The sequence below is a fragment of the Legionella tucsonensis genome (assembly GCF_001468035.1).
Lineage (GTDB): Bacteria > Pseudomonadota > Gammaproteobacteria > Legionellales > Legionellaceae > Legionella > Legionella tucsonensis.
In genome coordinates this window covers 2,419,273-2,476,943 of sequence record NZ_LNZA01000001.1, presented here as the reverse complement: position 1 = coordinate 2,476,943, position 57,671 = coordinate 2,419,273, and the positions used below count along the sequence as shown (strand labels likewise).

The window sequence follows — 57,671 nt, the reverse complement described above, 5'->3', positions numbered from 1 at the left end:
ATTTTACCTTGCATTACGACAAGGCGATAAGGTAATGGATTTATATCCTGCTATTTTTGGTACATGTCCAGAAATTATTACCGAACAAATAGATGCCATCTCATTATTATGGCGTCTGGATATGGCAGGATTGCCGCAATTAGAGCAATTTAATCTTCTCGCGCGTTATCTTGATGACAATCCTTTTATGCATTATACCGGTTTTAACACGGTCCATTATGTATATTGTCTAACTCGTTTAGGTCAAGAGGACGCAGTTCAGAGAACCTTAGAATCAATTGAAACTTATGCTCAGACTTTGGCGAAGGGATACTGTCAATCGCTGTGGCTTTCCGTTATCTTACCTTTGAGTAAAGGGATTCATGCTTTTGTTAATAATGATTTTCAATCAGCCTATGATTTGATGACCCCTTGTATCTCCAGGCATACTGAAATTGGTGGCAGTGATGCACAGTCAGAAATCATTGCACAAACTTATTTGCTTTGTTTATTACAAAGCAATAAAAAAAAGGCAGCAAAAGAATTTTTCAATTTTTATTTAGCACACTACAAAGGAACACCTCTGGCTGAGTTTTGGTTTAGTTCAAAGCTAAGTTTTTAATAAGAATAAACTGTAGGGAGTGAATAATCTGGGTTCTGCTTTGCTGCACCTCAGGCTGCATTAAATCACTTCCAAAAGTGCGCAAGCGGCGATACCTCCTCCACCTGCAGCAACCAATAACGCTTTATCTTTTGCTTTGATGGGGGCGTGTTCGCGAAGAAAATCTAGAGCAATACCTACACTTGTACCAGAAGTATTACCGGTTTCTTCCACGGTTTTAACAATACGTTCCTCAGGAAAACCTAATTGTTTTGCAACAGATAAAACTAAATTTTTATTTCCTTGATGCGGGACCAACCATTGGATATCCGCAGTAGTAAGGTTTAATGCTTTGAGGAATTCTTCTGCTCCATCAACCATACCATGTACTGCTTTGACGAATAGAGCGGTATTTTCTTTAATCGTGATGTAAAACAACTCTGGGTTTTGGCAATGTGCTGCAGGCAGTCGTGAACCTCCTGCAGGAATAGATACCGTATCACTGACTTCGCCATCAGCAAATAAAGCGGAGGCAATAAAACGAAATTCAGCATTTTTTTTATCGGTAGACACAACGCAAGCAGCTGCCCCATCGCCAAAGAGGACACTGGTAGCAAAATTATTTTTATTTAAAAACTTAGAGCGGATCTCGCTGGCGATTAATAAGATGGAACCCATACTTGCTTGAGTAATAGCAGCACTTGTATGCAAACCTACTACAAAACCGGCACACGCTGCTCCAATATCAAAAGCCCCTGTATTTTGTAATCCAAGTCGGTGTTGTACTAATGGACTGGTTGGTGGTGCAAGGTAGTCTCCTGATATAGTTGCCAAAATAATTTGGTTGATTTTATTCTTTTCGGTCGGCTTTGCTGCAAACAGTTTTTCTGCCGCAAGTACAGCTAAATCACTACATGCCTGATTTTCATTGACCCAGCGTCTGTTTCTAATTCCTGTTGAAAAGCTGACCAGTGTTGGGCTTTGTGTGCTATTCATCCAATTGAGTACCTCTTGATTACTCACAATCCTTTCAGGCAACGCGGTAAAAGGACCCTTGAGGTATATGTCTTTTTCGGCACGTAACAAATTCATGATGATAATATTCCTTCAGAACGCATTAGCGGTAAACCTCCACTAACAGTAATGACAGAGCCTGTCATAAATGAGGTTCTTGATAATAAGGGATCCATGGCCTCTGCTATTTGTGTTGTTTCTCCCATCATGCCTTGAGGAATAATTTGTGCCATTTTTTCTTGATAAGCAGGCTTTTTCCAGAATTGTTCAGTTCTTGATGTTTTAATCAAACCAACACGCACAATATTGGATAAAATATCGTTGGCACTGTAATCAACTGCAAGATTTAAAAATAATCCTTCGAGCGCTGCTTTGGTTGCACAATAAGCGCCATACCGACTGGTTCCTGTAATTGCAGAAAGGCTGGAAATCAGAATCAATCGTCCAAATTTATTGGCTAATAAAGCCGGTAATAAGTGATGAATTAACCAGATATTGCCATGCAAATTATCATCAATATAAGTGCGTAATGCAGGGTAGGATAACGCGTGTAATTTTCGTAATTGGCTCACCCGTGTAAACGCGTTGAGAATGACACCATCTAAAGGTTTCTGCAGCAGATTTTGCAGTTCTTCCTTACTGGCCTCTGGATTGGAAAAATTATATACCAAACCACGAACCTGCATTTTTTGTTGTTTATAATGTTCCAAGGTTTTGTTTAGACTTTCCTTGCTGGAGCTGGTAATGATAATCGTGTCGCCTAATTGCAGTCGTCGCTTGGCTATGGCTTGAGCTATATCTGATGATCCACCAGTAATCAAAATATTCATTGTGCCCCCAGCTCAATTAAGTGTTTTTCAATACTGTTTATCGATTCATAATGCTCTTTTACTAAAGGCATGACAGGGATCTTAATTTTGAATTCTCGCTCTAACTCGATAATGAGTAAGGCTAACATTAAGCTGTCTAGACCCCCTTGCTCTAGTGAGGCGGATGTATCTTGATATGGATAGGCAAGTCCAATTTTTGCTAATGTATTGCGAATTCGTTCAGTGTGCATGTTTTTTTTCCTTTGGGCTTAGAAGCAGTGCTTTTCTATCAAGTTTTCCGTGTTGATTACGTGGCAATTTATCCAATAATTGCACTTTAATTGGAAGTTTTCTAGGTAAAAAATGGTGTTTTAACTGTTCACAAAGCATTTGTTCTGTGGTGGTAGTGCTGAATCCATCTCGTTCCAGACACGCAAGTAAACGGATACCGTACAATTCATCAGGAACAGGTATGACAATCACTTCTTTAATTTCTTTAATTTGGCAAATTTTATGCTCTATATCAATTAAATTAACTTTTTCACCACCAATATTGACGATGTGATCCGATCGTCCTTTAATTGCTACCAAACCTGAGGGTAATTGCTCTGCCAAATCTCCAGTATAAAACCAACCATCGTGCATTCGGCTTTGTTTTTCTTCACCTAGATAACCCAACATGAGTTGACTGCCTTTAATGAGCAACTCATTGTTCGCAGATAAACGTATCTGCCAATCACCAACTGGATGACCGGCAAAATCCTCAAGGAACAATGGATCTTTGCTGGAGTAAGTCAGGACGCGTGGGGAGGCTTCTGTGAGACCATAATTATTATAAATTATTGCATTAGGAAAAGAATGCATTAAGCTGTCACGCAATATAATACTCAAAGGAGCTCCAGCTGAGACAATCGCTTTTATTTTTGCTGCTGCTTCTGGAAAAAGTGTTGCCATTTTATTAATCGCGACCCAATGAGAAGGGACCCCACTCCACATTTGCGGAATAGCGCGAGTTTCAAACACTGTTTTAATGTCAGTAAATTGTGTGATTAGTTGTGTTTTTATTCCTGCGCTTAACCCAGGGAGTAACTGCCCAAGAAGGCCAAAAGAGTACGATAAAGGTAAAAACAATAATTGATCGACAACTCGAGAAAACTCCAGCGCATTAATGACAGCATGACAATTTGCAATGATATTTTTTAGAGAAAGCTGTACCGCTTTCATTTGGCCTGTGCTCCCTGATGTAAAGAGTACTAAAGCGAGTTCAGGATGATGCTTTATCTGATTATTTTCTTGAATTTCCAGGAGCTCACCTTGTGCATCAACGGTCATGCTGGTACTTAAAATGACTCGTTTTTCCTGCTCTGATTCGTGATGGGTAAGGAGTGCAATCGGTTTTCCGATGTGTAAAGCAGCTAATAATTGAATCACAAATAGAGGTTGTGCTGTTGCATATAAAACCAATAGACCTTTGGGCAATTTTTTTAATTGTAACGACATTTTGTGGACTGCTGTTTCTAATTCAGCAAAGCTTAAAATCTGATTTTCAACGCTTAGTGCAATTTTATTTGGCGAATCTTGAGCTAGAAATTGCATTTTTTTAATCCTCAACCTTATTCAACCGCCACGTAGCTATTATAGGAAGTGTATTATCCAATACATGTTTTCGACAGAAATTTCGACGAATTTTACCGCTGGTTGTATGCGGCATGGCTTTAAGCGGGATAAGAATAATATAATGAATTTCGAGTTGATGTGTCTGATAAACCAGTTCAAAAATGGTATTGAATAAGGTATCTTGCTCTTCAGGTGACATGAAACGGTTTTTTATCTCACACATGACAGTGAGTTCGTATTCATGATCTGTTTGAATGACAAAAGCAGCGCATTTACCTAGAGACTCATGAACTGGGGCATGGAGAATAGAATACTCTATGTCTTGTGGATAATGGTTTTTTCCATAGAGAATAATCAAATCTTTAATGCGACCCGTCACATAGAGTTCCTCTTCATGCACAAACCCCAAATCGCCGGTTCTTAAATACAATTGATTGCTTGGATCATTAGAAATTTTACCATGAAATGCCTGGAGTGTTTCTTCATCTTGTTGCCAGTATCCCTGAGCTACACTGTTACTGTGCACCCAAATTTCACCAATTTGATCGTTATTACAAAGCATAAGTGTTTCTGGATCCACAATTTTTACTGTTTGAATAAATTGACCACAACTGACTAAACTGTGACTCTGTGAGTTTTCCTCCTGAGAAAAATGGACTCGATGATCCTGATATTGTTCTTTAGCCAAGGGGAGCGAGCGGTAGGGAGTGTCTGGAGTAGTTCCTGTTACTAATAATGTAGCTTCAGCCAAACCATAACATGGGTAAAAGGCTTCTTTGCGAAACCCATAATTTTTAAACGCCTGATAAAAATGTTCTAATGTTTCTTTTCTAATGGGTTCTGCTCCATTCGAGGCAATTCGCCAGCAGCTTAAATCCAATCCTTGTTTTTTTTCTTCCTTAATCCGTTTCACACAATAATCGTAAGCAAAATTGGGGCTGCCACTTATGGTTGCTCGGTATTTGCTAATGTTTTGTAACCAGGAAAGGGGATTTTGTAAAAAAGAAAAAGGAGACATCAGATAGGTTGGTATGCCCGCATAAATAGGAGTCAAAATATAGCCTATTAATCCCATATCATGATGGGGAGGGAGCCAGCTGAAAGATATGGTTTCTTCATTTAATTCAAACGCAGTGTATATTTTTTGGATATTATCCAGTAAATTGCTATGCGTGATAATGACTCCTTTTGGATGCATTGTGGATCCTGATGTGTACTGTAGGAAAGCAATGTGATGTTCGCGAATAGAAGGCGGTTGCCAAAAAGCACTTATTTGCAGTTTCATATTGTCTATGGCTAAGCATGGAACTTTATCTAAATACGGTTTTCCTTGGTGATCCAGGGTAGCAAACTTCGCTAGATGATCAGCAATCATAATCACCAATACGGGTTTTGCATTCCGGATAATGCGATGCGCTTTATCTAATAATTTGGCTTGGGCTGGAGGATAAATAGGTACAGCAATGCAACCTGCGTAAAGACAGCCAAAAAAAGCTTGGATTAGGTGAAGTCCGGGAGAAAATAGTAATAAGATCCTATCCCCAGGTTTTGCTCCTTGTACTTGTAATTGCGCTGCAATGGCTCTCGCCCGTTCATCCAATTCAGCATAAGTCATTTTTTCTTCTAGATTTCTATTTATAAAAGTACAACTTACTTTTTTTGGTGTATGTGAGGCTCTGTAATGAACAGCATCAATTAGCGATACGCAGTTGAAAATCTCCTTACTCATTAAACATCCTTATGGAATTGCAGGACTTGTCCCGCATAAGAGAGACCGCCTCCTACACTCATCATGAGTATTTTTCCAGGCCTATCAAAAATTTTTTCCTCGACTGCTCTTGCCAGCGAATAAAGAACAGAAGCGCCGCCAATATTTCCAATCGTATCTGAATCCCAAATAATTGCCTTATGACTCATTTGGTACTCTTGAAGGAGTTGAGTAATTAATTTGCGATTCACTTGATGAGGAATAATCCATGTGATGTTTTCTCTGTCTTCTTCTGTTGGTAATAAATGATTCAGTATTTGCTTGTACTTAGCATAGGCCAATTCTTTCATCAGTGATTCATCACCAATCAAATGATAGCCTATAGTGTCGATTTGCTCTTTAGTAGGTGGAAAAACACCTTGAGTGGTAAAAGCTTCAACGTATTTCCCATCAGTAGAAAAAAAGGTTTTTTCAACAGTGAATGCACCCTTTTCTTTTTTTTCCATGAGCAAGGCTGCTGCACCATCGGCTAATCCTATCCATGTTTTTTCATTTCCAGGATCGATTACTTTGGATAAAGTTTCGGCACAACTGACTATCACATTAGTATAACCTAAAGCCATTAAGGCATAGGCAAGATGAAGTGTTGATAAAGAAGTGGAGCAGCCGGTTTTTAAATCATAAGCAAGGGCATCTATTCCTAAATTTCCAAGTACTGCTGCGGCTTGTGAGCCCGTAAATCGTTTATTGGTAGTAGAGCCTAATAAAAGAGCATGTATTTTTTTTGAGTCATAATCCACAAGCAATTTTTGTACTGCTTCAGTGGCTAATGATTCAGCAGTCAATTCCCTGGAATTATCTAACGACTCCCAAGGCTTATGGCACCAATAACGGGAATAAAAACCAAATTCTTCACCGATTTTTTCAGCAAATTTTTCTAAAAAGGATAAAGAGTGACCTGATGTTCGTGGGAAGTTTTGTAAAATTTCCAGATTCGTAACCGGTGGAGAATCAGGAAGAACACGAGTTGCAGCTGTAATATCAAAACGGATGTGGGGATGCAAAATTTCCATACATTACCTTTAAATTGTTTTTTTGTTTGCTTGTATTTCGATTACACTATGAATTCAATGAGCCTAAATTATAGCTGTTTTTTAGGAAAAATTGACCCTGGTAATGACGAAGTGTATATTTTATATAAATTTTAATTAAAAGTTGAGTGCAATATGTCTTCATCGTCTGTTGATAAAACCACGATGAAATGGATAGAAAATCTTATTGATGAGCACAGTTTTCTTCCGTTACTTACAGATTATGCCATGAATAATCAGTCTCATTTGCAATTTGGGGCTGAAGTGATTACGGGTTTAGCTAAGGTAAATCAAAGACCAGTAGCAATATATGCTCATAATAATTCAGTGAACCGAGGATACATTACCAGCCAGGGCGCAAAAAAAATTCTGCGTCTCATGGATAGAGCCAAAGAGTTAAAGATTCCAATTATCGCTTTTTTAGCGTCTCCTGGTATTTCTTTAGAAGAAAACTTATTAAGTGGCGATGAATACACGAAAATTATCGCCCAGAATATCAACTTATCAGGTATAGTTCCACAATTTGCGGTGCTCGTTGCCCCAACTCTTGGTGCGCCTGCTTATTCTGCTGTGTTGATGGATTTGCTTTTTTTTAACAAGCATCGTAGTTATCTGATGGTAACCAGCCCTATGGTAGTACAACAAGCAATCGGTGAAAAGGTCAGTATGAGTGAATTAGGTGGTACAGCGATGCACGCGAGTACTACAGGCATTGCTGATTTTGTTGATGACAGTATCAGCGCGCAAATCAATCATGTTAAAACCATGCTCAACTTTTTTCCGTCGCATAGCGGAGAATGTCCTCCTGTACACTCCACTCAGGAGCCTTTACATCCCTTGCCTAATGTACCGACTGACCCCAGAGTGCCATTTAATATGCTCGAATTGATGCAAGCGATTGTGGATAACTCTGAAGTATGGCAATACAAAAGTGTTTACGGGCAGGCCATGATTTGTGCTTTTGCTCATATTCATGGGTATGCAGTGGGTATTGTTGCAAATCAGAGTATTCGTTTTAGTGGAGCTATTGATTCAGATGCAGCACAAAAAGCAGCTAAATTTATTCGAATCTGTGATGCATATCGTATTCCAGTACTTACTTTAATTGATGTTCCTGGATTTATGCCTGGAAAACGCGAAGAGCAAAAAGGATTATTACAGCATGGAGCCCGATTATGTGCTGCGATGCAAACCCGTGTACCTAGGATGAGCGTGATTGTTCGTAAATGTTATGGAGCCGCAGCATTTCTGATGATGCAAACTGCATCGCAACAAGGAGACTTGGTTTTGGCTTTAGAGACCGCGATTCTTGGAGTGATGGGCAAAGAGACAACGAAAAAAGTTCAAAGTACTGATGGACAAGTATTTGGAGAGATAAAGCATCAGGTAACTGATGCGCAGAATCTTGATCCTTCTTTAGTGGATGCATATAGGTCTGGTTTAATTGATGAAATTATTGCTCCTCAACAAATACGAGGAAGATTGGCCCAATATTTGGAGTATTTATATCGCAAAATGGATGATCTGGCGATTGCGCGACATTCTATTGTATAGAAATACGTTCTCCTCAAGTAAAAGGATTATTATGGCTTCTTACCATGATTTGTTGCAATTAATTCATTCATTCGAAGCTTATTTAGGTAATCCTGCAAAACAGGATGGACCAGTCAATTTTCAAGAAATCTTGCACTATGATGAGCAAGAGGAACTTGCCTGGCCGCAAATCAAATTCATTCAGCAGTGGGGGGTGATGGAGTACTTAATCCCTCAACATCTTAGTGGGAAGTTTGTTTCACTTGATGTCGCGTTTTTTTTAGCAAAATCACTTTGTAGACGTGATTTAACTACTGGCATTGCTTTGGGCTTGTCATTTTTAGGTTCCTTACCTCTTTGGATAGCAGGAAATGAGCGTCAGAAAAAAGCTTTGGCAGATTCTCTACGCAGGGGTGGAATTACAGCATGTGCTTTGACCGAAGAAGAGCATGGTTCTGATATCATGGCGAATGAAGTAGTAGCACAACCTTGTAAGAATGGGTGGGAGCTATCCGGGAAAAAATGGTGCATTAATTTTGCTACTCAGGGGCAGAGCGTAACTCTTCTTTGCCGTACTCATGATCGAGGAGGCCCTTTAGGTTTTTCTGTTTTTTTTCTGGATAAATCGACAATTCAATCAGGCTTTATGCCAACGCCCAAACTTCCTACACTTGGGGTCAGGGGGTTGGATATCAGCGGCTTTTCTTTGGATAAGGTTTTTTTGCCTCATGATGCATTGATTGGGGAAGAAAAACGTGGTTTAGAAATCATTCATAAAACGCTACAGGTTTCAAGAACTCTATGTGCTTCTTTTTCTCTTGGTGCTGCAGATACTGCTTTGCGATTAACCCTTTCTTTTAGTTTACACAGGAAGTTGTATGGGAAGACTGCCTATGAAATTCCCGTGGTAAAACAGCGTTTGGGGGAGCAGTTTGCTCAGTTACTCATAGCGGATTGTACCGCTTTTACAGTGGTGCGTGCCGCCTCAGTAATCCCTGAAAAATTATCTTTTTGGTCTGCCATTATTAAATTTCTCATTCCCAAAATAACTGAAGGAATCGTTGAAGAATGCAGCGTAGTGATGGGTGCACGTGCTTATTTACGCACAACAGAGTGGGCTATGTTTCAAAAAATCAGACGTGATATTTCTGTGGTGGGTTTATTTGACGGAAGCAGCCAGGTCAATTTATCGGTGATTGCGGGTAATTTAGTACCCCAGGCCGGGATGAGAGGGAGTTGTTCCCCAAGTCAGTTACAAAAAATGGAGCATATTTTTAATCTCAAATGTATTTGTCCTGAGTTTTCTCTGAACCGCCTGGGTCTTTTTACTTTTGCCGAAGACGATATTCTGGCTGGTTTATCTGTGCTGAAATCAAAAAAAATCAGACCATTAATCAGAATGATTCGTAGTGAACTAAAGCGTTTGGATCGACAAGTAATTGCTTTGCATGAGCAAAAACAATTTGACCCGCGCAGTCTGACCGCTTTTCGATTGGCAGAACACTATTGCTGGATTTTTGCAGCGAGTTGTTGTGTTCATCTTTGGCATCATAATCAGGAGTTAATGGATAAAGAATTACGGGGTTTGGACTGGCTTAATTTGGCAATTCAATTTATTCTTAATAAATTAAATGGGCACGTAAACATTGAACCTGAGTTGCAAGAATCTATGGCAGAGCATTTAGTTCTGTTTTATGAGCAACATAAAATGTTCTCTGTAGTTCCAATTAAAATACCCGTCTAGAAAAATCACCTCGCCAACTTTGGTTTTTGAAGTTATCATTTCGTATCGTATTCATTAGAGTTCTTGCATAACCGGAACCTTTTACTTTATTGCTGCGTTGCAACCGTTTCTCCGGTGCTCATTTACTCCATGTAAACTCCGCTCCTCGAAACGGTTACGCCTTGCACTAAAGAAAAATTCACCGGTTATGCAAGAACTCTATTTTGGCTGGCAATGGGATGAATTGGAAAAGAAGATTAATTGCGGCAATTACCCGAAAAAAATATCTGACTTTTATTAAAGATACCCAATACCCCGAACGTTCTCGTGAAAGGCTGTGGAATCAAGAAATTGTACCTTTATTAAAAAAATCTGCTTATTGGTCTCCTTTATTACAAAATCGCCAAACTTTAAGTCTGAATAATTTTCCAATTACAACTTATGAAGATTATGAAAAAGATCTTTTGGCTGCACAACACGGTCTTATTCAACCCTTTAATGGGGAAAAATTGATTTTTTGGTCAGAAACTTCAGGAACAGCTGGTGTTCGAAAATTTTTTCCGATTACTGAATCTTTTCGAGCACAGTTTCAGCGTACCATGCCTCCTTATATTTATAATCTGGCTCAGAACTACCCCGGCTTGTTTCAAGAAAAAATACTGTATTTGGCCGCGATAGATTCTCATAGAACGTCACCTGCCGGCATCCCTTCGGGTTGGATTAGCAATTTTAATTATCGTACTTTACCTTCTTTTATTAAACGTTTTTATGCTATGCCTGATGAAGTACTCGACAGCACGGAAGTCTATACTCAATGGTCCGCTTTGTATGCCTTAGCGTCTGATCTTAGCGCTATATTTGCAGTCACGCCCATGGTTATTGATGCTCTTTTTGAGCGCTGCCTTAAAAATTTTAATTATTTTTTACCCTATTTATTAGGTGAAAAAGTTGTTCCTGACTTTTTGCCGCCACTTCAAGTGACGAAGAAACGTCAGCGTTATTTGCGTCAATTGTCACAGCAAGATTCAGGCTCATTCAAAGATTTTTGGCCATCATTGACTGTAGTTGGATGTTGGATTTCAAGTCTTTGTGAATATCCTGCACGACAATTAAAAAAATTGTTAGGACCTGGGGTTGAGATGGTTGATGGTACTTTTTCCGCTACAGAAGGATGGCTTACTGTTCCAATTGACAATCAACGTGGAGGTTTTTTGCATCCTGGTGCACATATTACTGAGTTTATTGAAGAAGGTAAGCCCATTAAAAAAGAGAACCTTTTACAATCCTGGGAGTTAGAGCAAGGCAAAAATTATGAAGTGTTTTTAACTACGGCTATGGGCTTTGTCCGTTATCAACTAAAGGATGTAGTGAAATGTATCGACTTTTTAAATAAAGCACCAAGGCTTGAATTTTGTTACAAGACACAAATGCTTAAATTGGAGAGTTGTTCTATTTCTGGCCAAGAATTACAGGAAATGTTATGTGGTATTTCTTTTGATTTAGCGCCGCACTGGTATTTTGCACGAAATAGCTTGGGAAATAGGATTGTTTTTGTTACCGACGATACAACTCAAATATCTGATTCCATATTAGGGCAGATGCATGAGCGTTTAATGCAAATTAATGAGCCTTATGCCCATGGTGTGAGTACTAAAGAAGTGCTGCCTATGGTTTTATTCCAATTGCCAAGAGATGAATTATTAGCAGATAGTCATGCGCAGACTAAACCAAAGCTTATTTCTCAGCAAGTAATTACGGAAAAATGAGTTTCGATGTCTCGCGTCTATGCCAAACTATTATAAAAAAGGGAGCATCATGTTATGACCGAGAAGAATAAAACCAAGTCAAAAAAAACTCCGGTAAAAGCTGAGTTAACTACCTCTATGCTTCTTATTATTGACCTGGTATCCATCTTATTTAGTTTGATGCCTAGTGTTTTTGCTTTTAGCTTAATGGGTTTATTTATTTATCATGGCTATGTATGCACTTGGCTGGTTCTTCCGATGGCTCCTTTTGTTTTATTTGCTTCTTTTATTATGATTATTGCAGCAATTAGGTTGTGTTTGCCCCGCTTAAAACCGGGCCGGTATAAACGTGAAATGAATCAAATGACTATTGCCTGGTTTTGTCATTTTGCTCTTGCTCGTTCTGCTAAAGTGGTAGGTCTAACTCCCTTATTGCAAACATTCAATGTGATTAAGTTTTTTTATTGGCGTGCATTAGGCGCTAAAGTTTCCTTTCAAATTATAAATTCTTTTGACATAGATTTTGTTGATTGCCCATTAATCACTATCGGAAAAAATGTCACTATTGGGAGTGGTACGTCAATTAGTTGTCACTCTGATGTAGGCAGTTTACTCTTCCTTGCTCCTGTAATTATTGAAGATAATGTTTTTATAGGTATGTCGACCACTATTGGTCCAGGAACGACCATTAAAAAGGGATGCTGGATTGGTTACGGAAATACCTTTGTCAATCAGGTGGTTGAGGAAAATACGCGATTTGGTAATATCAGACCTACTCCTGATATAGAATAAAAAAGATATGAATCTTTTCTTGACAATTTGTTATTGAGACCCCACCTGAAATATTATTGGCATATAAGGCAGATTGAATAAAAAGAGAACGATTATAAAATATAATGCAGAACTAATGTTACCTATTCGCACCCATTTTTTCTCTAGATTTTCAGGGAGCCAGGCCGTAATTGCATAAGTTAGACTGTATAAAATCCCCGTGATGATATAAATGACGACATTAACGTCCACAGAGTAGGATTGGAAAATTTTATAAGTCATCATTAAAACCAAAAAGAATAAAATCACTCGATAAATACGTAATGATAACTTAAGCCAGGATGCGGCTCCTGATTCCGTACTTCCATCTTGAAAGTATGCATTATAAAATATAATTCCTAGTGCAGTTAATGGAATTAAAATAATCAGGGGATTGACGTATTCTTCACCACCACTGAGAAAATGGCTTAGATAAAGAATAAAATACACGATACTAATCAAGGCCAAGAAAGGAAATAAATAGTACATCATTCTTAGCAGTAAAAAGCGCAAGCTATAGATAATTTTGATGTTTTGCTGACCGACCCCTAATCCTATAAAAAATAAAGTAACATGAGAAATCAATTGAAAATGGATATTATTGGAATATAAATTCCATAAAAAATCATTACCTACAGTTTTAAAAATAAAAGCGCCTAACAGGATAAGTACATTGGCTAAAGATGAAAACAAAGAAGCAACAAAAAGCAGAAGAATAGTATTCCATACAGCAGCAAATAAGCTGTTATAACTGATACGCCATGTATTATCATGATGGAATGCATAGTGAAATGAATGCCCCACATAGACAAATAGTGGAAAGGCGCTCAGAAATGTAATCCAATGCTCGAGATGTAAGGATGTATAACGAGCTTCTATAGGAAGCAAGGGTAAAGACAGGAACAGCGCGATAATGAAACTGCTGGCAACTAAGCGAAAAGAATTTTTTTCGTTATAAGCCAACCCATACAAAAGGGCAAAAAGACTGATTAAGCTATAATCAAAGAGCTTGGTAATTTCATTGCGAATTAATCCATCAAGTGCGAATCCAAGGAGTAAGCCAATTAAAGTAAAAAGATAGATTCCTTTTTTTGATGGCATGCTACTTCTCCTTAGGTATATAAATTTAGAATAGCTGATTTTAAAAACACTCGCATTTATTTTGCTGATATTATTCGTTTTTCTCAATTTTAGCTTTATTAGAACATTATGGTTTTATTTTAATTTGCATTTTTGTAGAATGGATTTTAAGGATCGATTAACTAATGCATTGAGCTCACTATGCTGAGTAAAGAGGAACGTTTCAAACTATGGCGTGGTATCAAATTCCATACCGAGCAACACGCTTTGAACTCAGCGTTGCTTATTAGCAATTACGTTAACTCAGTAGATAATCTTGAAGTCATCAAAGCGAATGCCCAGAAAAAATATAACGATTTTAATCAATATAATTCACGCTCATGGGGAACAGCCGTTTTTGTTAAGCTATTTATTGATGAAGCAATTGCCCAACTACCTGAGACGGCTGATAAAGAAATAGCATTATTGACTCATTCCAGCGAGGTTATATCTTCGTTATATGATGACTGGAAAGACAATACTAGAGGCAATATTTTAGCTTTAATTGGAAATATTGAAAAACTATTCACTTTAAATAGCCTTCCTTTTATTGATAAAAATCAATATAAAAAGTTTCTTCTTTCTTCATACATGCTATTCCATATTATCCAAATAGCAGTTACCCAAATAGAGAAGGATTGGAAGACAAAAATTGTGATTTCTCTTTTTTTGGATCTTGAACAAATCAAGCCCAAGATAGCTCTTTTTTTATTACAAGTAGAAAAAAGAATGGAGCAGTTAAAGTCAGAACGATCAGCAAAAGAAATGAGTGATATTGTAGCTGATCCTTTAAAGCCTTTTAAAGATCTCTTGAGTGAACGTTATCTTAAAGTACTAGGTATTAGCCCTTTGAGGAGCGCAAAACCTCAAAGAGGTTTACATAATAACAAACGACCTACTCCAGGAGGAGCTAGGTTTCATCTGGAAGTGAAACCTATAAAACGAAGCATTCATGACAGCCTTGCTGCACTTGAAGCAGATATAGAAAAAGTTTCATCAGGTATTTTCAGTCTCATTGAACAACGGAGTAAAAAGGTAGGCTTTGAAACTAAAATAGAGGCAGTAAATAAACTACTTTTATTTGCAGAAGAAAATGATAAGAAAATCACCGGAAGAAAAGATTTTTTAGATTTTATAAAAGAGCATGCGCCGTTATTTCAAGTTCTTTTAGAAATAGCAGAAGAAGGTCCAAAACAACAATTGCTTGAAAACATAAAGCAGTTAAAAACTATTGCTGATTCTCCTGATCTGACTTCAGGAGTGCTTCAGGGGGTGAGTTGGGTGACTTCACCAATAACGCTTGTTTATCGAACTGCTACACCCAATGCATTGCAAACCAGGATTGCATCCACTCTCCCAACTACCCTAGATGGCACCTGTAAAGCGGAACTTAAAGATCTGACAAAAACATGTTTGTTGGACTTACGAGAAAAACTGAAGAAAAAAGAGAACCAAATTACTGCCATAAATAATCGTTTTTTTAATCAAGACGAAGAGTTGAAACTCTTAATCGCAAAGGAAAGTTCTGAGCGACTCGCTGCGTTACAAAACGCAAATGAGCTAATGAAAGAGTCTGTGCAAGCGAGTTCTAGGTTGCTTACTACTGTAAAAGAAAATTCATTTTTCTTGCAAGGTCTTCAGGCAAAAAGCCAGACCTTGAGCGCATTTATCAAATTACATGATGGTTTTTTCGTGAAAATTTCTAATTTCCTTGCTCAGTACTTTTCCTTCTTTAAATCTAAGACTGCAAAAATGATAGATGATGCCACTGCTTGGAAAATTAAAGTGGATGGATTAATTGAGGAGTATCAAAATATTGTGGATGGGGGAATACGCCAAATTGAGTTTATTCCAAATTTGGATGATGCGATTAAAATTCAAATAAAAAGCCAATTTATTGCAGAAGAACAGCAGATACGTCGAGAAAAATCAAATTATATAAATCCCAACAAACGTACCGTACGTTTGTTAATGAATAATTTATCTCATTTGTTTGCTGCAAAAACTCAACCTCTTAGAGAGCAAACGGATGAAAAAGAACTCAATGAAGAGCAATCCATTTTATTCTGTCTTTAATTGTTTGATATTTTGTGTCTAAAATTCATAGAGTCATTAGCCACTAAGCTTTAGACAAGGCGCTCAAGTGAATGAGGAGAAGGAGTGTATATATACATGACTGAAGCCGAGTGAGCTTGCAACGCAGGATAAAGTTTAGTGGAAGAGAAGAATATTTTCCAGATTAAATTTGACTTTCATTCAGCTGCATTTTGTCACTAATTTTTGTTTTGTTTGTCAAGAAACTGAGTTTCAAGTGTTATTGAATTTCCTGAGTAATCAATGAGATAAAGTGCTTGATTTTTCTGGACGACATGTTTAAAGTTCGATCAAGCCTAACTAATCTCAGGAGGATTAATAATGTCAGGTTTTTTTAATAAGGAAAATAAATGGCGTGCTGCTATGCAAGTCACAAATGGTTTTTTTCTCATGTTGAACGCGTTTAAGATATTTTCTGATCCGGAATCTGCTTGGGAAAATGGTTTTGAGATAGCAATGCTTGCACTTAATGTAGTAACCTTCAGTAGAAATGATAATGCATTGATGAGCATAGGAAATGCTGCTCTTAATTTTACGGGTTTGGGCACTGCTTATGCAGGAGCGACATTGGGTTGTTCTTCGAATTCGCTCGCAGAGAATGTAGGGAATTCCCTGTTGCATCTGACCAATGCGGTAACGAGTATTTGTTACAAATATGATGCAAATCAGGAAAAGTCCCAAGGATTTCCAGTAAAAGCAATGTAATCAATTTCGTCTGGGCTGCAAAGCCCGTCGCCTCTTCAAGCAGTCAAACAATTTAAAAATAAATCACCTCTTGTCTCTTAAGATTATCAGATGTAATAAAAAATTTGAGCTATATTAAAAATACAGGATTTGAACAATTAGAAAAAAGGACAAATCATGAGTGCTCTCCTGCTATTATTTTTAGCAGTAACTGTAACCTCTTTTCCGCAATTGCCATTAGCGTTTCCCCATACACAAGCAATTAAGAGTGATATTCGTTTCATCAGCGAAATCACACCGTTTTCGGCGCCAGAACAAATTAATGACCAATCATTAAATGTTATTAAGATGCTGTTAACTCATGAAGCTCCTCACTTAAATCCGTTAGTGATTGACAAGGTACTCACTACTCTAAAGTGTGCGACTGAATATAATGTGGATCATAATAATATTTTAACGATTATCGATTATTCTTTACCATCAAATGAAAAGCGTTTTTGGGTTTTTGATTTAAAAGCAAAAAAATTATTGTTTCATACTTACGTGTCGCATGGTATCAAATCAGGTGCTTTATTGACCAATTTCTTTTCTAATAAACACAATAGTAAAGCCAGTAGTATTGGAGTTTATCAAACACAGCAGGCATATTATGGCCGAGATGGTCTTTCATTGCGTTTGGATGGTTTGGATCGTAATTTTAATGATAATGCATCGGGAAGAGCTATCGTAATGCATTCTGGGTGGTATGTAGAAGAAGGCTTTATTAAAAGATATGGAAGACCTGGACGAAGCTGGGGATGTCCAGCACTTCCTTTGGCGAACTCCCAAGGAATCATTAACACCATAAAGGATAAATCTTTATTGGTTATTTATTATCCTAGTGACGCATGGTTTGCCAAATCAAAATTTTTAAATTGTGATAAAACTTCCACATCTCAATATATGAATTCTTTGACCATACAAATACCTGATACTGCAACTGATGAACAACGTGATGCTATTTTATTTGTAGGTAAGGGATATAAAGGCAGCAAACAGGCAGAAACTAAACCTGTTACAGTCATTTCAGCAGATACATATGAACGAGTATTTCATACCACAGCACCATTGACGCGAATGCTACGACGACAGATTAATAATGCGGAATACATTGCACTGAATGGACGAGAACTTTTTTATTTGTCTCATAACACCAATCCAGAGAGTACAGGTCAAGAAGATGGTATTAATGCCATTCGCTTTGTAATACCTGTTCTCAAAGTAGTCCGAGGTGGTTATTATGAGACGCAAATGCAATTTGTCAATTTAGGTAAAATCAAGTCAGTTAAAATCAATGGTGATTTAGCCAGAGACAATTCTCTTGCGAATAGTTTCACTGTTTATTTTGAGGGAGACTCATCAGTTAATTTAAATGCACATAATGAGTTTATTCGTTGGGTAGGATTATAGGATTGTCGTATGTTATTGAAGAAGTGAAGAGAAGCCCGAGAGCATATTATTTCTCGGGACACGATATAAGTACCAGGTTTACTTTGACTCATTTTTCGAGTCGTTCAGCTCAAGCCACATTGCATTTAAGATGGCAAAACAACAAGCCAGACCAGTACCTAATATCCAGGAAAAATACCACATAATCACCTCCTAATAAGCTGTATCTTGATTTTTAGCAATTGTTTGCTCTGTTATTTTTCCTCGTAATACATGATAAACCCAAGCGGTATAAAGCAAAACTAGCGGTAATAAAATAACAGTTGCTACTAACATGATAAACAAAGTTAACTGACTTGAGGAACTATCCCAGACCAGCAAGCTTTGTTCAGGATTAGACGAAGAAGGCAGTATAAATGGAAACATACTGACGCCTACAGTGGCGATAATGCCGGCAACCGAAAGGGCGCTGCAAATAAAAGCTGTCTTAACATGTTTTGCAACTATGAAAGCTAATAATGCCGCAATAATGCCGATTCCTGGAGCAAATAAAGTTATGGGCAGTTCGCGGTAGTTAAAAAACCAAGCATTTGCAAGTCGAATAGCCGTCTTGTAATGTGGGTTCGATGGGCCATTATGAGCTAAAACTCCGGTTACACTGTAACCATCAATACCATAATGAAGCCAAATTCCAGCGCTTATAAAAATCAATATGCTCAGGAGAGCGGATATTTTTCCTGCAGTTCTGGCTCGTTTTTGGATGCGATCCTCGGTTCTTAAGTTAAGAAAAAAAGCGCCATGCATGGCAAGCATCAACACAGACAACAAACCACACAGCAGGGCAAAAGGATTCAATAAATCAAGAAAGCTGCCAGTGTAGAATGGTCGTAAATATTGATCAAAATAAAAAGGAACTCCTTGTAATACATTGCCAATGGCAACACCAAAAATGAGTGCGGGGACAAAGCCACCAACAAATAAAGCATAATCCCAAAATGAACGCCACCGAGGATTCGCTAATTTTGAACGGTATTTAAAACCAACGGGACGCAAGATTAGGGCCAACAAAATCAGAAGCATCGCAAAATAAAAACCTGAGAAAGAGAGCGCATATAAGGCTGGCCAGGCAGCAAAGATGGCGCCGCCACCGAGAATAAACCAGACTTGATTTCCTTCCCAGGTTGCGCCAATACTATTAATTAGTATACGTCTTTCTATATCTTTCTTTGCAAGCCAGGGCAGCCACATAGCAACACCCAGGTCAAAACCATCCATGATCGCAAAACCAATCAATAATACACCGAGTAGGATCCACCATATAATTCGTAATATTTCATAATCCAAAGGCATAATGAATCTCCTAGTGCGCCATATTATCAGGGCCAAGACGGATGTACTTAACCATCAAGAACACTTCAACTACGGCAAGAATTGTATAAAAGAGGATGAATCCGGATATTGAGGTTAGTACTTGAGCAGTGCTTAGGCTGGATGTACCCATCGCCGTAGGTAAGATATCCTGGACTACCCAGGGTTGACGTCCATATTCTGCCACTATCCAGCCCAGCTCTGCAGCAACCCAAGGCAATGGTAATGCATAAAATGCAATATGCAAATACCAACGGGTAGTATGTAATTTACGTTTCATCGATAAGTAAAAGCCTGTTGCAAATAAGAAAACGAAGAAAAATCCGCAGGCGACCATGATACGGAATGAAAAAAATAAAGGAGTGACTCGAGGCTTTAGATCATGAGCTGCCTGGTTAATTTGCTCTTCAGTTGCATCAACTACGTTTTCAGTATATTTCTTTAAGAGCAGACCGTAACCTAAATATTTATTGTGTGCAGTAAAATCAGCTTTTGCTTGCTCGTCATTAGGATTTTTTTGTAATCGGCTTAAGGCTTCATAAGCAAGCATGCCATCTTTGATTCGCTCTTTTCCTTGATCGATCAATTCAGAAATACCTTGTAGGGGCTCCGTGAATGAACGTGTTGCAATTAATCCCAACGCATAGGGAATGTTTACTGCATAATCAGTTCTCATTGTTTTTTCATTAGGAATACCAAAAACTGTAAGGCCAGCAGGAGCCTTTTCCGTATGCCACATGGCTTCAATTGCTGCGAATTTCATTTTTTGATTTTTATTGTCAAGATGGCCACTTTCATCACCTAATACGACTACAGCTAGAGCAGATGCAAGTCCAAAGCTTGCGGCTACAGTTATTGAGCGCTTGGCAAAGTGGATGTTTCTGCCGCGTAATAAAAAGTAAGCACTAATGGATAAGACAAAAATTGAACCTGTGACATAACCAGCACTAATAGTATGAACAAATTTGGCTTGAGCAACCGGATTAAACATCACTGCAACAAAATCGGTAACTTCCATGCGCATCGTATGGAAATTAAATTCCGCTCCAACTGGATTTTGCATCCAACCATTAGCAATCAAAATCCATAATGCGGAAAGATTTGTGCCTAAAGCAAGCAACCAGGTACAAAACATATGTTGCAAGCGACTTAATCTTTCCCAGCCGAAAAAAAATAAACCGACAAAAGTGGCTTCTAAAAAGAAAGCCATAAGTCCTTCAATAGCCAGTGGAGCACCAAAAACATCGCCAACATAATGGGAGTAATAGGCCCAATTGGTACCAAATTGAAACTCCATAGTCAGCCCAGTGGCAACACCTAAAACGAAATTAATGCCAAAGAGTATTCCCCAATATTTGACCATCTGTCGCCAAATATCGTGGCCTGTCATAACATAGATTGTTTCCATAATCGCTAAAATGAGCGATAAGCCCAATGTGAGCGGGACAAAAAGGAAATGATAAAGCGCTGTTAGAGCAAATTGTAAACGGGAAAGATCAACCAGGTCACTACCAGGAATCATTGCTTACCTCACATGTCATATACTGTATTGATAAAATCCTTGCTAAATCCCCCAGTTTTTAAGAGTGTACTGGGGATTTCCTTAGTTTATTTTTCTTTAGAAAGAAGATATTCTTTTTGTTGGCTGGTACCTAACAGCCATTGTTCATTGCTTTGGTGTGATCTTTCCACATCCTTAAAGCAAATTATCCATAATAAAATCAATAAGCTAAACTTAATAATTAAGGTTATGAGGATATCACGCCTCAGTGGTTTAATCATGTTCTTTACCCCTTTTTTCTAGGCCTAACATCCCATACTTTAAAGATTTTGCGATGAATGAGGCCTTTTGAAAAATTTCTTTGGCAGCATCTATAGGCAAATGATTCACCGTTTCTTCTTGGAATAAATTAAGCCAACGGGCAAAATGTGCTTCCTCAATTTGGGTGAGTTGGTTTAATAGGGTATGTTTTTGGTAGGCATTACCATGATACTCATTAGTTTTCAACATAATGCTATTCCAAAACTGGCAAAGCAAGGGGATATGTTCATCCCAATCAACCTGTGCTGCATCATTGAAAATTGGGCCAAGGAGCTCATCTTTTTGTACTTTTTGATAAAAATGAGTCACAAGCTTTTCGATATGTGTTTTATTCAGCTCAGTCATATCACTGCTATCTGCTGATACAAATGAAATTATGATAATAAAGTTTCATTTTAAATACAACTTTAAAATAGTACTAAATCTGATTATTTTTCCTGCATGAATTAACTCAAGTAAGGCCTGAGCGTTACTATGTTTTACATCTTTAACGCTGTCTCTCTGTTCACTCCGCGAGGCCATAACCTGTCTACCAATATTCTATAGCCGTCTGAGGAATCAGGTTTTTCATAAATTCGTTTGATTTTTATTTTGTGCATCGAGCTTTTCGCCTTTATGAGTAAGATTGAGTAATGAGTAGAGTTCCACTTTGTTTTGAATAATATCTGCCAAGCTAAATTGTTCCAAAATCGTGAAAAAGGCACTTTGTGCATCAATGAGAATTTTTCGTAATTTACAGGTTGGGGCGATGCAACAATTTGCTTCTTTATTAAAACAGGGTACTAAATCAAAGTGGGGCTCAAGCTTTAAAACAAGTGCTTTGAGGTTAATTTCTGCGGGATTTTCAGCCAGGATAATGCCGCCATTTTTTCCTCTAATTGTTTTAATAATTCCTAATTTAGATAAATTATGGATTATTTTTATTAGATGATTGTGTGAAATAGCATAAGCTGTAGCAATGTCATTAATGGTGCATGTATTTTTTTTTATCGCAATATAAATTAAAGCGCGTAATGAATAATCAGTAAATTGAGTCAACTGCATTAAGTACCCTAAACATGAAATAGAAACTTATTATTTCTTTTTATTAGATGTATTTCAAATGCTGATTTTAGGTGACAAAAAATTGGCAATCCTACTATTTTTGAAGCGAATTTACGTTATAATTAAGCTTATAAGTATTAGAAAACAGGAAATATTATGAGCAGAAATTCTATAAGTAGTATCCTACGTACTGCAGTTTTTGCTCTCGGTCTATTGGTTGCTGGAGCGAGTTTTACACATGGCGGCTGGCATGGTGGTTATTATCATGGTGGCGGCTGGCATGGCGGCTATTATCATGGCGGCGGTTGGCACGGTGGTTACTATGGTGGCTGGGGTAGCGGTTGGCGGGGTTCTAGTGTTGGTGTTGTTGTTGGGGCACCTTACTACTACGACAATTATTACTATCCTGAGTGCCAAACTGTTCGTGTATGTAATCGATATGGACATTGTTGGTTACAAGAGTCCTGTTATTAATTAAAGAACGGTAGAATCCTACTCCCTTCTTCTGACTGTTTATTTTACAATCATATTTTGCCTCGTTTTATCAAGTTCCAATATCAATGCTACTTGCGAGTCATGCATACTAGGTGTATGTTGAATAGGAATGGATTGTAAAGTTGGGAGTTGAAATGGAATCAACGATCGAAATTATTGGCTATGTTGCCTGTTGTCTTGTTTTAGCGACTTTCTATGTCAAAAGGATTTTGACATTACGTCTTATCGCAATCTGCTCTAATGTAGCATTTATTCTTTATGCTCTTGGGAGCACACTCTACCCGATTTTTGTTTTGCATTCGTTATTATTACCGTTGAACTTATATCGGATTTTTGAAATAAAAAGAGGTACTTTCTGCGCTCTTAATCATGGTGCGGCGGAAACCGTAGTGTCTATGGAGGAAGTAAATGGTTAAGAAAATGTAAATAATAGTTACCGATGTTTAAAGGGATGTTTCCCTGCTGCTATCATAAGTTCCTGAACATTATGATAAGTGATTTGGTGGAATATGCCCGACTTACAACCAGTACGCGAAGTTGCACAAGATGATCTACAAGCCCTCATCGAAAAGAATCCTTGCAGTAGGTGTAGGGCTGCCAAATTTCCGGTGTGTAAGTGCAAAGGGCCGGGTGGCTCTGGAGGTGGTGGCTCAAGTAGTGAGGAGCGCCTTGAAATTCAAGTCGTAGCACCTATGCAAAACATCATGAGTATGCAAAAACAGGATATTGTTGATAGTGTCCCGTTGGATTTGTACGCGGATGACGGACTACTAACAGTACACGATTCCTTATCAATTGATTTATTTGAACTGGAAGAAATGACTGAGTTTTTATTGTTTAGTCATGATAGTAAACGAGGGGTAATAACGATTCGTCCTAACCCCAGCCTTTTATTAGATGAAAAAGAAATGAGGGAGCTTATTCAGACACTGAAAAAGGCGTTTGAACAATTTAAAATTGCTTTGGAAAAAGAAGGTGTTCCGGTGGATGATTTTACGATAACACTTAATAAAAATGAATTAATTGTTCGCGATACTTTTATTAAAGAGCTGGTTAGCAGAAACTTACTTCCTAAAGCATATGCCCCTAATCTGAAGCTAGAGAACCAACCCACTCGATTGACTCCTTTTACTACAACACCAAAACCATCATTACGTAGTAGAGATGAAAAAGAAAAAGAAGAAAAATATGTGGAAGAGAAGGAAACAAGACATGAATCAGAAGAAAAAAATGACTTTAATCCATCTCCATTTTCTTTTTCTCTTTCATTGAGCAAACTTTTTGGCGGACGCTCCTAGTTTGGATCCAGAAGGCACTGGGCCTCGCGGATAAACCCGTGTGGGGAGTAGGCAGAGATGAGATCAAGAGACAGCTAGAACATAGTGGTGCGTTGATGTCATCCCTCGGGTTCTACTCTACTTCATCGAGGCTGCTGAGTGAAAGAGTAACATATTTGCTTATTTTTCTGTTCATGTTCAATAAGCCATTGCTTACGTGCTATCCCTCCGCCATAACCGCCTAAATTTCCGTTGGAGTTAATGATTCGATGACAGGGAACAATTATCGCAAGCGAATTTGCACCATTAGCATTGGCAACAGCTCTGTATGCAGTGGGCTTTCCTAATGCCTGAGCTTGTTCTGCATAACTTCTTGTTTCTCCATAAGGAATAAGTGTTAAAGCATTCCAAGCCATTTTTTGAAAGGGACTGCCTAGCATATGTATTGGGGTGCTAAATTGTTTTAGAGTTCCTGCAAAATATGCTTTAAGCTCTTTTTCAATTGAATGAATTGGTGAAGTGCTTCCTGGGATAATGGCTGCTTTCATTTTATTTCTTAGACGTTCTATTTCACGCTCCAGACCTCTTCTGTCTACGAACTCCAAGAGATATAAAGCCTCTTCATCACTCACTGCGAGTATTGGACCAAGAGGTGAATCAAACCAGGACGCTTTCAAAATCGTGGGGTATTTTGTCAGTTGCGAAGGGGCTGCGCCCATTATTTTAGAAAAAGCATCACGAAAACCACTGCTGGATTCGTACCCTACATTAAGTTGTGTTTCAATCACTATAGTACCTTCACGGATTTGTTTCATGGCTATGCCCATTCTTCTTGCACGAGCATAAGCAACAAAGGTCATCCCAAAGCGCTTTTTAAATTGCCTGCGTGCAGTTGATGTATCAACTCCTAATGCTGCAAAGTCTCTGTCCTTCCATTTCTTTTCAGGGTTGGCTTCTACAGCCGCAACCAATTTTTGAATTAAATTGGAAGCTTGATTAGGATAGGACAATGGCTGGCAGCGCATACATGGTCTATATGAAGCAAGGAGCGCCTCTTGAGCTGTTTGAAAGAATTCACAATTTTCAAATTTTGGTTTTTTTGCAGAACAGGTAGGTCGACAAAATATTCCAGTCGATTTAACTCCAACATAGAATACACCTTCATATTTGGAGTCTTTAGCAAGTAAGGCCTGGTAATATTCTTTTTGTGCTGTATCAGTTAACATGAATCACTCAATCAGTTGTTTCAATAGTTACTATAGCTTTTTTTAAAAAAAGTGCGACCGAAATTCAGGCATTGAATTTTAATGGGAGTTTTTTGCAGTTCAAGTATTTTTATATCCTGAGTGAGATGAAGTGAAATCTGGAATTGAGATGTTCGTCCCAATCAAGAAAACTCGGGTTTTGCCACAGTACCCAGGCTGTATTTTTCTTAGGTTACATCAAGACCATTAAAGCAAATAGGTTTTTTTATTTCCCCTTGGGCTGGCAAGGCAAGTTGTATCATGCCGCATTGATCTGTTCTGAAAAAGGGAATATTCAATGATTTCATGTTTGCCAAAGTTTTAGTGTGGGGAAAGTGAAAACGATTATCAAAGCCTAAAGAAGCTATGGCATAGTGTGGCGCTACTTCAAGTAAAAATCGATAAGAAGAGGAGGTTTTACTGCCATGATGAGGGACAATTAAAACATCAGAGGCAAGCTTTGTCCCATAAGTTTTTATTAAATAATCTTCGGCTATTTTTTCAATATCCCCTGTTAATAATATTTTTCCGGCCTTGGTGCTTATTTGTAGAATACACGAGTTATTATTTTTATTCTTAAAGTGAGTTTTAATCGGCATGAAACGAAAAGAAACACCATCCCAGTCCCACTGTGGGTAATCATGGCATGTTACACCATGATCATAGTAATGAAGATCGTTGACTAATAACTGATCCACTGGCATTTCTTTTTCAAGCGAGTTGAGTCCACCACGGTGATCTTTATCTGGATGACTAATGACCACAAAGTCAATTTTTTTTATTCCTAAGATTTTAAGATAAGGCAAAATCACCATCTTCCCTAAATCGCTTCCTTGAAAAAATCGATCTCCAGTGTCATAAATCAGGGTATGGCGTTGACTTCTAATGACAACTGCCAAGCCTTGGCCCACATCCAAAATATCAATCACTGCTTCTCCTGGAGTGGGTACAGCACGGGGTGGAAAAAATGGAAGTAGTATCCACAAAAGTGCGATCCATTGAAAGGGTTTCATTGGCAATATAACCCACATCAGTAAAGCTCCCATTAAGACAACAACTAAATAAATATGAGAAATTGACCAATTAATGTTCATGATTGCTAAATGTTCAATCAAGTATAATCCTTTAAATAACAGGTCGATCAAAATGGATAAGAGTTTCATTAATAGAGCAGCAACACTCCATGAACACAGTGTCATAGTGATTAATGCTAAGGGTACGATCAAAAGACCAACAAGAGGAATGGAAAATAAATTTGCAAAAAAACCATTAATTGAGCCATAAGAATACCAGTAGAGGGTTAAAGGCATGAGCCCAATTAAGCAGCTTAATTGTAAGGCCAAATTTCCTTTATAATCCTTTAATCGCCAACGCTGTTGGGTTAAAAGCAAACAGGCTACCGCAAGAAATGAAAAATAAAATCCTTGCATAAATACTGCATGTGGTTCGATACATAAAACACCAAACAAGGCGTAACGCCATATTTGCCAAGAGGAAAAACGTTGTTTCCCTAGGCGGTAGAGCGTATAAAAAAAACATCCGATTAATGCTCTTTGTACTGGGGGAGCAAATCCTGCTAAAAAGGCATAAAGTAAAGCAGCCAACAGACCGCTAATGCTGGCAACATAGGGTGCTGGGATAAACAAACAACATAGTGAGCTTTTAGACCATAGCCGGCGCACCAGCCAATAAATTAACCCCGATACCAATGCAATATGTTCTCCTGAAATCCCAAAAAGATGGGTTGTGCCCGTACGTCTAAACAAATCCCAATTTTTCTGGCTAATATGAGTGGTTAAATTTAAGGTCAATGCTTCAACAACTCCTGCAGTGTCTTGATTTGGTGCTAATTGGCCAAGTTTATTTCCCAAATGTTCACGTAATAGCAGCCAGTTAAAACGTGGCTGTGATTCTGGGTACAATTGGCTGTTTGGAGAGAGAACATAACCAGTCCACTGAATGTGTCGTGCTGAAAGCATGCCTGCATAATCTGAACTTCCGGGATTAAGGTAGTTTCGAGGTTTTTTTAATTTGACTGTGAATTGCCAGCGTTGTCCTGCGCGTAATTTTGGAGCATTGTTATACCAGGCTAATTGGATAAATCCTTGTGCTGGATGATGATTGTATTGTTCAAGGGCAAATAAAAATTGTGTTTTAGTAAAATCTTGGTTAGGAATCGATGCAATTGTTCCTTGCACTGTTACCTTAGGTAATACGGTAACATTAGGTATTCCTTTGGGTGAAACAACAACTTGATGCAATCCTGCCATCGCAACCCCTAAAGTAAAAAACAGAATTAAGGAATACTTTGGACTGAGGAAAAAGAAGAGCAGGACAATTAAGGGTAAACAATGATTAAAGGTATATAGATAGAGTATGCCTGTGAAAAAGCAAAAAATTTCCATTTTTATTTTTAAGTTGGACTTTCCGTTGAGTGGGATAGTAGAGAATCGAGTATTTTTTGTAAAGTAAATTTTTTATTTGGGTAACTTCGATGTAACACGACATAGAAGTCTGGATTCCGATTCAATTTGTTATTATGTCGGATTCCAACAAATGGTTTGTGCAGTCCCTGATGAATCTACAGCGGTTTTTGCGTTAGATTGATCAACTGTCATGCTGGCACAGGTTGTATCTCTAGCCTGGCTCCCAATGGGTGTTGCTGTCAGTGTATATGTTGTTGCTCCTAGATTAGATAAGGTAATACTGTAGAAACCTTGAGCAGATGTTTGCGGAAATGAAGGTAATGAGCCACAAGGAGCATTATAAGAAAAGTTTTGTGAATAACACCGTTCTAAAGTGATCTGATCTTGTGCTAACGTGGCCATAGCATCAGAGCGACGCGACTTAAGAACGAAACTGACATAGTTAGGATATGCTATTGTAGCCAGTATGGCCATAATAAGTATGGCTATCATTAATTCAATTAAGGTGAATCCTTGTTTTCGTGTGTTGTTTATCATTAGTTTACCTATTGTTGTATTTGTATTGTACTTTGTAGCATCACTATTGTATTTCCATTGGCACCTATTGAACGTGCAGTAATTCGATATATACGAGTAGGTGTTTTCATATTTTGTCCGGGCTGAACAATCGAAGGTAACTGCTCAATAATATAACTCGCCTGTGTATTGGAATATCCTTGGAAGCTGCGAATTACTGATGAAGAGCTGGACCAATTAGCGGTGCTCCATAAAGGTGGGTCAGTAGGATTCAGCATGTATAATCCATTACTATTCTGCAGAAAATTTGTTGTATTGTAGGTTCCCTTGATCAGAATATTAATCGCTTCGTTTAAAGCCCCTTCAGTTTTTTCCAAACTGATTTCGGTATCAGTAGCATTGGCTGCAATTCGTGTTTGCGTTGTATTTAGTGATACCGTTGTAAGTGCTAATGCTATGAGAGTAAGAAGCAAAATCATGGTCATTATCAGGACATACCCTTTTTGTTGTACTGAAATTACTTTTTCCTGAGAGTTCTTATACATGGGCATGTATATCCCTGCAGTTTGGCACTTCCTTTCTTCTTGTACTTCTCTCTCTGCAACGAAGTTCGAAATAGATTTATTGCTGTGGAATAAGCGATCAGACTTTGTATTTTGAGAAATAGAATTCATGAGCTCGCGTTCCTTAAAGCAATATTGATTTCATATACATGACGAAGTCGATTGTCATTTGGGACGGTAACTGAAGTATCTAATACATTATATTGAGTAGTATTCAGATTTCCGGAAGCAACTTGTCCTGCAATTAAAAAACCAAGGCGAATCGAATAAACTTGCGCCCAGTTTGGGACAGCATCGGCAGTGACATACTGAGAAATTGTGCCACTACCTCCTATGCCATACTGTACTTTCATTACTTCAACTCCTGGAACAAGAGGTTGGATGGTCCATCCTGTCCCAGTTAAAATTCCCCTCATCAATGCTCTTTGTCCACCTTGTCCTTGTCCCACAAAAAAAGTGGTTTGTTGTAGAGGAATGAATTGGGCTCCTGCCTGATAGTTTAAACTAAAAGTAGAAGAAGAGTTTTCATATTGTCCTACACCTGCTCCATGGCTAATCGTTGTTCCCGCTATATTGGTTACGAGAAAAACAGAGGATTTAACACAATCAGATATTGCAGCGAACTGTCCTGCAGCAAGATTAATGCTGCTCATGCTTTGCACTGTGAATGAGTCGCTACTTGAATCAATCGCTGTGATTGAGACAGGAAAACTACCGGGAGTTGCACCGAGAACAACCAAGACATCACTCGTATTTTGAACATTTCCTGCCAATGATGAATCCAATGAGGGCGTCCAATTACCTGGATTGCTGTCATTGGCAGGATTACCTTGATTCATTGTAATTGTTGTTCCATTTCGGTTGTAACCAGTGAGTAAGATTGAATTGGAATTCAGTGAGCCAATAGGGGCTGAGCCACCACCATTTAAATGAGATACAGAGGTACCAAGAGAACCACAACCCATAAATCCTGCAGAGCGAATAATAGGTGTGACTAGATTGGCAATAGCATTTTCTGTACTTTGGATAAGAGCTTGTGAGTTTGTTACTTTATAGATTTGAGTTTGTGTCACATAAATTTGTATCACAGCATAACTGAGTAAAAGACCAATGACTGTGGCAATCATTAATTCGACTAAGGAAAAACCATACTGATGTGTTTTATCATTGTTCATAATTGGCTTTGTACGATAAGTTGGACATAGTTCGGGTTGGGGGCAGGAGCACTGCTTGCGCCAACAAGATTTTGTGCCAGGCTGTCATCCCATTGCACGGTTACCGTAATAAGTGTATTTCCACCCGCTCCAGGTGCAGGGGATGAAGTGATTGAGCCACTGCCACTGGGTAATTTATTTACATCATACGTAAGCCAATACCATGTATCATATGCAGCTAATTGAGTACTCGAACAAGGGGATTGATTGCACATAACTCCAGGTGAGGGAGGGAGAGTCGGTGTACCGCTGCTGTTGATATTACTGATATTGTAGTTACCATTAATTGCAGCCTGATAGTTAGCCCGAATTTTTTCAAATATGTCATAAATACACTGTACGGCGGCTTGTTTCGCATAACTCGAATTATTTGCTTTGCTCGATATGATTAACATACTTGCTATACCTAACAAACCAATAGCCAAGATCACAAATGCAATGAGAACTTCGATTAGTGACATTCCTTTTTGTTGGGCACCGTATTTCCGGGAATTCATGAGTTATCTCCATTAAGGACATGTAAGTGTGCTGTTATCCCAAACAGCTTGTCCGGGCGTTGTACTTGATTGAACATACCCAGTCGCTAATACTTCTATAGAACGCGCAAATGCTCCTCCTCTACGGTCACAAAATTTGAAATTACTTGGGGAAGTGGTCACACCGTGTGGATCGAAAACTACACTTGCAACGTTACCTGAAAGTACAGGATCTGATGGTGAAAGTTGTTGGCTTTGCAATAAGGTAATTGTACCTACTGTCGGTTGAGTTACCACTATCCATCCAGCGCTCCAATTTCCGCCACAAGTGGTAGATTGTGCGGCCACAAAGGGACAAACCATGATGTTCATTGATCCACTAAGAGCGCTGTTGCGTGCATAATTGAGCGCATTCACAAACATATCTGTGTAAGCTGTTTGGCGATTATTCATAAGTATATTGTTTAAGAAGGGAACTGCTAAAACCAAAGCGACGCAAAGTACCAATAAGGTCACCAAAAGTTCAACTAAGGTGAACGCCGTCTTTCTAGCTAGCATGAATTTCAAAGTTTCGTCCCTGTTTTTTAGAACAAATCCGTTTTTAAGCCTGCATATTTAGTTTAGGTTAAGATTTAATCCCATTCAATAAAAGTCTCAATATCAGCATCACGGGCAATCTTTTGTTGCTGATGTCGTTCTTTGTTTTGTGCAAGTATATGAGATCGGGAACATTGAACTGAAGATTTAAATGTTTTCAATGCTTCTTCTAAGTGAACAAATTCATACCCATTTTGTTTATATAAATTGATAATATCTGGTAAAACATAGGCATTAAGTAAATTGGCATGGATCAGCAAAATTTGCGCTTGCTCGGGATTTTGATGAAATTGATTGTGTTCTTCGGCACGAAGTGTTTGTTGCCAAATAAAATCAAGATAAAAGGGTTTCAATTCTTCAAGATAGGCGCGTCTTTTTATCTCGGATACTGATAACAGCCGTTGATTAAAGACAAAATCTTTGGAGTCTATAGTAATAGGAGCAACATGATAATTTTTTTGCGCAAGAAAACAGAGAATGTCTTCTTTTTTTTGTCCGGAACTCATGGCTAAATAAGGATAACGAAAATATTTAGGCTCAGTTAAAACAGGAAGCAAAATGTTGTCTGCTTCTTGAATTTCCTGAATGTACCCTTCAGTATCTACTTTATTTAGATTAGCGTGGGTGAGGGTGTGATTACCTAAACCGAAGCCGGCATCGCGAAATTTGTGTAATATCTCCCAGTTATTTTTGCGCACTTCACTGGCAATAATAAATCCAGTAGCAGGAACTTGCTCCTTGGTCATGGTATCGATCATCATATTCAAATGAAAGTTTCGAGACTCCCCCACAAAAGGGAGATCATCAATGGTTATAGATACCGTTTTTTTGAGTACAAAAGGTAAATTTTTAGAGGATTCTCTTTTTCTATCGTTGTGCTCTTTTTGAGATTGATTTTTTGAGATTGTAATACTCTTGCTGTTGTTAGCCGTGTTCCCAGAAAAGCTATGCCCATACGCGAAACTGATACTTTGACTTACTATTAAAAGCATTAGGACGAACGATATCTCTTTAATTAATTTAATTTTCATTAGTCAAGGTAAAACAAATTGGAAAAAATGATATTGTAACAAAAAAAAGCCTAAATGGCTTATCTAAAGCGATGTACTTATTAAAATCTTTAACGAAGATAAGACGGCAAAATAAAAATAATTTGCCGTCTTATCGGAAGGTCAAGTTAAAAAGTGTGCGGATTAGCATCAGTGGTTTACAGTAGGGGTACCACTTTTATGTTCTAGAACTTCCTCATCCTCTTCTGAATCATCTTCTTTCTTGGCTTTGAAATAACCTAAAGCTGAGGAGAGTCTACCTAATCCTAAGTATCCTTTAGTAACTTTTTCAGGTCCTTTGGTTTCTTTCTTAAATTCCTCAACAACATCATGTAATGCTTCAGTACGACAAGCATAGATCATGTCAATCAATAAATTAAAAGTAGCTTTTAAGTTAAAGTCTGCAATCGCTGAAAAAATATGATTACTACGGATTGCTTTTTTGCCGCTGTTTTTCGGATCAACTGTCATAAATTGTACAAATTGGGTTGCTGAGGTAACCAATGATTCAACATCTTGTTGGTTTACTACATCGACAGCAAGAATCTTGTTTAACCCTTTATAGATAACTGATTTATCCAAACTTGAAACGTACGAACCAGCATACTCATTAATAATTTGCTGACGAACCAAATGCATTGCTCCCGCTAGAATGGCAACTTTTTCAGCCTCATCGAGCGTAGATGTTTGCAGTGTGTTTCTTATAGCATTCATAGAATGAAGTTGAGCAATACGCTCTTTTGATTTTAACTTTTCAATCTTAGAAACGTTTTTATCAGCAAGTTCGTCTTTGATTAATTCATCAAGATCAGCATTGAGCTTATCCCAACCACCAAAGCGATCTGTTGCCGAGGCTGGAGATTTCTTAGATGCCTTGTATTTAGTAAGGTTAGCGGTGGTCTGTCCATCAGCAGCAAACGAAGCAACTATTTTCTTCTGAGCTTCATTTTCCAGTTTATAAGCGGTCTGAATCAATTTACTTAGGTTCCCAGTTGGAACCTCGGTCAGCATATGGTCTTTTGCAAAGCCTTTACGAGAATCGTTCTCTATGAAAACTTGATTCAAAAATGCATTTAGAGAAGTATAGAATTTAGAAATTTGATATAAATCAGGCTTATCTTCTGCTTTGACATCATCTCCGATTCCTATTGCATCGGTTAGACGGTCGTTAAGCAGTCCTGATGATTCCATCACCCCACGATTATTTTCAATATCTTGCACTACAGTGAGCATGGCACCATAAAACACATTGATAAGATTTGTAGTGGCTTGGGGGGGTTTTTCTTTTGCTTGCTCTTCTACTTTATCAAGTATGGAACGAAGGAATTGAAGTTCAAATTTTCTTTGGGGGTTGATAAGGTCTTCAATTTTTCCTTTATGTTCACGTTTTAATATGATTTGAACGGTATCGTCAAAATGTCTTCTTAATTCAATTAGGTCCTTTAATACAAACGTCATGTTAGCCTCCAAATTTCCAATGGATAGATTATGTAAGTTCTTCTTACAAGGCCTCAGTGTAAACTAAAGTAAACCGCGCGTCATGTATTTTCATTATACATTTTAGTCTTTTAATAAAACGCAAGAAAATTCATTATGTTAACCGTTTTATTGAATACTACAATTGGTTTATTTTTTATCAAAAAACATAAAAAAATTGTATTAATTTAAATAATGGGTAATATTCTTTCATTTTTGATAAGGGCTTCATTAAGAAAGCCCGGATAAGCGCATGTAGTTCGCATACCTTGCATGCGTGCAAGAGGGGAAATTTTTTAAATGAGGTCTGTTTTGAAAATTGAAAACGATAAACAGTTGAAATACCAATTTTTTAATAACGCACAATTTGCATTAATCTTTCTTCTTATCTGTCGTATTATTTCCATGTGTTTTATCCCTATAAACGATGTATCCGAGGCACGTTATGCAGAGATTGCTCGCAAGATGTTGGAAACCGGGAATTGGGTGACTCCGCTGCATGATTACGGAGTTCCTTTTTGGGCAAAACCGCCTTTGTCTACCTGGTTGTCTGCTTTTTCAATGAAGCTTTTTGGCATTAATGAGTTTGCAGTTCGGTTGCCTGGTTTACTCTTATCTTTGGCAACATTGTGGCTTATTTGGGATTTAACTAAAAAGCGTAGTGGATCTGTGATTGCAATGATCACAATTTTAGTTCTCGCAGGAGCTTTGGATTTTTTCGTTGATGCAGGAACTGTGATGACCGATCCGTCTTTAGTATTTTGCATTACATTAGTCTTAGTTGCTTTTTGGCGGGCAATCGTTGATGGGAGCAAACTCTGGTCTTATGTTTTTTTTATAGGTTTGGGATTAGGGTTATTAGCAAAAGGTCCTGTTGCTGTTGTTTTATCAGGAATGCCGATATTTTTTTGGGTTTTATTACGGAATCAATGGCGTAATTTATGGGAAAGATTACCTTGGATAAAAGGTGTCTTACTGATGCTTATTATTGCGCTTCCCTGGTATATTTGGGCAGAAATACGCACGCCTGGGTTTTTAAATTACTTTATTGTTGGTGAGAATTTAAATCGATTTTTAAAACCAGGATGGACGGGCGATAAGTATGGCTATGCACATCAGGAGCTTTGGGGGATGATTTGGGTTTATGCAGTGGTTGGCATTTTCCCTTGGTGTCTGCTAGGCGCTGCTTGGTTTCTAAAGTACAGACATAATCCATGTAAAGTATTTATCGACAAAGATGGGTGGCTGAGTTTTTTCTTTCTTTGTACGGTAATTCCGCTGTTCTTTTTTACTTTTTCCAGAAACATTATTTACACTTATATTTTTCCTAGTCTTCCTGCTTTTTCAGTGTTTTTCGTAGAATACTGGGAGCGTGTTGGTACTATAGCAAAAGCAAAGCAGCTCATCACAGGACTTTCTATTATTGTTGGTGTATTTGCCCTTGGGATAACCCTTGCATTTAATATAGTCCCCAAAGTGGTTTCCAAAACGGAAAAGTCTGTAGTTACTGCATGGTTGAAACAAAATCCAGCTTCAGGAAGTTATCTTATTTATTGGAATTTCAAAGTTGAATTCTCGGCCCAATTTTATTCAAGAGGTCGAGGAAAATTTGCTTTCAATAATGAAGAACTTTGTAAGGTATTGGACAATAACCGAGAAAATTATTTAGCAATTAAGCCGCAAGATACACATGAGGTTTCGCCTGATTTGTTTTCCAAAATGATCTTCATTCAACGCGTGTATTCTGGTGACAAGCCTTATTTATTGATGCGTATCCCGGCTTTTGTAAAGAACTTTTGTAGGAAGAGTATGTAAGACAGTTGAATAATCATAAACAGAATATGATTGCTTTGCATGAATTTCTGTTTGCTGTACTTAGGTTCTCGGTCTGTTCAATAAAGATACCAATTCATTTGGAATTTTGATATACTTGGGCGCAATTTTTTATGCCATAAGGAGTAACTGTGTCACAATCTCTTGCAGTGGATTCGAGAACTTTTGTGCCTCGTGGTGACTTCATGGCGTGGATAGTGTGTTTATCAGCCGGACTATTTTTTTTCTATGAATTTTTTCAGCTCAATATTTTTGATGTAATCAATCAACCCTTGCGGGATGATTTCCATATTGATGCTACTCAATTAAGCTGGATGTCCAGTACTTATTTGTGGGCAGATATTCTATTTCTTCTTCCTGCAGGGATTATCCTGGATCGTTTTTCTACGCGTACAGTTATTTTAAGTGCGATGTTTATTTGTGTTTTAGGTACAGTAGGTTTTGCTTTAACCCATTCATTTATTGTCGCTTCATTTTGCCATTTTCTTTCAGGGATAGGTAATGCATTTTGCTTTTTATCCTGCGTGGTATTAGTATCACATTGGTTTCCACCAAGAAGGCAGGCTCTAGTAATTGGTTCTTTAGTGACTATGGCTTTTGTTGGCGGTATGATGGCTCATACTCCTTTTGCTTATCTCTATGAATTGTTTGGATGGCGCAAGGCTTTATTAATCGATGGTGCAGTAGGTGCTGGATTATTACTTTGGATTTACTGGATAGTTCGCGATAAACCTGAAGACTCACCAATGAAAGCATGTATCAATCGGGAACAAGTAATTTCTGGATTTATCAAGGCATTATCTAATTCACAAAATTGGTTAGCAGGATTTTATACTTCCTTTCTTAATTTGCCGATAATGGTTTTATGTGCATTATGGGGGGCTAGTTACCTACAAGCAGTACATCACTTGCCTGAAATGGCTGCCAGCAATGTCGTCAGTTTAATTTTTATGGGTAGTGTCGTGGGCTGTCCTTTAGCAGGATGGTTATCTGACACTCAAGGCCGACGTAAGCCCTTGATGATACTAGGAGCTATTGCGACATTTATCACAGTCATTCCGTTATTCTTGAATGTGGCTTTATCACAAACTACTTTGAGCATTATATTTTTTGCCTTAGGCTTTTTTACAAGCACACAGGTAATTTCCTACCCTTTAATCGCTGAAAGCAATTCTGCTGAAAACACAGGTGCTTCAACTGGTATTGCCTCAGTAATTATTATGGGCGGCGGCGGCGTGGGACAAGTGCTCTATGGTTGGTTAATCGCACATCATGCTGAGACGGCAGTGACAACTTATTCTGTGGCAGATTTCCAATATGCCATGTGGATGTTCCCTATAACTACAGCGTTGGCTTTAATCGCGGTATTATTAACCCGCGAAACAAATTGCAAGCGGTAAAGCTGAGGAGTAAAAATGCAAGTGGTGGATGAGTTTCAAGGATATAATGAGATTAAATCGTCATTGTTGCCCTGGATGGTATGTTTTGCTGCGACTTTATTCTTTTTTTATGAGTTTATTCAGGGGAATATGTTTGCATCCATCGCTGCAAATATCATGCAGGACTTTCAAATACAAGCAGATAAAATGGCTTGGCTATCAAGCATTTACTATTTATCTAATGTATTGTTTCTTTTTATCGCAGGAATGATGCTTGATCGATTCTCAATTAAAAATACATTGTTGATTGCCATGTTTTTATGTGTAGCCAGCACTTTTCTTTTGGCTTATTCCCATTCATTTTATATGGCATTGTTTTGTCGTTTTGTTACAGGCATTGGTAGTGCATTCTGCTTCTTAGGTCCGGTGCGTTTGGCATCACATTGGTTCCCACCAAAGCGTATGGCTTTAGTAACCGGTGCTATTGTAACTATGGCAATGGCAGGAGGTATGCTGGCACAATATCCTTTGACTCAATTAGTGATTTTGGTGGGATGGCGTCAGGCAGTACAGGATGTGGGGGTCCTTGGTTTTACTATGTTGATTGTTATGTTTTTCTGGATAAAAGAAAGACCGCAGGCTGCACTGAAACACGACGTAAATCCAATAAATGTAATCTCAGCTGCTAAAAAAGCTTATTTAAATACCCAATATTTGCGTGCAGCATTCTATGCCAGTTTAATGAATATGGCCATCGCTGTATTTGGTGCCATGATGGGTACCTTATACCTGGTGCAAAGGTTAGACATCAGCGCTGCTCAAGCATCTATGGTGAATGGCATGTTATTTTTGGGGGCGATTATTGGTTCACCTCTAGTGGGTTGGATATCTGATAGAATCGGTTTACGGGTAATGCCCATGAAAATCGGAGTGATTGCTTCTTTATTGACTTTGTTTGCAATACTGTATCTTCCAGTTTCTTATAGTGTGATGGCCTTTTTGTTTTTTCTGCTTGGTTTCTTTACTTCCGCACAAGTAATTAGTTATGCTTTGGTGGCTGAAAGTAGTTCGCCTGCAATGACTGCAACTGCTGTAAGTGTCATTTCAATATTGACTCAAGGCGGTTATATTGTGTATCAAAATATGTTCAGTTATTTACTAACAAGCCATGGTGGGATGCATATGATAAACGGTACTCCCGTATATCTACTCAGTGCATATCAATATGCTGCAATTATTTTACCTGTAGGTTTATTAATCGCTTTTCTCATGCTTTTGGGTTTAAAAGAAACACGTTGCGAACATACTGAGGGCTAAGATGATAGGTAGAGTTTGTATATTACTCATGGATTCATTTGGTATCGGTGCGAGTCTGGATGCATCTCGTTATGGAGATGCTGGTGCTAATACTTTTGTTCATATCCATCAAGCATGTGAGCGCGGTGAAAGTGACAGGGTAGGTCTGCGTCAAGGCCCATTAACTTTGCCCAATCTGGCTAAATTAGGGCTTTATCATGCGGCTTTAGCCAGTAGCGGCTTGCGTTTTGTTGAATTGTCCACTTTTCCTGAACCTATAGGTTATTATGGTTATGCAGTAGAACAGAGTTTAGGTAAGGATACTCCAAGTGGGCATTGGGAGTTAGCAGGGGTCCCAGTTACTTTTGAATGGGGTTATTTTCCCGAGCAACCATTTTGTTTTCCAAAAAAATTAATTGATGCATTAATTCAACGTGCTGGTTTACCAGGAGTACTTGGTGAGAAACATGCATCTGGGACTATCATTCTTGAAGAATTAGGCGAAGAACATATGCGAAGTGGTAAGCCTATTGTTTATACTTCTGCAGACAGTGTATTTCAAATTGCAGCTCATGAAGAAAGTTTTGGTTTGCAGCGTTTGTATGATGTTTGTGAAATTGCTCGTACTTTAGTAGATGAATATCAGATTGGCCGTGTGATTGCTCGACCATTTATTGGTCAATCAGGAACGTTCAAACGAACAGCAAATCGTAAGGATTATGCAACACTACCCCCTGAAAAAACCTTACTTGATTACTTGAAAGAAGCAGGTCGTGAAGTTATTGCTTTAGGGAAAATTGCTGATATTTATGCGCATCAAGGTATCACTCAAGTCATTAAGGCAGACAGTAATATGAGCTTATTTGATGCTACTTTAACCGCGATGAAGACTGCACCTGATGGGAGTTTGGTTTTTACTAATTTTGTAGATTTTGATTCCTCGTACGGTCATCGGCGTGATGTAACTGGTTATGCACATGCGCTTGAGGTGTTTGATGCACGTCTTCCAGAGCTTAATGCGTTATTAAAGCCAGATGATCTGGTTGTTATTGTTGCAGATCATGGTTGTGATCCTACTTTTCCTGGCTCAGATCATACAAGGGAACATATTCCCGTATTAGTATATGGTCCAAGTCTTAAAAGCCGCTTTATTGGACGTCGCGATAGCTTTGCTGATGTTGGTCAAAGCATTGCACAACATCTTGGATTAGCAAATTTATCCCACGGGGTATCCTTTTTCATCTAATTTCTATGGATATCCCCAATAATGTATAGACCAGGGGATTGTTTCAATGGGTAATTATTCATTTTGAGTCCCTTGTTTTTTTGTTTATCATCCCCATGTATGTGGTTACAGTTTGATTTGAGGATTTAATTTTGGAACAATTTCGTGGGACAACCATACTTTCAGTAAGACGCGGAAATCAAGTAGTTATCGGCGGAGATGGCCAGGTAACTTTAGGTAATACTGTGATGAAGGGTAATGCGCGTAAGGTGCGACGCCTCTATAAAGATCAAGTGATTGCTGGCTTTGCTGGTGGTACTGCGGATGCGTTTACTCTTTTCGAGCGTTTTGAGAGTAAGCTGGAAATGCATCAAGGCCATTTGGTCCGTGCTGCGGTTGAGCTTGCTAAAGATTGGCGAACAGACAGAATGTTACGCCGACTTGAAGCAGTGCTTGCTGTAGCAGACATCAAATCTTCCCTAATTATTACAGGTAATGGTGATGTAATCGAGCCTGAGCATAGCTTAATTGCTATTGGTTCGGGTGGTCCTTTTGCACAAGCAGCTGCGCGAGCATTGATGGAAAATACAAAATTATCTGCTGTGGAGATAGTGCGTAAAGCATTAGCTATTGCTGGAGACATCTGTATTTATACCAATAACAATTTAACTATAGAAGAATTAAATCATGGCAACAAATAACAACAAGGCGAGTGAGATTATCCGAGAGGTGATGACGCCTCGTGAAATTGTCCAGGAATTGGATAAATATATTATTGCCCAGGATGATGCAAAAAGAGCGGTAGCAATTGCATTGCGTAATCGTTGGCGGCGTATGAATATTAAAGATCCCGCTTTACGCAATGAAATCATGCCCAAAAATATTCTCATGATTGGGCCAACTGGTGTTGGTAAAACAGAAATTGCTCGGCGTTTGGCTAAATTGGCTCGTGCTCCATTTATCAAAGTGGAAGCAACAAAGTTTACCGAAGTAGGATATGTTGGACGGGATGTGGACTCTATTCTTCGTGATTTAGCGGATATTGCAGTAAAACAAGAACGTGAATTTGCGATGAAGAAGGTGGGGCATTTGGCTGAAGATGCAGCTGAAGAGCGTATTCTTGATGTATTACTTCCTCCTGCACGGGGCAGCTTAACACCAAGTGAAAAAGACAGTACAGCCAGACAAGTCTTTCGTAAGCAATTGCGTGAGGGAATTCTCAATGAGAACGAAATTGAAATAGAAGTTTCAACAACGCCAATAGGCATCGAAATTATGGCTCCTCCAGGCATGGAAGAAATGACAAGCCAATTACAGTCCATGTTTCAACAAGTGGGTAGTCATCGAACGAAAACCCGTAAAATGACTATTGGTAAGGCCATGCAAATTTTACGTGAAGAGGAAGCGGCTAAACTGATTAATGAAGATGATATTAAGGTTCGTGCCATAGAGAATGTGGAACAAAATGGTATTGTCTTTATTGATGAGTTGGATAAAGTAGCACGACGTGCTGAAAATGGGGGAGGCGGGGATGTATCTCGTGAAGGCGTACAAAGAGATTTATTGCCTTTAGTCGAAGGAACAACGGTTACTACCAAATACGGTATGATTCGTTCAGATCATATTTTATTTATTGCATCTGGAGCGTTCCATGTAGCTAAGCCGTCTGATCTGATTGCAGAATTGCAAGGTAGATTGCCGATACGTGTTGAGTTATCCGCTCTTTCTGTCGATGATTTTGTACGTATTCTTACTGAGCCTACTGCTTCACTGACGTTGCAGTATAGTGCTTTAATGGCTACTGAAGGTCTAACGTTGACTTTTGATGAGACAGGAATTAGACGTATTGCTGAAGTAGCATGGCAGGTGAACGAGCGTACAGAAAATATTGGTGCACGTAGGCTTTATACAGTTATGGAGCGATTATTAGAAGTTGTTTCATTTGAAGCAACAGACAAATCAGGCGAGTCTGTCCATGTTGATAAAGCATATGTTGAAAAAAATCTCGGACAGCTCGTAGCGGATGAAGATTTAGCTCGCTATATTCTTTAAATGACAATTTACTCTCTCTCATTCAATTTGATGGGGCTTGATTCAACTGGAATTTTGGTATGTGATTAAACTGTAGGTTATAAGAACAGATGTTCTCACGGAGGAGAAAAAAATGTCACATAATTCGAGTTCTATTATTACAATGATAAGTGAGGAGCTTGAGCTTATAGAGGAAGGAGTAGATGATTCAGTAACTTCTGGTTCTCATGTTGGGATAAAATTATATTCCTTTTTTAATCGTTCAAAATCTACTTTAGATTTTCCAGATACTTATGCAAAGATTTGGAATAAAATCAAAGGGAATTCTAATCAAAGAAGAATCAAAGCGCTGCTTATAGATTATACCAAAGAAAATTGTTTATTCGGCTCGTTTATTGGGCGGATGATTTCAAGACATTGGAATAGGCATAATGTCAGGGCAGTAAGTAAAATTATCGCGAATATATCAGTTAAGAATTATTATGATTCTGCTGATGACATTGTTTCTGATTTGAAGACACTAAAACCTGAAAAAGGAGGATCTTTATATCAACGAATTAAATTTATTGAAAAAAAATTGGAAGACCAATTAAAGTATAATTTTAAATTTTAACTTAAAAGAAGCAGTTGAGTTCGTAGCGGCCACCTTAGCTTGCTTGGTAGAACCCATTGCTTTTTTAGGCTTAAGATAATGGAGCTGTTTGATGTCTAATCCCTATGTTTTGGTTTTATATTATTCGCGGACCGGTTCTGTAGCACAATTAGCACAATATATTGCACGTGGTATAGAACGTGTTGAGGGTATTGAAGCACGCTTAAGAACGGTTCCACCTGTTTCAACTACGTGTGAAACGGTCGATAAGGCAATTCCTGATAAGGGCGCACCTTATGTCACCTTAGAAGATTTACGACATTGCCATGGTCTCGCTTTGGGGAGCCCTACTCGTTTTGGAAATATGGCTGCTCCTTTGAAATATTTTTTGGACAGTACTTCATCTTTGTGGTTGGCAGGTGATTTAGTAGATAAACCTGCATGTGTTTTTTCTTCTTCTGCAAGTATGCATGGAGGTCAGGAAACCACTTTGTTAAGTATGATGTTGCCTTTGTTGCATCAGGGTATGATTTTATTGGGAGTACCTTATTCTGAACCGTCTTTAAATGATACGGTTAGCGGTGGAACTCCCTATGGTGTAACTCATGTTTCTGGTGTGGCAAATGATCGACCTCTGAGTCAGGATGAAATTAATTTAGCCAAGCATTTAGGCGAGCGTTTGGCACGGGCCGCTCTTAAGTTGTATAGAAAAGGATGAGCGATTTTATTGAGTCTGGTCAAAGCGAAATCCAAGAATATTTGCGATGATTTCCAAAGTACATATTCATTCTGACTATAATAAAATTAAGTGAAAAAAATGAAAGTAATTAGTTTTAATGCCAATGGTATACGTTCAGCAGCACGTAACGGATTCTACGAGTGGCTTGCAATGCAAGATGCTGATTTTGTTTGTATTCAAGAAACGAAGGCTCAACCTGAGCAGTTAATTCCAGAAGAGTTATATTATCCTCGTGATTATTTTTGTGAGTATTATTCAGCTCAAAAAAAAGGATACAGCGGAGTGGCAATTTATGCTCGCCAGAAACCAAGTCGTATCGTAAAAGGTATGGGATTTGATTATTGTGATAATGAAGGACGATATATTCAATTTGATTATCCTAAATTCAGTATTATCTCCCTTTATTTACCTTCAGGTACTAGTGGCGATGAACGTCAGATGGTGAAGTACAGTTTTCTCGAACAGTTTGCCGAACATTTAATGCGATTAAAAAATGAGGGACGAGAGTTAATTTTGTGTGGGGATTATAATATTGCTCATAAAAAAATCGATTTGAAAAATTGGCGCGGTAATCAGAAGAATTCAGGATTTTTACCTGAAGAGCGAGCATGGATGGATGATTTGTTTGGGGCTATGGGGTTTGTTGATGCGTTTCGTGTACATAATCAGGAAGAAGACCAATATACATGGTGGTCTTTTAGAGGACGTGCATGGGAAAAAAATGTAGGATGGAGAATTGACTATCAGATAGTAACTCCTGGTTTTACTGGGGATGTAGTGGACAGTCGTATTTTTCGAGAAGCACGCTTGTCTGATCATGCTCCTTTGCTTATTGAATATAAGGGAGATTGGTGTGCTTAAATTAGCAAGCTGGAATGTGAATTCATTGAAGATAAGACTGGAGCAAGTATTAGAATGGTTTGATTCTACCCAGATGGATGTTCTTGCCATGCAGGAAACGAAGCTGCTTGATGAAAATTTTCCTGTGGCCGCGTTTACAGAGAAAGGTTACTATGTGGCATTTTCAGGACAGAAGACTTACAACGGTGTTGCCGTAATAAGTCGATATCCTTTTTCTAATGTTCTAACCGACATCCCTGATTTTGATGATCCTCAACGACGTATTTTAGTTGTTACTGTTGCAGGTATTCGCCTGATCAATTTATATGTTCCCAATGGCTCTGAGCTCACTTCAGATAAATATCAATACAAGCTGAATTGGTTGCAAAAGGTTACAGCATTTATTCAATTACAAATGAGTGTTTTTCCTAATGTGGCTGTAGTAGGCGATTTTAATATCGCTCCTGAAGATCGTGATGTGCATGATCCTGCTGAATGGGTAGGTTCGGTATTAGTTAGTCCCGCTGAACGAGAAGCTTTTACGCAATTATTACAACTTGGATTGCATGACAGTTTTAGAAGTTTTATGCAGGATGAGCAGGTGTTCAGTTGGTGGGATTATCGTGCAGGAGCTTTCAGGCGTAATCGGGGCTTGCGTATTGATCATATTTTGCTGAGTAAAGCACTTAATGGATTATGCAGGCAATCAGTTATTGATAAAGAACCACGTAAAGTAGAAAGACCTTCTGATCATGCACCTGTTTGGGTTGAATTGGATTTTAATGTAAGTTTATAGCTTGAGATGAAGCGGGCGGAGTCGGAAGAAAAAAATATATCGGTTTTGGTTTTTCCGTTCTGCTCCGCACGCATTACCATTCCTGTTCGACCAAGATTCAACATTCCCCACGAGCCCTTACCTAAGCGCTTGCTTGAAATTCATTATTTATTTTGTAACGTTTCAAATAAAAACCAAATTCGTCGTTCTGTTTCATCAATATAAACTTCCAAGAGGCTGGTTGTGGCAAAATCATCTCGCTTACTGCACACTTCATGAACTTTTCTCATATTTTTTAAAAAACTCTTATTATCTTCCAGGAGGTTATGCAACATATCATCTGCTGACAAGGTTTCATTGACATCTTGAAGTGTTTGCAATTCTTTGATCTGCCCAATAGAATGGATTGTTCTTTCTCCAAGTTTGCGTACACGTTCTGCTAAAACATCTATCATTGCAAGAATTTGTTCGCTTTGCTCATCTAATAAGAGATGATAATCACGATAATGGGGTCCCGTCATATGCCAATGGAAATTTTTGGTTTTAACGAATAATGCAAATGTATCTGCCAAAAGTGGGTTAATAGCCTCAGCAATTTTACGACGATCTTTTATATCAAGGTCATTGGGTGTTTCAAGCCTATAAAGTGCCAGTTTTTTCATTTTAACTCCTGTTAAATTAATTTGTTTTTATAAGCGTAGACCAAACATTGTTAATTTGTAACAAATTGTTAAAAATATCATCTTTTTATGCAAAAAAATAATTGAGTTGAATAATTTACAGTCATCCTTAAAGGCGCGGTGAATGGATTTCTGTGTCCGATTCAGGAGGAGAGGCAGGTGTTTCTTTTTTTACAGTTGGAGTGATAGTCTCTGTTGGAGTTTTTATTTTGGCACTTTTTATCTCATGGACTTGGTCGCTATCGAGTTGAGTCAATACGCTTTTATATGAGCTAGTCGATTCGGTATTACAGGCAGGTTCTTCCATGTTTAGAACATTTTTTAAATAGTCTTTAATCAATTGTTCAGTTAATTTCTGTCCATCACTAAACTCATAATCAGGATGTTTCTCAAGTATAAACGCTGCTATACGAGATGAGTTGAAAGCTGTCCCTATACCAGACATTACCCGTTTTAAGAGTCGAATATTTTCCTGTGAATATTCTTCATCTTTTATATCGGAACGTTTCATTAGATATGTTTGACCTTCGTTTACTTTAGCAAGGGCTGTTTGATACTCTTCATAAAGATTACCAAGATCGCTCCAGGTTTTAACAAATCCTATCCATTTACTCGCCGCAAAGTCTTTAGCATATTCAGATAGAAAAACTTCCATTCCTTTATGAAGTGGCATTTTAGGTTGATCTCTTAGTTGTAAAAAATGAAAAGCAGACTCCAGTTGTCCATCAAGACAATAACCTAAAAAATTGCCACTCCATTCATAGAGTAAATCTGCATTTTTTGCCCTTTCATATTGGGAAATGAATGAATCAATAATACTATTTAAACCATTATATAAGCTAACATGAGAATAAGCATGATTAAGAGGAGCATAGGGATCAATGTGTAGATCTATGTTATTAATGGATAATAAATTAGGTTGAGAGAGATTACTCATTATAAATTCATATCCCATGCCAGTATAGATTTTTTTATTTTCTGCCAGTTCTTTTATAGCTTCTAAACAAGGAAAATGAGTAATTCCATTTTTTTTACAATCCTCAGCGATTTCTTTTAATTTTTTGATACGAACTTGATCACCTCCTTCTTTCTCTTTTTGCATGATGGAGTTTGCTGTTTCGATTTCGGCTTTGATTTGTTTCCTGGCTTCTTTTTCTGCATTAGTTTCTTTACTCGAAGTGGATCGATTAAAAAGATCTTTTAATTTTTCTAAATTGGTTTTTTTGTGAAAAAATTGAGTCATTTCCCGTTCTAGTAAATCTTGCAATCTTCCATCTAAGGGGGGATATTTATTTATTAAGTTAATAAATTTCGGTTTTTTGAATTCTGCATTTAACTTGTTATTGGGGAAATTTTTTTTGAAATCGTCTAAAAAATCATACAAAGATCTTTGTGTAAATTCACTATCAGGAGGTATTTCTTTATTTAATTCTCTCAATAATACGTTCAGATCTGCTGTTGGTTTCTGCTTTAATAATATAGATTTTAAAATATTTTTTTGGCGGTAAGCAATTGCGGATTCTTTTTCATGTTTTTGTCTATCTGCTGCTTCATCATCATTTGCAGTGCTCAGTAAGCCAGTTAACCTAATTACTTCTTCCTCAGACCGCTCGGGTAATTTATGTCCATCTTCAGGTTGAATACTTTCAGTGATTACTTCAACAATATTTGCGGAACTATGGACGCCACAACTGATTTCATCCCTTTGTTGTACCCCAGAACCACACGTAATTTTATAACCATGCAAAATTCCTTCTTCGATGCATTGAGAAATTTGCTTTTTGGCTTCTACGTAATTCTCACCTAAAGAATCCATAATGTGTACTTTTTTCTTTTCTCGATCAATTACGACAGCAACTGAATGTTCTCCCAATTTGGTAGGCAAAGAAAAAAATACATAGCGAGGGTCTGCCTTAGAAAAATCAATACCTTTTTCTTCTAATTGATTTGCTAAGTTAAAATGTTCGCCAACCCGGTCTTGCCCGACCATTATTGAAATAAAATTAGTATAACCTTGACTGTTCAAGACTCTTGAAGCGCTGTTAACAATGGATGAATTATCAAAGTCTATTTGATTTTTTCTATATCTTTCACCGCGCTTAATTTGTATTTCACGATCCAGATCATCAAAAGGCTTATATTTTACAGCCATAATAATTGTCATAATGTGCGAATATATATCTATTATAGTATATACATTAAAAGGATAGATAGAAATTTAACCAATTCGGCGGTGAGATAAGGGATAACTTTATTGAGTTTATAAGAGAACTCCATCAATTTCCGATTTTCATTATTCAAGTGGTGGTAGCAGTTTGAATCAAAGCATTAAATAATTGAAGAGACTATTACCTCCCTATTTTTATAAAAATTGCTTTACAGAAAATTTTCTGCTATTGTTTTGCGTCATTTGTATCGAGTATGGTGCTTGGCATTGGGTTCAGGTGGCGATACTCATTTAAAACTGAGAGAGTAGTATTATGAAGGCATCAATTCATCCAGATTATAAAGTAGTTAAGGTAACATGCAGCTGTGGCGAGGAATTTGAAACCCGTTCAACATTGTGTAAAGATTTGAACATTGAAGTATGCTCACAATGTCATCCTTTTTATACTGGTAAGCAAAAATTGGTGGATACTGGGGGTCGTGTTCAGAAGTTCCGTGATCGTTATAGCCAGCGTTCTAATCAAGCTGCTAAAGAAGAAAAGAAATAAGGGGCGCGTTATCTTTGCGCCTTTTTATTATACTTCATTCGAAGTATAACTTATTGACAGATTGTTCCTGCAATGCTAATTTGCAGTGCTTGTAGGTTCTTGACGTCCAATTCTTGTCCCAATTTCATCACTTCATGGCTGTTTTCTGAATAACTGTGAGTATATAGCCAGATGTTTGTATGCCTATGGTGCTTTGGATAAGGATGAGTTGGCGATGGTTAGTAGGATTTTAAACCTTACTTAAGTTTTGTTTCACATGAAAGAGAGTAAGTACTTTGGATAATGAAGTTTTAAAGCAATGTGCATTAGATTATCACGAGTTTCCAACCCCTGGAAAACTCGGTGTCCATGTTACCAAATCAACTGACTCTCAGAGTGATTTGTCCCTGGCTTATACGCCTGGTGTTGCTGCTCCTGTAATTGCAATAGCAGAAAACCCTGAAGACGCCTATCGTTACACTAATAAAGGAAATTTAGTCGCTGTTATGACGAATGGCACTGCAGTATTGGGTTTGGGAGATCTTGGGCCTCTTGCAAGTAAGCCAGTAATGGAAGGTAAGGCAGTATTATTTAAGCGTTTTGCTGGCATTGATGTATTTGATATAGAAATTGATGCTCACGATTCGCAAGCTTTTATTTCTACAGCAAAACGGATTGCTCCCACTTTTGGAGGGATTAATCTGGAAGATCTAAAGGCCCCAGAGTGTTTTGAAATTGAGCAGGCTTTAATTGAGCAATTGAACATTCCAGTATTCCATGATGATCAGCATGGTACTGCAATAGTTGTTGCAGCAGCTTTGCTTAATGCCCTTGAACTACAACAAAAAAAATTATCTGAAGCAAAAATCGTTTGTATTGGAGCAGGAGCAGCAGGAATTGCTTCCATGCGATTGCTTGTAGCTTTGGGGGCACATAAAGAAAATATGTTACTTTTGGATACAAAAGGTGTTATCCATTCTGGACGAGCTGATTTAAATGCTTATAAATTTGCTTTTGCACGTACTACTGAATCTCGAACTTTAGCAGATGCACTCGTTGATGCTGATGTTTTTATTGGAGTTGCCAAGCCGGACTTATTAGGTGTCGATTTATTGAAATTAATGGCACCTAGGCCTGTTATTTTTGCTTTGTCAAACCCTGATCCTGAAATTAGACCTGAATTGGCTTTTCAAGTTCGTGATGATTTGGTCATTGCTACCGGACGTAGCGACTATCCTAATCAAGTCAATAATGTGTTATGTTTTCCTTATATTTTTCGTGGCGCGTTGGATGTACGCGCCAAGTGTATTAATCAATCAATGCAAATTGCTGCAGTTGAAGCAATTCGTCAACTGGTGCATGAGCCCGTCCCCCAGGTAGTGAAGGATAATTACCCAGGTGTTGCGTATTGGGATTTTGGTCCTAACTACATTATTCCCAAGCCTATAGATCCTCGTTTAAGAGAACGAGTTCCTGTTGCTGTAGCTCAGGCTGCAATAGCAAGCGGAGCAAATCAAGTAAGTAGTAATTTAGAATAAGAAGCATCCTGAATGCAGGACTCAAGGTGTAGCAGTATGCCGTATGAGATGTATCGGGTTGCGCTCAGGATAATAGGTGAATTATTTAGCTAAGGGCTTTTACTGTTGAATTGAAAACAGTGCGTGCCCTTGCTTAACCAAATAGTTAAGGAGATTACTTTGCTTTCTGAAAACCGGAGAAATTACCCATTAATTGGATGGCTTATTTGTGGTCTTGGAGCCCTGTTTTACAGTTATGAATATTTGCTTCGAATAGCGCCAAGTGTAATGGAAACTGCCCTACGTGAGCATTTTAATTTGTCAGCCACAGGCTTTGGGCATATTTCATCTATTTATTATTATGCCTATGTCCCTATGCAATTACCTGTAGGGATTATGATGGATCGATATGGTCCTCGAAGATTATTAACTTTTGCCTGTTTGAGTTGCGTAATTGGAACTTTTTTATTCACAGGTACAACCTTTTTTTGGATTGCAGCTTCAGGACGATTTTTAGTCGGATTAGGCTCTGCATTTGCATTTGTGGGGGTATTAAAGCTTGCTACAATCTGGTTGCCTGAGAATAAGCTCGCTATGGTTTCTGGTATTACTTCAGCTTTAGGAACAGTAGGAGCCATGTTAGGCGATAATTTTTTAGAGCTTTTTGTTACCCAAATAGGATGGATTAAAACCTTAAACATGACTGCCTTTTTTGGGATTGTATTAACCTTTTTATTGTGGTTGGGAGTTCACGATAAAAAAGGACGCTACAGGCAAAGCGGTACCGTTTCCAATTTTAAAGTAGGCCTGATTGACTTAAATATAATAATCAGTAATAGACAAATATGGATTAATGGACTTTATGGTTGTATGGTTTATCTACCTACGACTGTATTTGCTGAATTATGGGGAATTCCCTATTTAAGGCATGCCCATGGCTTATCAGCGCATGGCGCGGGCGTAGCGAATTCATTACTTTTCTTAGGTTTTACTTTAGGCGCTCCCCTGATGGGATACTTTTCTGACAGAATAGCGCGCAGAAAGCTCCCTATGTTTTTAGGTGCTGCTGTTGCTACGGTCCTTATGCTGGTTATTCTGTATTTCCCTGGTTTAAGTGAAGCTAATGTACAGGTAATCATGTTTTTCCTGGGGCTATCTTATAGTGCACAAGCAATTGTGTTTGCAGTCGGAAGGGAGTTGAGTCCTGGTGAGGCAGCAGGTACAGCTATGGCGTTTACCAACATGATTGTCATGTTAGGTGGTATGTTATTGCAGCCTTTAGTAGGGCATTTATTGGACTTTAGTTATTCCTTACGGAGTGGTGCCTCACTTTCAACTGCGTTAGTTGTGGAAAATGTTAATAAATTGTACAACATCACTGATTACCGCGTTGCACTGGCTTTTATACCACTAAGTATGTTTATTGCTGCTTTATTAACCTTCTTTTTAAGGGAAACTCACGCTCATGCACCTAAATGACACTGTTTCAAGAAAACAATTGCTTTTTGGCATGCTTATATGCTTTGTTGGGGCTGTTTTTTACTGCTATGAGTTTATTTTGCGTATTATTCCTGGGGTTTTACAGACTGAACTAAGCATCGCGTTGGGGCATATTTCAGCGACTACTTTTGGCCAAATATCCGCCTTATATTATTTTGCATATTCACCGATGCAAATGCCTGTAGGAATGCTCATGGATCGATTTGGTCCTCGACGGCTTTTAACGTTTGCCTGTGTGTGTTGTGCCATTGGTTCCTGGATGTTTACCCTGACCTCATCCATGTTTTTGGTGGGGGCGGGACGCTTTTTAGTGGGTTTTGGCTCTTCCTTTGCGTTTGTCGGTGTATTGTCTCTTGCACTACATTGGTTACCCAGACGCTATTTTTCTTTAGTTGCGGGCCTCATGACTACTTTAGGAATGTTAGGGCTTGTTTATGGTGAAGTGAAGATTACTGAATGGTCTGAGAGCATCGGTTGGGAGTATGTATTATTCTTAATAGCCATTGTAGGCTCTGGATTGAGTGTATTGATATTTCTCGTGGTTCGTGATGGACCTGAAGGACATCAGTCAAATAAACATCCTTTACCCGAGTTCTTCAGAAATGTTCTTAAAGTGCTAATGGCACCAGAAGTTTGGGTTATTGGTTTTGTTGGAGCCTGTTTATATACTTCATTGTCTGTATTTGGTGAGTTGTGGGGAAAAACGTATTTGGAGCAAGCACACAATTTGACTAAAGTTGAGGCTGCCAGAACTGTCTCAGCAGTTTTTTTGGGTTGGGCAGTTGGTGCTCCTATTGCCGGATATTTATCAGATCGTACAGGAAGACGTTTGTTGCCTTTGGTTTTAGGCGCAATTTTAGCCTTGATTTGTATTAGCATCGTATTATATTGGCCTGGATTATCCTACTTTAGCTTGAATGTCTTGTTGTTTTTGTATGGCGTATTTAGTGCGACAGAAATTATAGTATTTATTATGGCTAAGGAATGCAGTGGCGCTCAATTATCAGGTACGGTATTCGCAGCAACAAACATGATAGTAACCCTTGGGGGTGTTATTTTCCAACCACTTGTTGGCAAGTTACTGGATACTTTTGGTGACAGTGGCATTGTAGAGGGGGAGCATATCTATACAGTAGTAGATTATCAGGTTGCTTTATCGATATTACCACTGTCATTATTACTCGTTACTATTCTTGCTTTCTTTATCAAAGATCATGATCATAAAGATCATCCAATTAATTAATGGAAAATCTACCCCTAATGTAGCTTGCTTCGCTGACCAGGCTACATTATGAATTAATTAAATATTGCAATTAACTCTTTTACCGGATGGCGTAGCGATCCCTGGCAATTAATAAAACGCGATACCGGAAAACTTTTAATTTCTGCTTTTCTATAGTGGTATCGAGTAAACTCAGTATCATGGTTGGAAAGAATAACCGGAATGCCCTTAGCAGCTGTTTCTTTAGCCAACTCTGTTAACTCGATTTGATCTTCTGTTGTAAATAGTTTTTTGGTGTAGGGTAAATGGTGTGATTTCTCTGAAAGTAGTACATAAGGTGGGTCGCAATAAATCACATCACCCCGCTCTGCATATTCAAACGTTTTTCTGAAATCATTATGGATAAATTCTGTCTGTTGGCTTTTCAAATGAAAAAGTTGCATTTCTTTGTATGGAAAATAAGGTTTGCTATAAAGTCCAAAAGGAACGTTATAAAGTCCTTTGGAGTTATATCGACATAATCCATTATAACCGTGTCGATTTAGGTAAAGAAAAAGTGCAGATTTTTCTTGTGAATGAGGAGATAAATTAAAATCAGATCGGAGTTGATAATATTTTTCTTTACGGTTGAATTCTGGGCTAAAATAGGCTTCGCAATGCTTAATGAATGCGTCTCCATTTTGTTGTAATGTAGTAAAAAGATAGATTAAGTCAAAATTGCTTTCAGCCAACAGGTAGGAAGAATAATTCGTATTCATAAAAATAACGCCTGAGCCGGCAAAAGGCTCAATGAGACGTTTACCCTGAGGAAGAAAGGGAATAATCTTTTCCAGACAGTTGTATTTACTACCTGCCCATTTGAGAAAAGGCCTTATTTTAACCATTGGTTTTACCACGATTTATTCAGGAAGAAGTATTGCTCATTTTTAAGAAAAAAAACAGAATTTTTATTGTAAAAATTTACAACGATTTAAGTATACCCTTTTTCTATCGCATAGAGCAGATCAAAAAATAGAGTACCGTTTCCCAGTAATTAAGGCACGTTATTTACAATGCATTCATTTATTTCTATTATTGATTTTTGCAACAAAAATCAAATGAGAGGCATGATGAGTCAACGTGGAGGTAAACGAGAAGGAGCAGGTCGGCCTTTGGGCGGAGGAAAATATGGATTAGAACCGACTAAGGCAATACGTATTCCTATGTCTCGTCTTTCAGAAGTTCATACACTATTGGAAAAAGAGTCTAAGGCATACAAATTACCTCTTTATTCCAGCAAAGTTCAAGCTGGATTTCCCTCACCAGGAGATGATTACATTGAACGTTACTTAGATTTAAATCAGCAGTTGATAAAGCATCCTGCAGCGACATTCATTCTGACTGCGACAGGAGATTCGATGACTGATGCGGGTATTCATTCAGGAGATCTATTGATTGTTGACAAGAGTCTTGAAGCGCAACATGGCAAAATTGTGATTGCTGCACTTAATGGAGAGTTGACTGTGAAGCGCTTCTCTAAAATAGGAGATCGTGTACAGCTTCTTCCAGAAAATCCAAAATATAAACCGATTGATATCACGGATGGGCAAGATTTAGTGATTTGGGGTGTGGTTACTTATGTAATTCATATACCAAGCTAGGCCTGTTCCATTTTTACTATCTTGGCCAAACTGCCCTGATTTTTCTGTGATCCTATGTTCACATACTGCATGTATGTTGCTTCGATTCTCGAAAAACAAGTCTTTTTGGCTCAAGCTAGCGAAATGGAAACAGACCTAGGTAGCCCTTAATCAATCTCAGTTTAATGTTCCCAAATTACAGGAAATAAAGGATGATCCATTGGTGCTCCTGCCGGAAGCTGTTCACTTAATTCTGGGAAATCGGGTGAGGTTACCCATTTTCGTGGTGCATGAGTGATATCGTCGCCAAGAAAACGCACAGAAAATACTCTTCGCCGTTGATTGCAACTCACTCCACTAGCAGAGTGAAGCGTGAGCATATGAAAGCAAACTACGTCACCAGGAGTTATTTCCCAACCAATAATGGGGTAATTTTCACGTTTTGAGTCAATATCGGGAAGATCAGCGAGGCTTCCTTTTGGAAACCATTTTGCTTGGTTATCCATAAAGGAACGAGGCATGAGCCATGGTCCTAAATGAGAGCCTGCGATAAATTCCAAAGTGGATGCATAAGGTACTGGATCAACTGGTATCCATAAACTGCAATTTTGTATTCCTTCAATATTGTAATAGGGTTGATCTTGGTGCCATGGAGTTCGTTGCCGCGTGCCTGGCTCTTTAACCAGAAGATGATCATGAAAAAGTCTTGTTTTTTTACTCTCCATGAGTTTTCCGGCAATGAGACTAACTGGTGATTCAAAAATAAATTGTTGATAATGAGGGTTCGTTTTCCAAGTACAAAAATCTTCAATGAATCGCCCCGGATCATCATTTTTACTTGCAATTTTAACTCTGGGACTGGGGAATTTCAGGTTGAGCTCAATGCCGGCTCGAAGTAGCTTTATTTCCATAGGATTTAGAATTTGACGAATACAAACAGCGCCATCTTTTTTATAAGCATCAATTTGAGCTCGCGTAACAGCTACCTCAACACGCTGAATAATTTGTTCTGAAATAGAATGGTTTTCCATTTTTGATGAAAAAATGAGTCGTTTTCATTGATGTTACTAAAACTCAAGATAAAGAGCCATTTCTTAAAGCATGGAAATAAAATAGCGGTAATGCATGATTTTAAAAAAATCATGAGGGCAACTAAAAGTTATGCTATTTTACTGCTTTACCACGAAAAAGGATTGTGCAGGTGAATGAGTTGAAATTAAAGCCCAGCGAGCGGAAAATTATTTTTCTTGCTTCTTTGGGCGGTGCATTGGAGTTTTATGATTTTGTAATTTACGTTATTTTCGCACCGATAATCAGTCAGATTTTTTTTCCAGAAACCGACAAATTGGCTTCGTTAATGAGTGTATATGCCGTTTTTGCCATTGGCTATTTGGTTCGTCCATTAGGAGGTGTCGCTTTTAGTCATTTTGGAGATAAATACGGTCGTAAAAAAACGTTTATTTTTTCGGTCATCCTAATGGCGGTTCCAACAGCTCTTATTGGAGTTTTACCAACGTATCAACACATAGGGATTTTTTCGAGTATCCTTTTGATTTTTTTACGGTTATTGCAAGGGTTATCGATTGGTGGTGAAATTCCAGGAGCATTAACCTTTACTTGCGAACACGTAAATCCTCGTTCCAGGGCACTTGCTTGCGGTGTTATTTTTTCTTGTCTCAATTTAGGTATTTTTCTGGGTGCAATGATTAGTTTAATTCTAACGAATCAACTTTCAAACGAACAATTATTGAGTTTCGGTTGGCGTATTCCATTTATACTTGGTGGTTTACTTGGGATATTCAGTTTCTACATTCGTAAACAGTTGGCTGAAAGCCCCTTATTCCTTGCATTTAAGAATTCAACAGAAAATACGCGAATGCCTTTTGTTGAAGCAATGACTTTATATTGGCGAAAGATTTTACAAGGTATTGGTTTAACGTGCTTGGGATCGGTAATGATTAATTTATTATTCTTATATATGCCTACGTACCTTTCAACGATCCTCGCTTATCCGAAACAACAAGCGACCTTATTTAATACGATTAACTTGGGTTTTTATTCCTTGTTACTTATATTTTTTTGCTGGTGTGCTGATCGTGTAGGTCGTAAGTTGGTTCTTTTAATTGGAGCAGTTGGTTTTATTTTATTAAGTTATATTTTATTTATTACATTATCCAGACAAACAACTTTATCACTTATTGCTGCCTTATTTATTTTTGCTATTTTGAGCAGTGCCATCATGGTTTATCCCAGCTTACTGGTTGAGCTATTCCCAGTTTCTATTCGTTACACTGGAATTGCAATTTCCTATAATCTCGCATTTGCTTTTTTCGGAGGTTTAACTCCGTTTATTGCTACTTATTTAATTGGAGTATTAAACAACAATCTTGCTCCGAGCTTTTATATAACCCTGAGTGCAATTCTTTGTTTTATCGCGGTATTGACTATTAAAAAGCTCTATGTGGAAACGGAAGCTTCATTATGAGTTCGGGAGTAAAATCACTGTCTTTTTCATTTCATCTTTACACATGCAAGAAGCTCTATTGGCCCTTATGTTGCAGACAAAGTATTTCGTTCAGAAATTTCTTTCACTATGGTAGAAAATATTTTAATGGATACATTAAAGCAAATTTCTCGATTAAGCGATATGTATAAGCCGGGCGGGTACAGCAAACCCGGGCATATATGGGGCGCAGAGTTCTCTGGTTTCGCTATGCTGTACCAGGCTTTGCATTTAATTAGGAACTGAACGTTTGTCTTCAAAAAATTCTACTTTACCGGTCTTGATATCATGTAGGCCTGCCACAATCCCTACTTGTTTTTTACTAATTAAATCTTTAAGTATAGGACTTCTTTCTTGCATCTCTCTGACAACTCTTAATGCATTGGCTTTAGCGATAGCATCAATTAATTTAGGATCAGTACAATTTTTTGTTCCTTGTTCTTGCATGCTTATTTGTACTACGGGTTTAATTTTGTCTAAAATCTCAGTTAAATGTCCAAGTTGGACATCTCCACACGCACCTGCTACAGCACCGCATGAAGTATGCGCCAAGACTACAATAAGACGAGACCCAACTACTTTAGTCGCATACTCCATACTACCCAAAATATCTTCATTGAGCACGTTTCCGGCCACACGTAAGGTAAATAAATCAGCTAAACCTTGATCAAAAAAGAATTCAGGAACACTACGTGAATCCATACAATTGAGGACTACTGCAAATGGATATTGCCCATAAGCAGATTGATATGATTGCTTTAAATAATCTCTAGTTATTTGAGTATGGGTTAAAAAACGTTGGTTTCCCTCTTTCAAACGTTGTAGCGCTTGTTTTGGGGTAATTTTCTGTTGCTTTGCTTGAGTTAATGTTTTGCCTAAAATTGGAATCTCTGTAACAGGTGTGTTTGCAAGGCTAGTAAATGCGCAGGTAAAACCCAATATTAAAGTCAAAAATTTTATTAGATGCTGCATTATGATGCTCCGTTTTAATTAGAAATCATTCCTTTTTATTGATAATAACTTAATCTCGCAATTCATACACTATTTCCTTGACCTTTCTTTTCAAAACATGGCGGTCACATTTTGTGACCGTCTCTCAGACATAAAGAGCGGTAGTAGGATGAAAAAATTGTTGAAGATTGCCTGCCACCGCCACTGGATCCCGCGACACATCGCAGGACGTGAAAGGTAAGTAAAAAATCCTTTGACTTAATGGCAGTGAAAAAGCAAATTGTTCTAAGGTTGGATTGAGACACTTTTCTCTGGATTCAATGAAAAAATACGAAGACGATGATGATCTGGATCAAGTGCTACAAAGGTATAGCCAAAATCCATCATCGTCGGGGGTTGAGCAATCTGGATCCCCTGTTGTTGCCAGAGCGTATAAAGTTCGTCAATCACATGAGCATCTTGCACTTGTAATGAAAGCTCTCCTCCACCACCAAGTGCTGTTGCATGGGGTTCAACAGAGTGCTTTGACCATAGACCAAGACGCATACCTGATTTTAATAAAAACATGACAAAAGTAGGTGATGATTCAATAGGTTGACTCTTGAGTAGTTGCTCATAAAACGATGCACTAATCAGAGGAGCATCGACATAAAAAATGATTAAATTGGGATCAAGATGCATAAAGAACTCCTTTTAATTTAACGGAGATTTGAGTTTAAAAGATCATGCTGACAGTTTCTGTCAGTAGTGTTTG

56 protein-coding genes (1 of these 56 running past the window's edge) are annotated in these 57,671 nt (G+C 38.1%); 27 read left to right on the top strand and 29 right to left on the bottom strand.

Translation table 11 applies throughout. From position 1 onward, the window contains the following. Positions 1–601: the 3' end of a tetratricopeptide repeat protein gene (locus tag Ltuc_RS10915; RefSeq protein WP_058521290.1), read on the top strand. The gene continues 716 nt to the left of window position 1, outside the view; only the last 601 of its 1,317 coding nucleotides appear in the window; its start codon lies beyond the left edge, outside the window; its stop codon occupies positions 599–601. Positions 602–661: 60 nt separating this feature from the next. Here Ltuc_RS10915 and Ltuc_RS10910 read toward each other — a convergent pair whose 3' ends face one another. The 6 genes from Ltuc_RS10910 to Ltuc_RS10885 are packed head-to-tail and all read right to left on the bottom strand — an operon-like array spanning position 662 to position 6,801. Further along, the gene (locus tag Ltuc_RS10910; protein ID WP_058521289.1) at positions 662–1,672 is read right to left on the bottom strand and encodes a 3-oxoacyl-ACP synthase III family protein; all 1,011 of its coding nucleotides are present in this window, start codon (positions 1,670–1,672) and stop codon (positions 662–664) included. Then, entirely contained in the window at positions 1,669–2,424 is a 756-nt protein-coding gene (locus Ltuc_RS10905; protein ID WP_058521288.1) for an SDR family NAD(P)-dependent oxidoreductase, read from the bottom strand. The genes Ltuc_RS10910 and Ltuc_RS10905 overlap by 4 nt, the downstream gene beginning before the upstream one ends. Beyond that, on the bottom strand, positions 2,421–2,654 hold the full coding sequence (locus Ltuc_RS10900; protein WP_058521287.1) for an acyl carrier protein: 234 nt from the start codon (positions 2,652–2,654) through the stop codon (positions 2,421–2,423). The genes Ltuc_RS10905 and Ltuc_RS10900 overlap by 4 nt, the downstream gene beginning before the upstream one ends. After that, on the bottom strand, positions 2,644–3,999 hold the full coding sequence (locus tag Ltuc_RS10895) for a class I adenylate-forming enzyme family protein (protein WP_058521286.1): 1,356 nt from the start codon (positions 3,997–3,999) through the stop codon (positions 2,644–2,646). Before Ltuc_RS10895 ends, Ltuc_RS10900 begins: the two co-directional genes overlap by 11 nt. Positions 4,000–4,003: 4 nt before the next feature. Then, on the bottom strand, positions 4,004–5,749 hold the full coding sequence (locus Ltuc_RS10890) for a fatty acyl-AMP ligase (protein ID WP_058521285.1): 1,746 nt from the start codon (positions 5,747–5,749) through the stop codon (positions 4,004–4,006). Beyond that, entirely contained in the window at positions 5,749–6,801 is a 1,053-nt protein-coding gene (locus tag Ltuc_RS10885) for a 3-oxoacyl-ACP synthase III family protein (protein ID WP_058521284.1), read from the bottom strand. Before Ltuc_RS10885 ends, Ltuc_RS10890 begins: the two co-directional genes overlap by 1 nt. Positions 6,802–6,954: 153 nt before the next feature. Between Ltuc_RS10885 and Ltuc_RS10880 the strand changes: the two genes are divergently transcribed. From Ltuc_RS10880 to Ltuc_RS10865, 4 genes are all read left to right on the top strand, one after another. Further along, positions 6,955–8,373: an acyl-CoA carboxylase subunit beta gene (locus Ltuc_RS10880; RefSeq protein WP_058521283.1), complete on the top strand. Its 1,419-nt coding sequence runs from the start codon at positions 6,955–6,957 to the stop codon at positions 8,371–8,373. 31 nt (positions 8,374–8,404) lie between these two features. Beyond that, positions 8,405–10,096 (top strand): acyl-CoA dehydrogenase family protein, encoded by a 1,692-nt coding sequence (locus Ltuc_RS10875; protein WP_058521282.1) that lies wholly within the window; start codon positions 8,405–8,407, stop codon positions 10,094–10,096. Positions 10,097–10,314: 218 nt separating this feature from the next. Then, positions 10,315–11,841 carry a GH3 family acyl-acid amido synthetase gene (locus Ltuc_RS10870; RefSeq protein ID WP_058521281.1) on the top strand — a complete coding sequence of 509 codons (1,527 nt, stop codon included), beginning with the start codon at positions 10,315–10,317 and terminating at the stop codon, positions 11,839–11,841. A gap of 54 nt (positions 11,842–11,895) precedes the next feature. Continuing rightward, entirely contained in the window at positions 11,896–12,612 is a 717-nt protein-coding gene (locus Ltuc_RS10865; protein ID WP_058521280.1) for a DapH/DapD/GlmU-related protein, read from the top strand. A 30-nt stretch (positions 12,613–12,642) separates the two neighbouring features. On the opposite strand, the gene Ltuc_RS10860 is transcribed toward Ltuc_RS10865, so the two are convergent. Further along, entirely contained in the window at positions 12,643–13,731 is a 1,089-nt protein-coding gene (locus tag Ltuc_RS10860; RefSeq protein WP_058521279.1) for a hypothetical protein, read from the bottom strand. A gap of 180 nt (positions 13,732–13,911) precedes the next feature. Between Ltuc_RS10860 and Ltuc_RS10855 the strand changes: the two genes are divergently transcribed. The 3 genes from Ltuc_RS10855 (at position 13,912) to Ltuc_RS10845 (ending at position 17,976) form a co-directional block, all read left to right on the top strand. Next, positions 13,912–15,825 (top strand): hypothetical protein, encoded by a 1,914-nt coding sequence (locus Ltuc_RS10855; protein WP_058521278.1) that lies wholly within the window; start codon positions 13,912–13,914, stop codon positions 15,823–15,825. A 339-nt stretch (positions 15,826–16,164) separates the two neighbouring features. Continuing rightward, positions 16,165–16,548 carry a hypothetical protein gene (locus Ltuc_RS10850; protein WP_058521277.1) on the top strand — a complete coding sequence of 128 codons (384 nt, stop codon included), beginning with the start codon at positions 16,165–16,167 and terminating at the stop codon, positions 16,546–16,548. A gap of 156 nt (positions 16,549–16,704) precedes the next feature. Further along, on the top strand, positions 16,705–17,976 hold the full coding sequence (locus tag Ltuc_RS10845) for a murein L,D-transpeptidase catalytic domain family protein (RefSeq protein WP_058521276.1): 1,272 nt from the start codon (positions 16,705–16,707) through the stop codon (positions 17,974–17,976). A 78-nt stretch (positions 17,977–18,054) separates the two neighbouring features. Here the strand turns inward: Ltuc_RS10845 and cydX are convergent, their stop codons facing one another. The 7 genes from cydX to Ltuc_RS10820 form a co-directional block, all read right to left on the bottom strand. After that, a complete protein-coding gene (gene cydX / locus Ltuc_RS10840) occupies positions 18,055–18,159 on the bottom strand; it encodes a cytochrome bd-I oxidase subunit CydX (RefSeq protein ID WP_058521275.1) in 105 nt (34 codons plus the stop codon). Positions 18,160–18,168: 9 nt separating this feature from the next. After that, positions 18,169–19,305, bottom strand: coding sequence for a cytochrome d ubiquinol oxidase subunit II (gene cydB / locus Ltuc_RS10835; RefSeq protein ID WP_058521274.1), 1,137 nt, complete (start codon positions 19,303–19,305; stop codon positions 18,169–18,171). A 10-nt stretch (positions 19,306–19,315) separates the two neighbouring features. Then, positions 19,316–20,845, bottom strand: a complete 1,530-nt coding sequence (locus tag Ltuc_RS10830) for a cytochrome ubiquinol oxidase subunit I (protein WP_058521273.1) — start codon at positions 20,843–20,845, stop codon at positions 19,316–19,318. Positions 20,846–20,931: 86 nt separating this feature from the next. Next, positions 20,932–21,105 carry a cytochrome oxidase putative small subunit CydP gene (gene cydP / locus Ltuc_RS15565; RefSeq protein WP_165480993.1) on the bottom strand — a complete coding sequence of 58 codons (174 nt, stop codon included), beginning with the start codon at positions 21,103–21,105 and terminating at the stop codon, positions 20,932–20,934. Further along, positions 21,098–21,490, bottom strand: coding sequence for a group III truncated hemoglobin (locus Ltuc_RS10825; protein ID WP_058521272.1), 393 nt, complete (start codon positions 21,488–21,490; stop codon positions 21,098–21,100). The genes cydP and Ltuc_RS10825 overlap by 8 nt, the downstream gene beginning before the upstream one ends. Positions 21,491–21,624: 134 nt before the next feature. After that, a complete protein-coding gene (locus tag Ltuc_RS15085) occupies positions 21,625–21,744 on the bottom strand; it encodes a DUF488 family protein, N3 subclade (RefSeq protein ID WP_083498080.1) in 120 nt (39 codons plus the stop codon). Beyond that, complete coding sequence (locus tag Ltuc_RS10820; RefSeq protein ID WP_058521271.1) at positions 21,713–22,189, bottom strand: Rrf2 family transcriptional regulator; 477 nt, start codon at positions 22,187–22,189, stop codon at positions 21,713–21,715. The genes Ltuc_RS15085 and Ltuc_RS10820 overlap by 32 nt, the downstream gene beginning before the upstream one ends. A 156-nt stretch (positions 22,190–22,345) precedes the next feature. On the opposite strand from Ltuc_RS10820, the gene Ltuc_RS10815 reads away from it, so the two are divergent. The 3 genes from Ltuc_RS10815 to Ltuc_RS10805 all read left to right on the top strand — a co-directional run bounded on the left by Ltuc_RS10815 (position 22,346) and on the right by Ltuc_RS10805 (position 23,982). Then, a complete protein-coding gene (locus tag Ltuc_RS10815) occupies positions 22,346–22,663 on the top strand; it encodes a hypothetical protein (RefSeq protein WP_058521270.1) in 318 nt (105 codons plus the stop codon). 155 nt (positions 22,664–22,818) lie between these two features. Beyond that, entirely contained in the window at positions 22,819–23,100 is a 282-nt protein-coding gene (locus Ltuc_RS10810; RefSeq protein ID WP_058521269.1) for a hypothetical protein, read from the top strand. Positions 23,101–23,193: 93 nt separating this feature from the next. Further along, positions 23,194–23,982 carry a hypothetical protein gene (locus tag Ltuc_RS10805; protein ID WP_058521268.1) on the top strand — a complete coding sequence of 263 codons (789 nt, stop codon included), beginning with the start codon at positions 23,194–23,196 and terminating at the stop codon, positions 23,980–23,982. A gap of 122 nt (positions 23,983–24,104) precedes the next feature. Here Ltuc_RS10805 and Ltuc_RS10800 read toward each other — a convergent pair whose 3' ends face one another. The 9 genes from Ltuc_RS10800 to Ltuc_RS10760 form a co-directional block, all read right to left on the bottom strand. Beyond that, positions 24,105–25,187 (bottom strand): bifunctional transcriptional activator/DNA repair enzyme AdaA, encoded by a 1,083-nt coding sequence (locus tag Ltuc_RS10800; RefSeq protein ID WP_058521267.1) that lies wholly within the window; start codon positions 25,185–25,187, stop codon positions 24,105–24,107. Between the two features lie 206 nt (positions 25,188–25,393). Continuing rightward, complete coding sequence (locus Ltuc_RS10795; protein ID WP_058521266.1) at positions 25,394–27,610, bottom strand: DNA internalization-related competence protein ComEC/Rec2; 2,217 nt, start codon at positions 27,608–27,610, stop codon at positions 25,394–25,396. 132 nt (positions 27,611–27,742) lie between these two features. Beyond that, positions 27,743–28,168 carry a type IV pilin protein gene (locus tag Ltuc_RS10790; RefSeq protein WP_058521265.1) on the bottom strand — a complete coding sequence of 142 codons (426 nt, stop codon included), beginning with the start codon at positions 28,166–28,168 and terminating at the stop codon, positions 27,743–27,745. A gap of 8 nt (positions 28,169–28,176) precedes the next feature. Next, complete coding sequence (locus Ltuc_RS10785; RefSeq protein WP_083498079.1) at positions 28,177–28,821, bottom strand: pilus assembly PilX family protein; 645 nt, start codon at positions 28,819–28,821, stop codon at positions 28,177–28,179. Beyond that, the gene (locus Ltuc_RS10780) at positions 28,818–29,885 is read right to left on the bottom strand and encodes a PilW family protein (RefSeq protein WP_058521264.1); all 1,068 of its coding nucleotides are present in this window, start codon (positions 29,883–29,885) and stop codon (positions 28,818–28,820) included. Before Ltuc_RS10780 ends, Ltuc_RS10785 begins: the two co-directional genes overlap by 4 nt. Beyond that, positions 29,882–30,421 (bottom strand): type IV pilus modification protein PilV, encoded by a 540-nt coding sequence (pilV, locus tag Ltuc_RS10775; protein WP_058521263.1) that lies wholly within the window; start codon positions 30,419–30,421, stop codon positions 29,882–29,884. Before pilV ends, Ltuc_RS10780 begins: the two co-directional genes overlap by 4 nt. A 12-nt stretch (positions 30,422–30,433) precedes the next feature. After that, complete coding sequence (locus Ltuc_RS10770; RefSeq protein WP_058521262.1) at positions 30,434–30,958, bottom strand: GspH/FimT family protein; 525 nt, start codon at positions 30,956–30,958, stop codon at positions 30,434–30,436. Between the two features lie 74 nt (positions 30,959–31,032). Beyond that, complete coding sequence (locus tag Ltuc_RS10765; RefSeq protein WP_420798247.1) at positions 31,033–31,989, bottom strand: polysaccharide deacetylase family protein; 957 nt, start codon at positions 31,987–31,989, stop codon at positions 31,033–31,035. A 207-nt stretch (positions 31,990–32,196) separates the two neighbouring features. Next, positions 32,197–33,504, bottom strand: a complete 1,308-nt coding sequence (locus tag Ltuc_RS10760) for a hypothetical protein (RefSeq protein ID WP_058521260.1) — start codon at positions 33,502–33,504, stop codon at positions 32,197–32,199. Positions 33,505–33,834: 330 nt separating this feature from the next. Between Ltuc_RS10760 and Ltuc_RS10755 the strand changes: the two genes are divergently transcribed. From Ltuc_RS10755 to xth, 10 genes are all read left to right on the top strand, one after another. Beyond that, the gene (locus Ltuc_RS10755) at positions 33,835–35,337 is read left to right on the top strand and encodes an ArnT family glycosyltransferase (RefSeq protein WP_058521259.1); all 1,503 of its coding nucleotides are present in this window, start codon (positions 33,835–33,837) and stop codon (positions 35,335–35,337) included. Between the two features lie 149 nt (positions 35,338–35,486). Further along, positions 35,487–36,755: an MFS transporter gene (locus Ltuc_RS10750; RefSeq protein ID WP_058521258.1), complete on the top strand. Its 1,269-nt coding sequence runs from the start codon at positions 35,487–35,489 to the stop codon at positions 36,753–36,755. 15 nt (positions 36,756–36,770) lie between these two features. Then, on the top strand, positions 36,771–38,051 hold the full coding sequence (locus Ltuc_RS10745) for an MFS transporter (RefSeq protein WP_058521257.1): 1,281 nt from the start codon (positions 36,771–36,773) through the stop codon (positions 38,049–38,051). A gap of 1 nt (position 38,052) precedes the next feature. After that, positions 38,053–39,276 (top strand): phosphopentomutase, encoded by a 1,224-nt coding sequence (locus tag Ltuc_RS10740; protein WP_058521256.1) that lies wholly within the window; start codon positions 38,053–38,055, stop codon positions 39,274–39,276. Between the two features lie 131 nt (positions 39,277–39,407). Continuing rightward, positions 39,408–39,956 carry an ATP-dependent protease subunit HslV gene (hslV, locus tag Ltuc_RS10735; protein WP_058521255.1) on the top strand — a complete coding sequence of 183 codons (549 nt, stop codon included), beginning with the start codon at positions 39,408–39,410 and terminating at the stop codon, positions 39,954–39,956. Beyond that, on the top strand, positions 39,943–41,307 hold the full coding sequence (hslU, locus tag Ltuc_RS10730; RefSeq protein ID WP_193786847.1) for an ATP-dependent protease ATPase subunit HslU: 1,365 nt from the start codon (positions 39,943–39,945) through the stop codon (positions 41,305–41,307). Before hslV ends, hslU begins: the two co-directional genes overlap by 14 nt. 112 nt (positions 41,308–41,419) lie before the next feature. Further along, positions 41,420–41,899: a DUF5617 domain-containing protein gene (locus Ltuc_RS10725; RefSeq protein ID WP_058521254.1), complete on the top strand. Its 480-nt coding sequence runs from the start codon at positions 41,420–41,422 to the stop codon at positions 41,897–41,899. Between the two features lie 91 nt (positions 41,900–41,990). After that, on the top strand, positions 41,991–42,596 hold the full coding sequence (wrbA, locus tag Ltuc_RS10720) for an NAD(P)H:quinone oxidoreductase (RefSeq protein ID WP_058521253.1): 606 nt from the start codon (positions 41,991–41,993) through the stop codon (positions 42,594–42,596). A gap of 99 nt (positions 42,597–42,695) precedes the next feature. Further along, positions 42,696–43,478 (top strand): exodeoxyribonuclease III, encoded by a 783-nt coding sequence (locus tag Ltuc_RS10715; RefSeq protein ID WP_058521252.1) that lies wholly within the window; start codon positions 42,696–42,698, stop codon positions 43,476–43,478. Further along, a complete protein-coding gene (gene xth, locus Ltuc_RS10710; protein ID WP_058521251.1) occupies positions 43,471–44,253 on the top strand; it encodes an exodeoxyribonuclease III in 783 nt (260 codons plus the stop codon). The genes Ltuc_RS10715 and xth overlap by 8 nt, the downstream gene beginning before the upstream one ends. A 143-nt stretch (positions 44,254–44,396) precedes the next feature. Here xth and Ltuc_RS10705 read toward each other — a convergent pair whose 3' ends face one another. Both Ltuc_RS10705 and Ltuc_RS10700 read right to left on the bottom strand, forming a co-directional pair. Further along, a complete protein-coding gene (locus Ltuc_RS10705; protein WP_058521250.1) occupies positions 44,397–44,894 on the bottom strand; it encodes a Dps family protein in 498 nt (165 codons plus the stop codon). Between the two features lie 127 nt (positions 44,895–45,021). Next, on the bottom strand, positions 45,022–47,064 hold the full coding sequence (locus Ltuc_RS10700; RefSeq protein WP_058521249.1) for a hypothetical protein: 2,043 nt from the start codon (positions 47,062–47,064) through the stop codon (positions 45,022–45,024). A gap of 328 nt (positions 47,065–47,392) precedes the next feature. Between Ltuc_RS10700 and rpmE the strand changes: the two genes are divergently transcribed. The 4 genes from rpmE (at position 47,393) to Ltuc_RS10680 (ending at position 51,865) form a co-directional block, all read left to right on the top strand. Continuing rightward, complete coding sequence (rpmE, locus tag Ltuc_RS10695; RefSeq protein ID WP_058460082.1) at positions 47,393–47,626, top strand: 50S ribosomal protein L31; 234 nt, start codon at positions 47,393–47,395, stop codon at positions 47,624–47,626. A 275-nt stretch (positions 47,627–47,901) separates the two neighbouring features. Next, positions 47,902–49,143: a malic enzyme-like NAD(P)-binding protein gene (locus Ltuc_RS10690; RefSeq protein WP_058521248.1), complete on the top strand. Its 1,242-nt coding sequence runs from the start codon at positions 47,902–47,904 to the stop codon at positions 49,141–49,143. A gap of 159 nt (positions 49,144–49,302) precedes the next feature. Continuing rightward, the gene (locus Ltuc_RS10685; protein WP_058521247.1) at positions 49,303–50,601 is read left to right on the top strand and encodes an MFS transporter; all 1,299 of its coding nucleotides are present in this window, start codon (positions 49,303–49,305) and stop codon (positions 50,599–50,601) included. Beyond that, positions 50,588–51,865, top strand: coding sequence for an MFS transporter (locus Ltuc_RS10680; RefSeq protein WP_058521246.1), 1,278 nt, complete (start codon positions 50,588–50,590; stop codon positions 51,863–51,865). The genes Ltuc_RS10685 and Ltuc_RS10680 overlap by 14 nt, the downstream gene beginning before the upstream one ends. A gap of 53 nt (positions 51,866–51,918) precedes the next feature. Here Ltuc_RS10680 and Ltuc_RS10675 read toward each other — a convergent pair whose 3' ends face one another. Further along, positions 51,919–52,728, bottom strand: coding sequence for a DNA adenine methylase (locus Ltuc_RS10675; protein ID WP_058521666.1), 810 nt, complete (start codon positions 52,726–52,728; stop codon positions 51,919–51,921). 225 nt (positions 52,729–52,953) lie between these two features. On the opposite strand from Ltuc_RS10675, the gene Ltuc_RS10670 reads away from it, so the two are divergent. Next, the gene (locus tag Ltuc_RS10670; RefSeq protein ID WP_058521245.1) at positions 52,954–53,484 is read left to right on the top strand and encodes a LexA family protein; all 531 of its coding nucleotides are present in this window, start codon (positions 52,954–52,956) and stop codon (positions 53,482–53,484) included. Between the two features lie 161 nt (positions 53,485–53,645). On the opposite strand, the gene Ltuc_RS10665 is transcribed toward Ltuc_RS10670, so the two are convergent. Next, the gene (locus tag Ltuc_RS10665; RefSeq protein WP_058521244.1) at positions 53,646–54,494 is read right to left on the bottom strand and encodes a phytanoyl-CoA dioxygenase family protein; all 849 of its coding nucleotides are present in this window, start codon (positions 54,492–54,494) and stop codon (positions 53,646–53,648) included. Between the two features lie 170 nt (positions 54,495–54,664). Between Ltuc_RS10665 and Ltuc_RS10660 the strand changes: the two genes are divergently transcribed. Further along, entirely contained in the window at positions 54,665–55,948 is a 1,284-nt protein-coding gene (locus Ltuc_RS10660; protein WP_058521243.1) for an MFS transporter, read from the top strand. A gap of 249 nt (positions 55,949–56,197) precedes the next feature. Here Ltuc_RS10660 and Ltuc_RS10655 read toward each other — a convergent pair whose 3' ends face one another. Further along, the gene (locus Ltuc_RS10655; protein ID WP_058521242.1) at positions 56,198–56,938 is read right to left on the bottom strand and encodes a carbonic anhydrase family protein; all 741 of its coding nucleotides are present in this window, start codon (positions 56,936–56,938) and stop codon (positions 56,198–56,200) included. A gap of 264 nt (positions 56,939–57,202) precedes the next feature. After that, positions 57,203–57,598 (bottom strand): VOC family protein, encoded by a 396-nt coding sequence (locus tag Ltuc_RS10650; protein ID WP_058521241.1) that lies wholly within the window; start codon positions 57,596–57,598, stop codon positions 57,203–57,205. Positions 57,599–57,671: the final 73 nt, after the last annotated feature.

What these genes read in the sequence shown, in the direction of transcription:
- Ltuc_RS10910 (WP_058521289.1), bottom strand. Translation starts at nt 1,672, where the DNA reads ATGAATTTGTTACGTGCCGAAAAAGACATATACCTCAAGGGTCCTTTT.
- Ltuc_RS10905 (WP_058521288.1), bottom strand. Translation starts at nt 2,424, where the DNA reads ATGAATATTTTGATTACTGGTGGATCATCAGATATAGCTCAAGCCATA.
- Ltuc_RS10900 (WP_058521287.1), bottom strand. Translation starts at nt 2,654, where the DNA reads ATGCACACTGAACGAATTCGCAATACATTAGCAAAAATTGGACTTGCC.
- Ltuc_RS10895 (WP_058521286.1), bottom strand. Translation starts at nt 3,999, where the DNA reads ATGCAATTTCTAGCTCAAGATTCGCCAAATAAAATTGCACTAAGCGTT.
- Ltuc_RS10890 (WP_058521285.1), bottom strand. Translation starts at nt 5,749, where the DNA reads ATGAGTAAGGAGATTTTCAACTGCGTATCGCTAATTGATGCTGTTCAT.
- Ltuc_RS10885 (WP_058521284.1), bottom strand. Translation starts at nt 6,801, where the DNA reads ATGGAAATTTTGCATCCCCACATCCGTTTTGATATTACAGCTGCAACT.
- Ltuc_RS10880 (WP_058521283.1), top strand. Translation starts at nt 6,955, where the DNA reads ATGTCTTCATCGTCTGTTGATAAAACCACGATGAAATGGATAGAAAAT.
- Ltuc_RS10875 (WP_058521282.1), top strand. Translation starts at nt 8,405, where the DNA reads ATGGCTTCTTACCATGATTTGTTGCAATTAATTCATTCATTCGAAGCT.
- Ltuc_RS10870 (WP_058521281.1), top strand. Translation starts at nt 10,315, where the DNA reads ATGAATTGGAAAAGAAGATTAATTGCGGCAATTACCCGAAAAAAATAT.
- Ltuc_RS10865 (WP_058521280.1), top strand. Translation starts at nt 11,896, where the DNA reads ATGACCGAGAAGAATAAAACCAAGTCAAAAAAAACTCCGGTAAAAGCT.
- Ltuc_RS10860 (WP_058521279.1), bottom strand. Translation starts at nt 13,731, where the DNA reads ATGCCATCAAAAAAAGGAATCTATCTTTTTACTTTAATTGGCTTACTC.
- Ltuc_RS10855 (WP_058521278.1), top strand. Translation starts at nt 13,912, where the DNA reads ATGCTGAGTAAAGAGGAACGTTTCAAACTATGGCGTGGTATCAAATTC.
- Ltuc_RS10850 (WP_058521277.1), top strand. Translation starts at nt 16,165, where the DNA reads ATGTCAGGTTTTTTTAATAAGGAAAATAAATGGCGTGCTGCTATGCAA.
- Ltuc_RS10845 (WP_058521276.1), top strand. Translation starts at nt 16,705, where the DNA reads ATGAGTGCTCTCCTGCTATTATTTTTAGCAGTAACTGTAACCTCTTTT.
- cydX (WP_058521275.1), bottom strand. Translation starts at nt 18,159, where the DNA reads ATGTGGTATTTTTCCTGGATATTAGGTACTGGTCTGGCTTGTTGTTTT.
- cydB (WP_058521274.1), bottom strand. Translation starts at nt 19,305, where the DNA reads ATGCCTTTGGATTATGAAATATTACGAATTATATGGTGGATCCTACTC.
- Ltuc_RS10830 (WP_058521273.1), bottom strand. Translation starts at nt 20,845, where the DNA reads ATGATTCCTGGTAGTGACCTGGTTGATCTTTCCCGTTTACAATTTGCT.
- cydP (WP_165480993.1), bottom strand. Translation starts at nt 21,105, where the DNA reads ATGATTAAACCACTGAGGCGTGATATCCTCATAACCTTAATTATTAAG.
- Ltuc_RS10825 (WP_058521272.1), bottom strand. Translation starts at nt 21,490, where the DNA reads ATGACTGAGCTGAATAAAACACATATCGAAAAGCTTGTGACTCATTTT.
- Ltuc_RS15085 (WP_083498080.1), bottom strand. Translation starts at nt 21,744, where the DNA reads ATGCACAAAATAAAAATCAAACGAATTTATGAAAAACCTGATTCCTCA.
- Ltuc_RS10820 (WP_058521271.1), bottom strand. Translation starts at nt 22,189, where the DNA reads ATGCAGTTGACTCAATTTACTGATTATTCATTACGCGCTTTAATTTAT.
- Ltuc_RS10815 (WP_058521270.1), top strand. Translation starts at nt 22,346, where the DNA reads ATGAGCAGAAATTCTATAAGTAGTATCCTACGTACTGCAGTTTTTGCT.
- Ltuc_RS10810 (WP_058521269.1), top strand. Translation starts at nt 22,819, where the DNA reads ATGGAATCAACGATCGAAATTATTGGCTATGTTGCCTGTTGTCTTGTT.
- Ltuc_RS10805 (WP_058521268.1), top strand. Translation starts at nt 23,194, where the DNA reads ATGCCCGACTTACAACCAGTACGCGAAGTTGCACAAGATGATCTACAA.
- Ltuc_RS10800 (WP_058521267.1), bottom strand. Translation starts at nt 25,187, where the DNA reads ATGTTAACTGATACAGCACAAAAAGAATATTACCAGGCCTTACTTGCT.
- Ltuc_RS10795 (WP_058521266.1), bottom strand. Translation starts at nt 27,610, where the DNA reads ATGGAAATTTTTTGCTTTTTCACAGGCATACTCTATCTATATACCTTT.
- Ltuc_RS10790 (WP_058521265.1), bottom strand. Translation starts at nt 28,168, where the DNA reads ATGATAAACAACACACGAAAACAAGGATTCACCTTAATTGAATTAATG.
- Ltuc_RS10785 (WP_083498079.1), bottom strand. Translation starts at nt 28,821, where the DNA reads ATGAATTCTATTTCTCAAAATACAAAGTCTGATCGCTTATTCCACAGC.
- Ltuc_RS10780 (WP_058521264.1), bottom strand. Translation starts at nt 29,885, where the DNA reads ATGAACAATGATAAAACACATCAGTATGGTTTTTCCTTAGTCGAATTA.
- pilV (WP_058521263.1), bottom strand. Translation starts at nt 30,421, where the DNA reads ATGAATTCCCGGAAATACGGTGCCCAACAAAAAGGAATGTCACTAATC.
- Ltuc_RS10770 (WP_058521262.1), bottom strand. Translation starts at nt 30,958, where the DNA reads ATGCTAGCTAGAAAGACGGCGTTCACCTTAGTTGAACTTTTGGTGACC.
- Ltuc_RS10765 (WP_420798247.1), bottom strand. Translation starts at nt 31,989, where the DNA reads ATGCTTTTAATAGTAAGTCAAAGTATCAGTTTCGCGTATGGGCATAGC.
- Ltuc_RS10760 (WP_058521260.1), bottom strand. Translation starts at nt 33,504, where the DNA reads ATGACGTTTGTATTAAAGGACCTAATTGAATTAAGAAGACATTTTGAC.
- Ltuc_RS10745 (WP_058521257.1), top strand. Translation starts at nt 36,771, where the DNA reads ATGCAAGTGGTGGATGAGTTTCAAGGATATAATGAGATTAAATCGTCA.
- Ltuc_RS10740 (WP_058521256.1), top strand. Translation starts at nt 38,053, where the DNA reads ATGATAGGTAGAGTTTGTATATTACTCATGGATTCATTTGGTATCGGT.
- hslU (WP_193786847.1), top strand. Translation starts at nt 39,943, where the DNA reads ATGGCAACAAATAACAACAAGGCGAGTGAGATTATCCGAGAGGTGATG.
- Ltuc_RS10725 (WP_058521254.1), top strand. Translation starts at nt 41,420, where the DNA reads ATGTCACATAATTCGAGTTCTATTATTACAATGATAAGTGAGGAGCTT.
- wrbA (WP_058521253.1), top strand. Translation starts at nt 41,991, where the DNA reads ATGTCTAATCCCTATGTTTTGGTTTTATATTATTCGCGGACCGGTTCT.
- Ltuc_RS10715 (WP_058521252.1), top strand. Translation starts at nt 42,696, where the DNA reads ATGAAAGTAATTAGTTTTAATGCCAATGGTATACGTTCAGCAGCACGT.
- Ltuc_RS10705 (WP_058521250.1), bottom strand. Translation starts at nt 44,894, where the DNA reads ATGAAAAAACTGGCACTTTATAGGCTTGAAACACCCAATGACCTTGAT.
- Ltuc_RS10700 (WP_058521249.1), bottom strand. Translation starts at nt 47,064, where the DNA reads ATGGCTGTAAAATATAAGCCTTTTGATGATCTGGATCGTGAAATACAA.
- rpmE (WP_058460082.1), top strand. Translation starts at nt 47,393, where the DNA reads ATGAAGGCATCAATTCATCCAGATTATAAAGTAGTTAAGGTAACATGC.
- Ltuc_RS10680 (WP_058521246.1), top strand. Translation starts at nt 50,588, where the DNA reads ATGCACCTAAATGACACTGTTTCAAGAAAACAATTGCTTTTTGGCATG.
- Ltuc_RS10675 (WP_058521666.1), bottom strand. Translation starts at nt 52,728, where the DNA reads ATGGTTAAAATAAGGCCTTTTCTCAAATGGGCAGGTAGTAAATACAAC.
- Ltuc_RS10670 (WP_058521245.1), top strand. Translation starts at nt 52,954, where the DNA reads ATGAGTCAACGTGGAGGTAAACGAGAAGGAGCAGGTCGGCCTTTGGGC.
- Ltuc_RS10665 (WP_058521244.1), bottom strand. Translation starts at nt 54,494, where the DNA reads ATGGAAAACCATTCTATTTCAGAACAAATTATTCAGCGTGTTGAGGTA.
- Ltuc_RS10655 (WP_058521242.1), bottom strand. Translation starts at nt 56,938, where the DNA reads ATGCAGCATCTAATAAAATTTTTGACTTTAATATTGGGTTTTACCTGC.
- Ltuc_RS10650 (WP_058521241.1), bottom strand. Translation starts at nt 57,598, where the DNA reads ATGCATCTTGATCCCAATTTAATCATTTTTTATGTCGATGCTCCTCTG.